The 57,671-nt window shown below is 41.3% G+C and carries 45 protein-coding genes (2 of these 45 running past the window's edge); 27 read left to right on the forward strand and 18 right to left on the reverse strand.

Annotated features, from left to right (window positions below; genetic code table 11):
- The 6 genes from L1286_RS14385 to ald form a co-directional block, all read right to left on the reverse strand.
- Positions 1 to 189 carry the 5' portion of a carbon-nitrogen hydrolase gene (locus L1286_RS14385; RefSeq protein ID WP_235407760.1) on the reverse strand. 702 nt of this gene lie to the left of the window's left edge, so 189 of the gene's 891 nt are visible here — the first part of the coding sequence; it begins with the start codon at positions 187 to 189; its stop codon lies off the left edge, out of view.
- Between the two features lie 8 nt (positions 190 to 197).
- Positions 198 to 1,235: an agmatine deiminase family protein gene (locus L1286_RS14390; RefSeq protein ID WP_235407761.1), complete on the reverse strand. Its 1,038-nt coding sequence runs from the start codon at positions 1,233 to 1,235 to the stop codon at positions 198 to 200.
- A gap of 59 nt (positions 1,236 to 1,294) precedes the next feature.
- Positions 1,295 to 1,888 carry a PilZ domain-containing protein gene (locus L1286_RS14395; RefSeq protein ID WP_235407762.1) on the reverse strand — a complete coding sequence of 198 codons (594 nt, stop codon included), beginning with the start codon at positions 1,886 to 1,888 and terminating at the stop codon, positions 1,295 to 1,297.
- Positions 1,889 to 1,969: 81 nt separating this feature from the next.
- Complete coding sequence (locus L1286_RS14400) at positions 1,970 to 3,838, reverse strand: methyl-accepting chemotaxis protein (RefSeq protein WP_235407763.1); 1,869 nt, start codon at positions 3,836 to 3,838, stop codon at positions 1,970 to 1,972.
- 123 nt (positions 3,839 to 3,961) lie between these two features.
- Entirely contained in the window at positions 3,962 to 4,804 is an 843-nt protein-coding gene (locus tag L1286_RS14405; RefSeq protein ID WP_235407764.1) for an HDOD domain-containing protein, read from the reverse strand.
- Positions 4,805 to 4,934: 130 nt separating this feature from the next.
- Positions 4,935 to 6,056, reverse strand: coding sequence for an alanine dehydrogenase (ald, locus tag L1286_RS14410; protein WP_235407765.1), 1,122 nt, complete (start codon positions 6,054 to 6,056; stop codon positions 4,935 to 4,937).
- Between the two features lie 137 nt (positions 6,057 to 6,193).
- Here ald and lrp point away from each other — a divergent pair, with 137 nt between their 5' ends.
- The 7 genes from lrp to rmf all read left to right on the forward strand — a co-directional run bounded on the left by lrp (position 6,194) and on the right by rmf (position 13,785).
- The gene (gene lrp, locus L1286_RS14415; protein ID WP_235407766.1) at positions 6,194 to 6,673 is read left to right on the forward strand and encodes a leucine-responsive transcriptional regulator Lrp; all 480 of its coding nucleotides are present in this window, start codon (positions 6,194 to 6,196) and stop codon (positions 6,671 to 6,673) included.
- Positions 6,674 to 6,740: 67 nt separating this feature from the next.
- Positions 6,741 to 9,422 carry a DNA translocase FtsK gene (locus L1286_RS14420; protein WP_235407767.1) on the forward strand — a complete coding sequence of 894 codons (2,682 nt, stop codon included), beginning with the start codon at positions 6,741 to 6,743 and terminating at the stop codon, positions 9,420 to 9,422.
- A gap of 1 nt (position 9,423) precedes the next feature.
- Positions 9,424 to 10,053 carry an outer membrane lipoprotein chaperone LolA gene (lolA, locus tag L1286_RS14425; RefSeq protein ID WP_268832407.1) on the forward strand — a complete coding sequence of 210 codons (630 nt, stop codon included), beginning with the start codon at positions 9,424 to 9,426 and terminating at the stop codon, positions 10,051 to 10,053.
- Positions 10,046 to 11,401, forward strand: coding sequence for a replication-associated recombination protein A (locus tag L1286_RS14430; RefSeq protein WP_235407768.1), 1,356 nt, complete (start codon positions 10,046 to 10,048; stop codon positions 11,399 to 11,401). Before lolA ends, L1286_RS14430 begins: the two co-directional genes overlap by 8 nt.
- Positions 11,402 to 11,407: 6 nt before the next feature.
- A complete protein-coding gene (gene crcB / locus L1286_RS14435; RefSeq protein ID WP_235407885.1) occupies positions 11,408 to 11,788 on the forward strand; it encodes a fluoride efflux transporter CrcB in 381 nt (126 codons plus the stop codon).
- Between the two features lie 10 nt (positions 11,789 to 11,798).
- A complete protein-coding gene (gene serS, locus L1286_RS14440; protein ID WP_235407769.1) occupies positions 11,799 to 13,088 on the forward strand; it encodes a serine--tRNA ligase in 1,290 nt (429 codons plus the stop codon).
- A gap of 526 nt (positions 13,089 to 13,614) precedes the next feature.
- Positions 13,615 to 13,785 (forward strand): ribosome modulation factor, encoded by a 171-nt coding sequence (gene rmf / locus L1286_RS14445; protein WP_023398857.1) that lies wholly within the window; start codon positions 13,615 to 13,617, stop codon positions 13,783 to 13,785.
- Positions 13,786 to 13,864: 79 nt separating this feature from the next.
- On the opposite strand, the gene fabA is transcribed toward rmf, so the two are convergent.
- Positions 13,865 to 14,380: a bifunctional 3-hydroxydecanoyl-ACP dehydratase/trans-2-decenoyl-ACP isomerase gene (gene fabA, locus L1286_RS14450; protein ID WP_046355548.1), complete on the reverse strand. Its 516-nt coding sequence runs from the start codon at positions 14,378 to 14,380 to the stop codon at positions 13,865 to 13,867.
- Positions 14,381 to 14,572: 192 nt separating this feature from the next.
- Here fabA and L1286_RS14455 point away from each other — a divergent pair, with 192 nt between their 5' ends.
- The 4 genes from L1286_RS14455 to L1286_RS14470 all read left to right on the forward strand — a co-directional run bounded on the left by L1286_RS14455 (position 14,573) and on the right by L1286_RS14470 (position 17,252).
- Complete coding sequence (locus tag L1286_RS14455) at positions 14,573 to 15,427, forward strand: 6-carboxytetrahydropterin synthase (protein WP_235407770.1); 855 nt, start codon at positions 14,573 to 14,575, stop codon at positions 15,425 to 15,427.
- Positions 15,420 to 16,238, forward strand: a complete 819-nt coding sequence (locus tag L1286_RS14460; RefSeq protein WP_235407771.1) for a M23 family metallopeptidase — start codon at positions 15,420 to 15,422, stop codon at positions 16,236 to 16,238. Before L1286_RS14455 ends, L1286_RS14460 begins: the two co-directional genes overlap by 8 nt.
- A gap of 3 nt (positions 16,239 to 16,241) precedes the next feature.
- Positions 16,242 to 16,673: an acyl-CoA thioesterase gene (locus L1286_RS14465; RefSeq protein WP_235407772.1), complete on the forward strand. Its 432-nt coding sequence runs from the start codon at positions 16,242 to 16,244 to the stop codon at positions 16,671 to 16,673.
- Positions 16,674 to 16,958: 285 nt separating this feature from the next.
- Positions 16,959 to 17,252 carry a hypothetical protein gene (locus L1286_RS14470; RefSeq protein WP_235407773.1) on the forward strand — a complete coding sequence of 98 codons (294 nt, stop codon included), beginning with the start codon at positions 16,959 to 16,961 and terminating at the stop codon, positions 17,250 to 17,252.
- Positions 17,253 to 17,360: 108 nt separating this feature from the next.
- Here L1286_RS14470 and L1286_RS14475 read toward each other — a convergent pair whose 3' ends face one another.
- Entirely contained in the window at positions 17,361 to 19,301 is a 1,941-nt protein-coding gene (locus tag L1286_RS14475) for a S41 family peptidase (RefSeq protein WP_235407774.1), read from the reverse strand.
- Between the two features lie 361 nt (positions 19,302 to 19,662).
- Between L1286_RS14475 and L1286_RS14480 the strand changes: the two genes are divergently transcribed.
- Together L1286_RS14480 and L1286_RS14485 are read left to right on the forward strand one after the other, a co-directional pair.
- Positions 19,663 to 20,145 (forward strand): hypothetical protein, encoded by a 483-nt coding sequence (locus L1286_RS14480; protein ID WP_235407775.1) that lies wholly within the window; start codon positions 19,663 to 19,665, stop codon positions 20,143 to 20,145.
- 562 nt (positions 20,146 to 20,707) lie between these two features.
- Positions 20,708 to 21,070, forward strand: coding sequence for a hypothetical protein (locus tag L1286_RS14485; protein ID WP_235407776.1), 363 nt, complete (start codon positions 20,708 to 20,710; stop codon positions 21,068 to 21,070).
- A gap of 58 nt (positions 21,071 to 21,128) precedes the next feature.
- Here L1286_RS14485 and azu read toward each other — a convergent pair whose 3' ends face one another.
- Entirely contained in the window at positions 21,129 to 21,578 is a 450-nt protein-coding gene (gene azu, locus L1286_RS14490) for an azurin (RefSeq protein WP_235407777.1), read from the reverse strand.
- 519 nt (positions 21,579 to 22,097) lie between these two features.
- Between azu and L1286_RS14495 the strand changes: the two genes are divergently transcribed.
- Entirely contained in the window at positions 22,098 to 24,098 is a 2,001-nt protein-coding gene (locus L1286_RS14495; RefSeq protein WP_235407778.1) for a S8 family serine peptidase, read from the forward strand.
- Positions 24,099 to 24,156: 58 nt separating this feature from the next.
- Here the strand turns inward: L1286_RS14495 and L1286_RS14500 are convergent, their stop codons facing one another.
- Both L1286_RS14500 and L1286_RS14505 read right to left on the reverse strand, forming a co-directional pair.
- Positions 24,157 to 27,402, reverse strand: a complete 3,246-nt coding sequence (locus tag L1286_RS14500) for a PAS domain S-box protein (RefSeq protein ID WP_235407779.1) — start codon at positions 27,400 to 27,402, stop codon at positions 24,157 to 24,159.
- A 252-nt stretch (positions 27,403 to 27,654) separates the two neighbouring features.
- Positions 27,655 to 28,758 (reverse strand): response regulator, encoded by a 1,104-nt coding sequence (locus L1286_RS14505; RefSeq protein WP_235407780.1) that lies wholly within the window; start codon positions 28,756 to 28,758, stop codon positions 27,655 to 27,657.
- 137 nt (positions 28,759 to 28,895) lie between these two features.
- Here L1286_RS14505 and L1286_RS14510 point away from each other — a divergent pair, with 137 nt between their 5' ends.
- Together L1286_RS14510 and L1286_RS14515 are read left to right on the forward strand one after the other, a co-directional pair.
- Positions 28,896 to 29,591, forward strand: coding sequence for a response regulator transcription factor (locus tag L1286_RS14510; RefSeq protein ID WP_235407781.1), 696 nt, complete (start codon positions 28,896 to 28,898; stop codon positions 29,589 to 29,591).
- Positions 29,592 to 29,712: 121 nt separating this feature from the next.
- A complete protein-coding gene (locus L1286_RS14515; RefSeq protein WP_235407782.1) occupies positions 29,713 to 30,726 on the forward strand; it encodes a CHASE3 domain-containing protein in 1,014 nt (337 codons plus the stop codon).
- Positions 30,727 to 30,836: 110 nt separating this feature from the next.
- Here L1286_RS14515 and L1286_RS14520 read toward each other — a convergent pair whose 3' ends face one another.
- Together L1286_RS14520 and L1286_RS14525 are read right to left on the reverse strand one after the other, a co-directional pair.
- Positions 30,837 to 31,904: a response regulator gene (locus L1286_RS14520; RefSeq protein WP_235407783.1), complete on the reverse strand. Its 1,068-nt coding sequence runs from the start codon at positions 31,902 to 31,904 to the stop codon at positions 30,837 to 30,839.
- A 4-nt stretch (positions 31,905 to 31,908) separates the two neighbouring features.
- On the reverse strand, positions 31,909 to 33,114 hold the full coding sequence (locus L1286_RS14525; RefSeq protein ID WP_235407784.1) for an EAL domain-containing response regulator: 1,206 nt from the start codon (positions 33,112 to 33,114) through the stop codon (positions 31,909 to 31,911).
- A gap of 178 nt (positions 33,115 to 33,292) precedes the next feature.
- Here L1286_RS14525 and L1286_RS14530 point away from each other — a divergent pair, with 178 nt between their 5' ends.
- Together L1286_RS14530 and L1286_RS14535 are read left to right on the forward strand one after the other, a co-directional pair.
- Complete coding sequence (locus L1286_RS14530) at positions 33,293 to 34,246, forward strand: ABC transporter substrate-binding protein (protein WP_235407785.1); 954 nt, start codon at positions 33,293 to 33,295, stop codon at positions 34,244 to 34,246.
- Positions 34,243 to 37,410: a PAS domain S-box protein gene (locus L1286_RS14535; RefSeq protein ID WP_235407786.1), complete on the forward strand. Its 3,168-nt coding sequence runs from the start codon at positions 34,243 to 34,245 to the stop codon at positions 37,408 to 37,410. Before L1286_RS14530 ends, L1286_RS14535 begins: the two co-directional genes overlap by 4 nt.
- Before the next feature lie 125 nt (positions 37,411 to 37,535).
- On the opposite strand, the gene L1286_RS14540 is transcribed toward L1286_RS14535, so the two are convergent.
- Entirely contained in the window at positions 37,536 to 39,725 is a 2,190-nt protein-coding gene (locus L1286_RS14540) for a TonB-dependent siderophore receptor (RefSeq protein ID WP_235407787.1), read from the reverse strand.
- Positions 39,726 to 40,101: 376 nt separating this feature from the next.
- Between L1286_RS14540 and L1286_RS14545 the strand changes: the two genes are divergently transcribed.
- Entirely contained in the window at positions 40,102 to 41,172 is a 1,071-nt protein-coding gene (locus tag L1286_RS14545; protein WP_235407886.1) for a sensor histidine kinase, read from the forward strand.
- Between the two features lie 4 nt (positions 41,173 to 41,176).
- Positions 41,177 to 42,001, forward strand: a complete 825-nt coding sequence (locus L1286_RS14550) for a LytR/AlgR family response regulator transcription factor (protein ID WP_063358156.1) — start codon at positions 41,177 to 41,179, stop codon at positions 41,999 to 42,001.
- Positions 42,002 to 42,090: 89 nt separating this feature from the next.
- Here the strand turns inward: L1286_RS14550 and pyk are convergent, their stop codons facing one another.
- Positions 42,091 to 43,524, reverse strand: a complete 1,434-nt coding sequence (gene pyk / locus L1286_RS14555; RefSeq protein WP_235407788.1) for a pyruvate kinase — start codon at positions 43,522 to 43,524, stop codon at positions 42,091 to 42,093.
- A gap of 435 nt (positions 43,525 to 43,959) precedes the next feature.
- Between pyk and gndA the strand changes: the two genes are divergently transcribed.
- Positions 43,960 to 45,333, forward strand: a complete 1,374-nt coding sequence (gene gndA, locus L1286_RS14560; protein WP_235407789.1) for an NADP-dependent phosphogluconate dehydrogenase — start codon at positions 43,960 to 43,962, stop codon at positions 45,331 to 45,333.
- Between the two features lie 73 nt (positions 45,334 to 45,406).
- Here the strand turns inward: gndA and ansA are convergent, their stop codons facing one another.
- Positions 45,407 to 46,417 (reverse strand): asparaginase, encoded by a 1,011-nt coding sequence (ansA, locus tag L1286_RS14565; protein ID WP_235407790.1) that lies wholly within the window; start codon positions 46,415 to 46,417, stop codon positions 45,407 to 45,409.
- Positions 46,418 to 46,503: 86 nt separating this feature from the next.
- Positions 46,504 to 48,375, reverse strand: a complete 1,872-nt coding sequence (gene sppA / locus L1286_RS14570; RefSeq protein ID WP_235407887.1) for a signal peptide peptidase SppA — start codon at positions 48,373 to 48,375, stop codon at positions 46,504 to 46,506.
- 240 nt (positions 48,376 to 48,615) lie between these two features.
- Between sppA and L1286_RS14575 the strand changes: the two genes are divergently transcribed.
- From L1286_RS14575 to upp, 4 genes are all read left to right on the forward strand, one after another.
- Positions 48,616 to 50,577 (forward strand): FAD-dependent oxidoreductase, encoded by a 1,962-nt coding sequence (locus L1286_RS14575; protein ID WP_235407791.1) that lies wholly within the window; start codon positions 48,616 to 48,618, stop codon positions 50,575 to 50,577.
- Positions 50,578 to 50,689: 112 nt separating this feature from the next.
- Positions 50,690 to 51,379 carry an HvfX family Cu-binding RiPP maturation protein gene (locus L1286_RS14580; protein WP_235407792.1) on the forward strand — a complete coding sequence of 230 codons (690 nt, stop codon included), beginning with the start codon at positions 50,690 to 50,692 and terminating at the stop codon, positions 51,377 to 51,379.
- Positions 51,380 to 51,461: 82 nt separating this feature from the next.
- A complete protein-coding gene (locus L1286_RS14585) occupies positions 51,462 to 52,010 on the forward strand; it encodes an NAD(P)H nitroreductase (protein WP_235407793.1) in 549 nt (182 codons plus the stop codon).
- A gap of 13 nt (positions 52,011 to 52,023) precedes the next feature.
- Positions 52,024 to 52,656 carry a uracil phosphoribosyltransferase gene (gene upp / locus L1286_RS14590; RefSeq protein ID WP_235407794.1) on the forward strand — a complete coding sequence of 211 codons (633 nt, stop codon included), beginning with the start codon at positions 52,024 to 52,026 and terminating at the stop codon, positions 52,654 to 52,656.
- An 87-nt stretch (positions 52,657 to 52,743) separates the two neighbouring features.
- Here upp and L1286_RS14595 read toward each other — a convergent pair whose 3' ends face one another.
- Positions 52,744 to 53,265, reverse strand: coding sequence for a VTT domain-containing protein (locus L1286_RS14595; protein ID WP_235407795.1), 522 nt, complete (start codon positions 53,263 to 53,265; stop codon positions 52,744 to 52,746).
- 493 nt (positions 53,266 to 53,758) lie between these two features.
- On the opposite strand from L1286_RS14595, the gene L1286_RS14600 reads away from it, so the two are divergent.
- Complete coding sequence (locus L1286_RS14600) at positions 53,759 to 57,487, forward strand: TIR domain-containing protein (RefSeq protein ID WP_235407796.1); 3,729 nt, start codon at positions 53,759 to 53,761, stop codon at positions 57,485 to 57,487.
- Positions 57,484 to 57,671: the start of a TonB-dependent receptor plug domain-containing protein gene (locus L1286_RS14605; RefSeq protein ID WP_235407797.1), read on the forward strand. Its footprint extends 1,456 nt past the window's final position; the window shows 188 of its 1,644 coding nt (coding positions 1-188); the start codon lies at positions 57,484 to 57,486; its stop codon lies off the right edge, out of view. The genes L1286_RS14600 and L1286_RS14605 overlap by 4 nt, the downstream gene beginning before the upstream one ends.

A 57,671-nucleotide genomic window follows, 5' to 3' on the forward strand; every position in this document is an offset into this window, starting at 1 on the left:
CAAATCAAATAGCTCGGTATCTTCCGTTTGGCAAAAATACAGGCTACGGTGTAACTCTTGTAAAACTACAAGCTGAGCGCCTTGTTTTGCTGCTTCTTTAATGCCTGTAACGGTCTTTTCAAAGTTATCATTTATGTTATCGCTATTACTGTGTTGTATGAGTGCGACTTTCAAATTATTGTTGCTCATTTGGACTCCTACTTTAAAAAGCCTTGTGGCAATTGCATGGTGATACAGTGTAGGCTGCCAAATTGATGAATAATTGGCAGACAGTCTATGCCTATGACGGTTCTCTCGGGGTAGGCTTTTTGTAACTGGGTAAGTGCTAGCGCATCTTGTTTATCGCCATAGATGGGTAGGAGTACCGTATCATTTATAATGAGGTAGTTTGCGTAAGTTGCGGGTAACCTGTCACCATCATGGTTATATATAGCGCTTGGCCAAGGTAATGGGATAAGCGTATATGGGTCACCTTCTGGTGTTTTGAAACTACTCAGTTGTGATGCCATTGCGGCGAGTGCCGCATAGTGCTCGTCTTCTTTGTCATCACATTGCACATACACCAATGTATTATTAGGCGCAAATCTGACAAGCGTATCGATATGGCTGTCAGTGTCATCACCCGCTAAATAACCATGGTCAACCCAAAGAAAATCGCGCGCACCTAACTCTTTTGCGAGCAGAGTTTCAAGCTGAGTTTTACTTAGCTGTGGGTTACGATTTGGGTTCAGCAAACACTCAGAAGTCGTGAGCAGTACGCCATGTTCATTAATTTCAATACCACCACCTTCAAGTACAATATCTACGTTGTGAACTTGATTGGCGTTGTTGGCCAATTGATGGCACAAAGCGGTATTTATGTTGTTATCTAATTCACTGGCATATTTGTTTCCCCAACCGTTAAAAACAAAATCTTTAACACAAAGTTGGCCGTGAATATTGGCTGTGGTCAATGGTCCGTGATCTCTCGCCCAGGTATCATTGCACGGCGCATCAACAAACTTGACTTTTGTGATGTCTACGTTGGCGTCATTTAATAGCGCTGTAATATGAGACTTTAACTCCAAATCATGTGCAACGACAACGACCTGTTGAACTTGAGAAATATGTTGGCAAAGTGCGACATAAACAGGTTCGACTTGGTCAAGAATGTCGACCCAATCTGTTTCTTTATGCGGCCATGTGAGCATCACTGCATCTTGCAGTGACCATTCAGGTAATAATGTAAAACTCATGACGATTGTAATTTTAAATTGCTAGGCGCTAAGTGTATCACTGGTTTACACAGTGTCAGCTATTTTGTGTCAGATTCATTGTCTGATTGGCGTTTTTTTAGCTGCCTTGTTTGAGCATGGAGGCTTGCACGGACTAAAAGCTCTTGATCAGAGTCTCTGATTTGTGTGAAGGCGAGGGTGTATTGAAATTCCCCTTCTTCTTTTTGGTTAATTTCAATAATCTGGCTATAGCAAAAAATGGCACTTGCTTCGTGTTGTAAGAAGATTTTGGTACGGAAATCTTGACCCAAAGGAAATTGCTCGTCAGCGGTGACCGTAATTCCCCCCCCACCATAACTATCACAATAGGACGTATCATCTTCAGGCTGCTCGTTTGCAAGAATATGGCTCATGATCAGATCAATCTTACGCGATTGGGCTTGCAAATAAGCGGCAAGGTCGCTGGCGACATCACCGAGATTTCGAAGTGGCCTCAAGGCGTTCAGATCAAGCTCATTTATTTCATTGGCTAGTTTGAATAGAGGCGGAATTGCGGCTTCTAACTGCGCCGGATTTTTGGGCACCATATTTGACTCGACGGGAAACAAGTTGATCTGGTTCGTTTCGTCAATTTGAAAATATTGCTGAAAATTGTCTTTTAATTCTGTTTGCATTTAATTGCCAATTTCATTGGGCTAGCATAGCGATTTTTCTATTTTCCCCACTCTAGCCCGTTAAATCAAGATGTTAGCGCTCTATACCTTAAATTGCTCTAACATTTCTTCCTGCTTCGCGATTTTATCTACCTGTGATTGCATTGTGTGGTCGACAACTTTAGCTTCATCAACAACCGTGTTCGAAAGGTTTCTTATCTCTGACGCATTATGGTCAACAGCTTCAACAACAGCCCTTTGTTCCTCGAGCATGCTGGCAATGTTCACATTTAACTCGACGATATGGTTAATCGACTCCCTTATTGCATGTAGGGCATCTTTCGTCTCTTCAGCTTTTACAACCGTTTTTTCAACAATAGATTGGCTCTGTTTCATGACACCGACAGCGTTTTCTGCGCCAGATTGCAATTGGTCAATCATCGATTTGATCTCAGTCGTCGCTTCTTGCGTTCTTTGGGCAAGCGTTCTAACTTCGTCGGCAACGACAGCGAAGCCTCGACCTGACTCTCCAGCTCTTGCAGCCTCAATTGCAGCGTTGAGTGCAAGTAAATTGGTTTGCTCAGCAATACCATTAATCACGGACAGTATTTGCTCAATGCCGGAAGAAGACACTTCTAATTCATTCACCACATCCACTGCACGTTCGATTTGTGAAGATAGCTCAGCAATAGACGTTGTAGATTGTACAACAATGCCTTCGCCATCAGATGCAAGACCGTCAGTGGTTTTAATCGCTTCAGCAGCTTGTTGCGCCGTGTTAGCGACCTGTTGTTCTGTATTCGACATGTTGGCGGTCGCGTCTACGAGTGAATTTAATGATTCCAACTGCCTTTGAATTGCCTGTGTGGCATGGTTTGCGCCGGCTGATGTTTGTTTTGCGTCGTCGAGTACTTCGTGCCCTAAAGTTTGTATTTCTGCAATGATAGTCTGCAATCGAGATGTAAAGAGGTTAAAGTTCTCCGCCAAAGCTGCGAACTCAGGTTCTTTTGATGCCTGTAGACGCACTGTTAAATCTGCATTGCCACGTGCGATGTTAGACATGGCAGTATTTATCTGCTCTAAAGGTTTGAGTAGGAGATTGATAACATAAGAAAGTACTAAAAAGCTGGCGACCACAGCGATTATTGTTACAACGGTTGCATCGTAAGCTAGGGTGTTCATTGCAGAAAATACTTTTTGCTTTTCAAGTGCGACACCGACAAACCAATCGTAGCCTTCAACGGCTTTAAACATGACAAGGTACTCCACGCCATTGATTTCGATTTCCTGCGAGGACTCCCTAACCACGGTATTACCAAGAAACTTACTGGCTGGTTGGCCGTTTAGCGAAATAGTCGGGTGAGAAATCGTATCACCGCCTGAACTCACCATAAACGCGAATCCTGCATCAAACAGGTTAAACGAATTAATCATTTGACCAAGCTTGGCTAGGCTTACATCATAAAATATTGCGCCGTGAAATTGCCCATTTTTTTTAACTGGCGCACCGATTGAAACGACAATTTCACCACTGACGGCATCCGCGTATGGTTCTGTGACGACCAGTTTGCCTGCCGCTTTTGCATCCTTGTACCACGGTCTTACTCTTGGGTCCCAAGTGGACCCTGGATCCCAGTTAGGATCGCTGGCGACATATTTTCCTGAGCTTTCTTCGCCATAACCGATTAGGATAAATTCGGACTTCAATTTTGATTGCGAAATCATTGGGTAAGCGTCTTGTAATGAATCTACTTGCTCAACTAACCCGGTCGATAGCGCGGCGAGGTTCATTGCACCTTGCATTTGAGCAGTAACAGTATTGCTGATCCCTTGGATCACCTCTTTCATACTATTGTTGACTTGTTGTTCTAGATTATCTTTAAGAAGGTAATACTGTTTTAGTGAGAGCATAAATAAAGCAAGCACTAGGACACAGGCAGAAACGGCGACTACTTTAAACTTGAACTTCACTGAACGTCTCCCATGAATGAGCTTATTATTAAAAGTAAATCATTAGCCAATAGTTGCAATAAATTCTTAGAATTTAAAGTGTTTATTTACAAATAAGATACAAAAATACCAAAAAGTAGTGATTTAATCCGATTCAAGCTCCGAAAACATCTCTTCTAGCTCCTCTTCTGAAAGACCCATAAAATCTAAAACCTCATCACTGATGGCACTCCATTCTTCATCGGGCAAGAGCATGCTCTCGTTTTGAGCGATAAAGTTGCCATGACGTGCGAGTTTTAAAATGGACAATAGTTCAAGGCTAATAGCGTCTAGCTCGCCTGATTGAAAGATGCCATTGACGTCATGTTGATAGTAAATGACATTGATCATTGGCTTGGGCAGTGTCCATTGCTGGGCGAGTAATGCCCCAATCGTTGCGTGGCTGGTGTTATATTTTTCAAATTCAAACGCAGCTGCCTTAGTCCAGCCCTCACTTTTGGCTGTATTTAAAACCAATTCATAATCATCAAAGTGCACGCATAACAAAGGAATTCCAACGGTATGAAATAGGCCAAGCATATAGGCATGATTGGCCAGCGCGGGCTTATTTAACTTAATACACAGTGTTGAACAAAGTTGCGCAATGTCACTTTGTTCAGACCAAAAATTTTCAAGCGATTTAGGGGTATCAACAGTGGCTTTAACGGCGACTGCTTTTACCAATGGAATTAATCGCTTTAACCCTAAAATCATAATCGCTTGTTCTAGAGATTCAATCTCTTTAGATCGTCTAAATGCTGCGGAGTTAACAACTTGGAGAATGGCCGCGCTAATTGCAATATCCCCTTGCAATACAGTGGTTATTTTACTGATATTTGGTTCCGGTGATTTTGTTTCTTGAGAAAACTGAACGAGTGCTTCGGGTCGCGGGGGGATAGAAATAGTACGTAAAATTTGTTTTTCTTGTTGAGTTAAAGATATGGCCATAACAACGCTCACTGCATCTTCTTTTTCCTAAAGAATAGTAAAGATTAGTCAAACAGGGAAAACGTGGTTTGGTGTTTAGATATAAAAAAGGCCAGCAATAGCTGGCCTTCATTTAAATTGTATTACGACATTAAGCGTTTTCAATCGCTGAACGTGGGTCTACGTATTCCATGTTGAAGCCTTCAGCAACTTCTTTACATGTTACTTGACCTTTAATCACGTTTAGGCCGTTTAGGAAGTGCTGGTCAGAAAGTAGCGCTTCTTTGTAACCTTGGTTTGCAAGCTTGATGATGTAAGGCAAGGTTGCATTGTTTAATGCGAAAGTAGACGTGCGAGGCACTGCGCCTGGCATGTTCGCTACACAGTAGTGTACAACATCATCAACAATGTAAGTAGGTTCAGCATGCGTAGTTGCTTTAGAAGTAGCAATACAGCCACCTTGGTCGATAGCTACGTCAACAATTGCAGAACCTGGTTTCATAGCCTTGATGTGGTCAGCAGTAACTAGTTTAGGTGCTGCTGCACCAGGGATTAGTACGCCACCAATTACTAGGTCAGCTGCAAGTACGTGCTTTTCAAGTGCGTCTACTGTTGAGTAGATAACTTTAGCTTGGCTACCAAACTGCGCATTTAAGCTACGTAATACGTCGATGTTACGATCTAAAATAGTAACGTCAGCACCCATGCCAACAGCCATCTGTGCTGCGTTGCGACCAACCATACCGCCGCCAATTACAACAACCTTAGCTGGTTCTACGCCTGGTACGCCACCAAGTAGCATGCCGCGACCTTCGTTTGACTTTTCAAGCGCTTGAGCACCTGCTTGAATTGACATGCGGCCAGCAACTTCAGACATTGGTGCAAGAAGAGGTAGACCACCACGTGTGTCAGTCACTGTTTCGTAAGCAATACAGATAGCGCCGCTTTTGATCAGGTCTTCAGTTTGTGGAAGATCAGGTGCTAGGTGAAGGTATGTGAAAAGAATTTGGTCTTCACGTAACATCGCACGCTCAACTGCTTGCGGCTCTTTCACCTTTACAATCATTTCTGCTTTAGCAAATACATCTGCTGCTGTAGGCAGGATTTCAGCGCCTGCTTGAATGTAATCTGCGTCTGTGAAACCAATGCCAATACCAGCATTCGTCTCAACGATAACCTGGTGGCCATGGTTAATTAGTTCACGAACGCTCGCTGGAACCATACCAACACGGTATTCGTGGTTTTTAATTTCTTTAGGTACACCAATAATCATAATAAATCGCCTCAATTAAGAACGGATAACATTTTCGACTATTATAATTATGCAAAGCTAGTGTGTCCTACCTTTTTTGTGTTATTTTAAAGTTGAAAAAACTATTAAAACTTAAAGGGCAGGATAAAACACTTTTTATGCATACTCAGCTTGATAGAACTGATAGAAAGATTTTAGTTGAATTACAAAAAGACGGTCGAGTATCCAACGTTGAATTGGCCAAACGTATAGGGTTAAGTGCGACTCCGTGTTTGGAAAGGGTGAAAAAACTCGAACGTGAAGGCTACATTAAAGGATATAAGGCCGTTGTGGACCCAATAAAGCTTGGACAAGGACTATTGGTATTTGTGGAAGTAACAATTAACAAGAACTCTCCGGATGTATTTGAGCAGTTCAATGAAGCCGTAAAACAGCACGACGAGATTATTGAATGTCACTTAGTATCGGGTAACTTTGATTTTTTACTCAAAACCCGAGTAACGGATATGTCAGAATACCGAGGTGTGTTAGGAGAAATCCTACTGAAACTACCAAATATCAATGAAAGTCGTACCTATGTTGTCATGGAAGAGGTAAAAGGGGAGCAAGGAGAGGTGATAAAACCTTGTGCACCTTAAAGAATTTCTTGATATGGTGTACTCTATAATAGATGTTTATAACAAACGATAATACAGGTTGAGTTTAATGCGCTTAAATGGTGTTCAGCGCCTTCTTGAAACAGGTCTCATAGTCAGTACAGCCGCGGCCATTTTTACGCTGTGTGCTCTGATATCATTCGACCCAGCAGATCCTGCTTGGACGCAAGCTGGAGAATTCGTAAAGGTCAATAATATCACTGGCGCAGCAGGAGCTTGGGTTGCCGACATTTTACTTCTGAGTTTTGGCTGGTTAGCATTTTTGGTACCTGCGGCCATGCAATTGTTTGGGTATTTGATTTTCAAAAAACCACACAAGTTGCTGCAACTAGATTACACCACATTAGGTCTTAGGCTAATAGGCGCAACGTTGTTTATTACATCAGCAAGCGCAATCAGTAGCATTAACTTTGACGATATTTATACCTTTTCCTCCGGCGGGGTAGTAGGGGATATCGTGGCAGGTGCCATGATGCCTGCGTTTAATTTTACTGGCACCTCAATTTTACTACTTTGTTTTTTCTTTGCAGGCATCACACTGTTGACGGGAGTGTCTTGGGTTGAGGCGGTTGATTACTTGGGCGAAAAAGTTGTCAATTTCATTAAATTCTTAATTGCTAAATTTAAACAGCGCCAACATAGTTTGGGCCAAACATCGCAACCTCTTGTGCAGTCCGAGGGGATCCAAACGGTCGAAGACATTGACGTTACCGAGCCTAAGGTTACACCTACGCAAGTGGGCGGAGAAACTAAAAATGAGCATGCTCAAAATTCATTTACAGCTGACGATATCATCGACGTTGATGAAGCGGTGCACAGTGCATCTAACGAATCAGACACTGCGCCTCAACCGCTAAAATTAAAAGATAAGTTATTTTCCGCAGTGGGCAAAAAAGCTGAGCCTAAGCCTGAACCTACGCCTATTATTGAACCGAGCTTTAGCGATGATAATCGCGAGCAAGGCGCGCCCGTATCATCGGATGTCTTTGATGAACTAGACCATATTCTAGAGCAAGAGATTAATTTCTCTGCAATTGATGATGAGTCGTTAGATACTGTTGCCGCCCTGAATGCGCTTGATGACGCTGCGGTAAAAGAAGAGCCTATTACGACAGTTGTATCGCCAGCAAGACCCATTAAAGCACAAGAGGCGCAGCCAGAGAAAAAACCGGCTTATCAACCACCACCTTCAGCAAAAGAGCAGTTCGAAGCACTACTAGAGGCGGAGCCGCCAGCAGATCCTTTGCCATCTCTAGATTTACTAGATAGGCCAGATAAAGCTAAGAATCCAATCACAAAAGAAGAGTTAGAGACGGTTTCTCGTTTGGTTGAAGCGAAGCTATTAGACTTTAATATTCAAGCTGCAGTAGTTGGGGTTTACCCAGGGCCCGTTGTTACACGATTTGAGCTAGACCTGGCGCCAGGCATTAAGGTCGCTAAGATAACCGGTTTGGCCAAAGATTTAGCGCGCTCTTTATCGGCGGTTAGTGTACGTGTTGTTGAGGTTATACCAGGCAAAACCTATGTTGGTCTGGAGCTACCGAACAAAAACCGCGAAATCGTGCGGTTATCAGAGGTGATCAATGCTCCCAAATTTGAGCAAAATGCGTCGCCATTAACGATGGTACTCGGAAAAGACATCGCTGGTGAGCCTGTCGTAGCCGATCTTGCTAAGATGCCACATTTACTTGTCGCAGGTACTACCGGCTCAGGTAAGTCAGTTGGCGTTAATGTAATGATATTAAGCTTATTATACAAATCGCCACCTGAAGACGTACGTATGATAATGATCGACCCTAAAATGTTGGAATTATCCGTATATGAAGGGATACCACACTTGCTGTGTGAAGTTGTTACAGATATGAAAGAGGCTGCGAATGCCCTTCGCTGGTGCGTAGGTGAAATGGAGCGCCGCTATAAGCTTATGTCTGCACTGGGTGTCAGAAACCTCAAGGGCTACAACCAAAAAGTAATGGCCGCTAAAGAGGCGGGCCATCCAATTTTGGATCCATTGTTCAAAGACACCGATGGTATGGCGGATGGCCCAGAAGAGCTAGACAAACTACCAAGTATCGTGGTTGTCATTGATGAATTTGCTGACATGATGATGATTGTTGGCAAAAAGGTTGAGGAGCTTATCGCGCGAATTGCGCAAAAAGCACGTGCCGCAGGTATTCATTTGGTCTTAGCAACTCAGCGACCTTCTGTAGATGTTATTACGGGTTTAATTAAAGCCAATATACCAACAAGAATGGCATTCCAAGTTTCTAGTAAAATAGACTCAAGAACCATTCTTGATCAGCAAGGTGCTGAAAACCTACTGGGTATGGGTGATATGCTTTATCTGCCGCCTGGCACAAGTGTACCGATTCGCGTCCATGGTGCCTTTGTGGACGACCATGAAGTGCATGCCGTTGTTAATGACTGGAAAGCAAGAGGCAAGCCGAACTACGTTGAAGACATATTATGTGGTGAAGCAACGGAAGAAATTTTATTGCCAGGTGAACAAGCTGAAGGCGCAGACGAAGAGTCAGATCCTTTGTATGATGAAGCCGTTGCATTTGTAATTGAAACAGGAAAAGTGTCTGTTTCAAGTGTACAGCGTAAATTACGAGTTGGGTATAACCGTGCTGCGCGTCTGGTTGAACAAATGGAAATGTCAGGTGTCGTCAGTGCACCAGGGCATAACGGCGCAAGAGAAGTATTAGTACCGAAAGGTGGAGCAAATTAAAATGAAGTTTAAATCAATAGCCTTAGTACTAGGTGTAACCATTGGTGTAATGTCACAAGCGGTGGCAGGTGATGCGCAAGACTTGCAAGCCAAACTGAAAACATTAAACACTTTTCAAGCTGATTTTACACAGCAAGTGAAGGATGAAGAAGGTGAGTTACTACAAGATGGGGTGGGTAACATTGCACTCAAATACCCATCTAAAATTCGTTGGCAACAAACCGAACCAGATGAGACTTTACTTGTCTCGGATGGTCAAAAGACCTTTTATTTTGACAGTTTCGCAGAACAAGTTACTGTGATGAAAACCGCAGGTTTGATTGACACCACGCCATTTGTGCTATTGACCACACAGGACAAAGCGCAGTGGGAAAAATATAAAGTTGTCAAAATTGATACGGGTTTTCGTGTGTCACCTAAACAAAATGTCGAGTCTCAAGTTGAGTTGCTTGACATCATTTTCAAGCAAAATGGGATTGAAATAGCATCAATAAAGATTAAGGATGCTTCTGGGCAAACATCAACTTTTACTTTTGAAAATGCGCAGTCAAATATTCCGTTAGAGGATGCGTCATTCACCTTTAAGATTCCTCATGGAGTGGTCATAGACGACCAAACTGAAAGTGACTAATTTAGGATTTGATTTTGCACCTGATGTAAGACCTTTGGCCGCTAGAATGCGGCCAAAGTCGTTACAGGGCTATATTGGCCAGACACATATACTTGCCCAAGGCTCAGTGCTTTATCGCGCCATTGAACAAGGTAAATGCCATAGTTTGATCCTGTGGGGACCTCCCGGCGTGGGTAAAACAACACTAGCCCAGATTATCGCGCACCATGCAAATGCGGAGCTGGCAAAATTATCTGCCGTAACGGCTGGCGTTAAAGAGATAAGAGAAGTGGTTTTAGAAGCCAAGAGTCGACTTGCTCAAGCCGGACGTAGGACACTGTTGTTTGTTGATGAAGTTCATCGGTTTAATAAGTCGCAGCAAGACGCATTTTTGCCCCATATTGAAGATGGAACGTTTGTTTTCATAGGGGCGACCACTGAGAATCCATCCTTCGCACTTAATAACGCAATTTTATCCCGAGCACGTGTATATACATTAAAACCGCTCAGTGAAAATGAGCTTGTGACGGCGTTGCATAACGCTTTAAATGAGGACGAACAACTTAGTAAATTGCAAGTTGATATCTCGGCGCAAGCGTTAGAGGTGATCGCACAGGCTGCTGATGGCGATATGCGTAAAGCGCTTAACTTGTTAGAGCAGGCAGTTGACTTAGGTACGCAAATCGAAGAGCGAGTAGAAATAGACAGCAGCGTCATTGAACAGATCCTACCGAGCCATTTGGCAAAATACGATAAAGGTGGTGATATATATTACGATTTGATATCAGCGTTTCATAAGTCGGTTAGGGGCAGCGCACCAGATGCGGCGTTATACTGGTACTGTAGAATACTAGCGGGGGGCGGAGACCCATTATATGTTGCGCGCCGACTACTTGCTATTGCCACTGAAGATATTGGAAATGCTGATCCAAGAGCTATGCAGGTGGCCTTGAATGCTTGGGATATTTATCATCGAGTGGGTCCTGCAGAGGGTGAAAGGGCAATCGCGCAAGCCACGCTATACCTGGCCAGTGCCGCAAAAAGCAATGCCGTTTATACGGCCTTTAAACAGGCAAAACGAGATGCCATGTCTGATCCAGATTTACCCGTACCAGAGCACTTAAGAAATGCACCCACAAAATTAATGAAGGAAATGGGGTTTGGTGAAGCATATCGCTATGCGCACGATGAAAGTGGTGCCTATGCAGCTGGCGAAAATTACTTTCCACAAGCGATTTCTGACAGGCAATATTATTTCCCCACAGATCGTGGTCTAGAGAAGCAAATAACAGATAAACTGAACTACCTTAAATCTCTTGACGCCTCAAGTGAGCAAAAAAGATATGGAAACATGCCGGATAAGTCCTAAATGGAAATGATAAAAACCTACCTAATGATTGCCGCCGGAGGCGCGTTTGGTGCCTGCTTGCGGTTTTTTATTAGTGATATTGTGCTAAAACTCGCTGGTAAGGGATTCCCTTTTGGTACGTTGACCGTTAATATTCTGGGTTCACTGTTGATGGGCATTCTCTACGGATTAATCGAAAAGCAAATAATCGCTGTATCGCCAGCCAAAGCCTTGGTTGGCGTAGGATTTCTAGGTGCTTTGACGACATTTTCGACATTCTCAATGGATAGCTTGTTGTTACTACAGCAAGGACAAATTGTGAAAATGGCACTGAATATCACGTTGAATGTTGTTATATGTATTTTTATGGCCTGGATAGGTCTTTGCTTAGTCATGCAAAAAGGTTAAAAGAACAAACATGTTAGATCCAAAGTTTTTAAGACAAGATATTGAAGAAGCTGCGACGCGCTTAAAAAAACGCGGCTTCGAACTAGATGTTGCTGCAATTAACGCACTTGAAGAGCAGCGTAAAACTCTACAAACAAGAACTCAAGAATTACAGAGTGAGCGTAAAAGCCGTTCCAAAGCAATTGGTCAAGCAAAAGCGAAGGGTGAAGATGTTCAACCTCTATTAGATGCCGTAGCCGACTTAGGTGATCAACTATCTGCTTCCAAAGCCGAGCAAGATAAAATCCTTGCAGAGCTACAAGATATTGCTTTGACGTTACCAAACTTACCTGCTGAAGACGTACCTGCGGGTGCCAATGAGGATGACAACGTTGAAGTCTCTACATGGGGTGAACCGAAGCAGTTTAGTTTTGAGGTGAAAGACCATGTAGACTTGGGCGAAGCGTTAGATAAAGGCTTAGACTTTGAAACCGGTGTGAAGCTGAGTGGTTCACGTTTCACCGTGATGCGTGGTGGCGTCGCTAGAATGCATCGTGCACTGGTGCAATTGATGCTTGATACGCATACAGACAAGAACGGCTACACAGAGATGTATGTACCGTATCTGGTCAATAAAGCGAGCTTGTTCGGTACAGGTCAGCTACCTAAGTTTGCTGGGGACTTGTTCCACACTGAAGTATTAGAAGAAGATCAAGATGGTTACAGCTTAATCCCAACAGCAGAAGTTCCTTTGACAAACTGTGCCCGTGATGAAATCTACGATGAGAAAGAGTTACCAATCCGCATGACTGCACATACACCCTGTTTCAGAAGTGAAGCGGGTAGTTATGGCCGAGATACGCGTGGGCTAATCAGGCAGCATCAATTTGACAAAGTTGAATTAGTACAGCTTGTTAAACCAGAAGACTCAATGAATGCGCTTGAAGAGCTTACCGGTCACGCTGAAGCAATTCTACAGGCATTAGCGCTACCTTATCGTAAAGTTGTGTTATGTACGGGAGATATGGGCTTTGGAGCGGCAAAAACTTACGACCTAGAAGTATGGCTGCCTGCTCAGAACACATACCGTGAAATTTCTTCTTGCTCAAATATGCAAGACTTCCAAGCACGTCGTATGCAAGCCCGCTTCCGTCGTGCAGGTGAAAAGAAGCCTGAGCTATTACACACACTAAATGGTTCAGGTCTTGCGGTTGGTCGTACACTGGTTGCAATATTAGAGAATTATCAACAAGAAGATGGTTCTATTATCGTTCCAGACGCACTCAAACCATATATGGGTGGCTTAGAAGTTCTGAAGTAACTTCCCAAGTTATTGAAATCAGGTCGCTATCTAGCGGCCTTTTTTGTGACAAAATAATGAATGTTTTTTTACAGGTTTTTTGATTTATTTTTATATTTCCATTGGTTTTTTGGGTTTTTTAATCTGTTTTGTGCTTTAAATTTAAATTATCAAACCTTTTTAAGAAAACCCCAGAAAGTTCTTGTCGTTTAATTATTGCATGTATTCGAGATCTATGATTAATTGAATCTTGAGGTTTGGCCATTCCTTCTGAATAAGCATTGCGCGCACACTTTTTGCTGCGAGCAGGATGCGTATTGTTATCATTATTGCAAAAACTAATTTTGATTCTATCCAAAGTAGTTACGCGACATACTGTACAACAGAGATTATCTTTCATGCTGATATCGAACTTTATAGAGGTACTTCTTACTAAAGCAGAGGATAAAACTCAAAGAAGTTGAAAATTACGGTTGCGTTAACTATTTATTAAATGTGGATGTCATAAGACTAAAGCAATCAAAAACTGAAGGTGAGGAATTTACCTATGAAGAGACAGAAAAGAGACCGTTTAGAGAGAGCACACTCACAGGGATTTAAAGCAGGTTTAGCGGGGCGGTCCAAAGATTTATGTCCATATCAGCAAATTGAGCACAGATCAGAATGGTTAGGTGGCTGGCGAGAGGCCATAGACAATCGCAACATGTTTAAAACGTAAAACAACATCGTCATCAAATTTGAGTAATAAAAAAGCCCCTTACATGAGGGGCTTAATTTTTTGTCTGATAAAAGGGGATTTAGAAAGCGCTTGTGTCTTGGAATAGGCCTACTTTCAAATCTTTCGCTTCATAGATAACACGGCCATCTACTTCAACAACACCATCAGCCAAGCCCATAAACAATTTACGCTTGATAACACGTTTCATGTCTACGCGATACGTAACTTTTTTTGCTGTTGGCAAGATTTGTCCCGTGAACTTAACTTCACCTACACCCAGAGCACGCCCTAAACCTGGTCCACCTGACCAACCTAAGAAAAAGCCAACAATTTGCCACATCGCGTCAAGTCCAAGGCAACCAGGCATGACCGGATCACCACGGAAGTGGCAGTCGAAGAACCAAAGATCTGGGTTGATGTCCAACTCAGCGATGATTTGACCTTTACCAAATTCACCGCCGTCTTCGTTGATTTCTACAATGCGATCCATCATCAACATGTTGTCGATAGGTAGTCGGCAATTGTTTTCACCAAACATCTTTCCTTCAGCACAAAGGATTAGTTCTTCTTTTGTATAGCTATTTTTAGGTTCCATAGTATTCATTCTATATTTATTAATTGCGGGTACTCTAGCGTACACTTGTACGCTAAACAACTCTGAACAGTTAAATTTTTACTTAGAATAGTCGTCAAAAGCATTAAAGTTAATTCTCTTTACGATTAACGCGATTTTTGATTGAAAAAACTTTATAATCAGTTTGTTTTGATAGTAATTTAATGGAAGTTTATGATCCTTTTTGTAGATGCCTTAACGGTAATAGATTTTTCTTACTTATGTGCCAAACGTGGAGCGGTTGGCGAAAGTTGGATTGTGGATATGACTTTGCATGGTCAGTTAAATGAAGAGTCTATGGTTTTAGACTTTGCAAAAGTGAAAAAACAGATAAAGCGCATCATCGATAATACAATAGATCATAAATTAGCTATCCCTTCTCAGCTTAATTGCCAGTTTGAACAAAGTGACGGCAGAGTATCGTTCGATTACGAATTTAGTGGTCACCATCTCGCCATGAGTGCTCCAGATGAAGCCGTGTGTGTTGTCGAAGGTACACAGATTGATGAGCAGTCAGTGATTGCTTTTCTGAAAGCGCAGATTTTGCCTCAAATGCCTGATAATGTTAAAGATATTGAAATAAACTTACGTCCTGAAGAAACGACCAGTTTTTACTACCATTACAGTCATGGTTTGAAAAAACATGACGGTAATTGTCAGCGAATTATTCATGGTCACCGCTCATTGATCGGTATTTTCTTCGATGACGTTAGTATGCCTCGATTGCAAAAAGAGTGGTCTCAAAGATGGGAAGACATTTATCTCGGCACGCTAGAAGATAAAATTGAGCATGCTCAACTTAAATATATTTCGGCAAAAGAACAAGATTATGCGTTTGCTTATGAATCTTCTCAAGGCTATTTTGAAATGGTTATAAGTAAAGCTAGGTGTGAAATTTTGCCGTGCGATACGACGGTTGAGTGTATTGCCGAATATCTTGCTGGTGAAATCAAAAATGCTTACCCAGACAAGCAAGTTAAAGTACGTGCTTATGAAGGTGTGGGAAAAGGAGCGATTGCTTATGCATAAACTATTGCTCGCGCTCAGTGCTTGCTTTGCATTGAATGTGCAGGCAGTTGAGTTGAAAGGAAATCTGACTCAAGGTGGTATGGTTACTGGCACGATAGAAGGTGTTAAATCCGTTAAATTTAATGATAGGCCATTGCAAATATCACCCAATGATAAGTTTGTCTTTGGTTTTGGCCGCGATGCCAAGGCAGAACATACCCTTTCTTGGATTGATGAAAGTGGCAAGAAGCATGTGAAGCAGATACTAATAACCAGCCGTGAGTATGACATTGAACGTATTACAGGGGTTGCAAAAAAGTATGTTTCTCCGCCCAAAGAGGTGCTTGAGCGGATCCGTAGTGATGCGGCAAAGGTCAGTGCCGCAAGGGCAAAGGCAAGCTCACTTGAATATTTTGATGACCCTGTTTATCGTCCAGCCAAGGGCAGAATTTCAGGCGTTTATGGTAGTCAAAGATACTTCAATGGGGAGCCAAGAAGGCCTCATTTTGGACTAGATATTGCCAATAAAACGGGGACACCAATTTGGGCGCCGTTGTCAGGCAAAGTTGTATTAGCGGAACCTGACCTCTATTACAGCGGAGGAACGCTAATTCTTGACCACGGTTATGGCATTACCTCGACTTATATTCACATGAATAAGCTGCATGTAAAAGTTGGCGATAAAGTCAATACAGGTGAGCTGATAGGTGATATTGGCGCGACTGGGCGCGTGACAGGCCCTCATTTAGATTGGCGTTTTAATTGGTTTGGGGAGCGTTTAGACCCTGAACTCATAATGATTGATAAATTAGCAAACAGTAATAAGCAGTAAATAATGACAGATTTAGAAAGAGATGCGCTCATTGCACAGCGTATTGAAGATTCAACAACTTCAGTGACTAAAACCGTATTCCCAGGTAGGACGAACCACCACAATACATTATTTGGCGGTGACGCGTTAGCTTGGATGGATGAAGTAGCATTCATTGCTGCAACTCGGTTTTGTCGCAAGCCGCTAGTAACGATTTCTTCTGACCGTGTTGATTTTAAAGAAGCCATTCCTGCAGGAACATTTGCAGAATTAGTGTCAAAAGTTGTTCATGTCGGTAATACTAGCCTTAAAGTTGAAGTGCAGATTTTCCTTGAAACGATGCACAAAGATGACAAGCACCTTGCCATTTCAGGCAATTTCACCTTTGTTGCAGTGGACGACAACCATCGTCCAACACCTGTCGTTTGTGAAAAAATGCTAAACGGCTTTAAATAACGATATGGATTGGGGTATGAACGTATGGGCATATCCCTATTTGACGCGCCTTTCCAACGATGCTAGCAGTACATCTTCACGTTAAGTTTTTTCTATTAAAAACTCCTCTCAAACATCACATTAGCTGTATACCTTCAAACGCTAACTCAACAGATGCAGATTTTTTCATCACGTTGGCACGGCACACCATTTAAAAATGACGGCTCACTGAATAATAATTATTCCTGCTAGAAAATACTGTTCTACACTTATTCGTGGTTGATACTAACGGTTAAGGAGGCAGTGATGATTTCTGTGCATAGAGAATATTGTTTATCAGGTGAGAAAAACCTACACGCGCATGTTGAGGTATATCCAACGGGAACACTTGATATTGATATTATTGAGCTCCATGAGCACCATACGACTAAGTTCAACAACATAAAGTACGAACATAATGGTGTCGATATCGCGCTGAGCGGCAAAGAAGGCGCGGTTACGTGGCAAGTTGTTTTAAGAGAGCGAGACGCTCGTGAATTGTCGCATTTAATTGCTGACGCGAATGAAGAATTCGAAATATTAATGAGAGATCTAGGATAAAAGCATATGTCCTATGTAAGGCGATGTCAGGCGCACATAGGAGTGATAAGTCAATTAGACAAAAAGATGGCAGGAACAAAGCCTGCCATCGTAGTTAAAAGATATAAATTAGAAGAAGTAACGTTTACCATTCCACAGAGGTTTGTTACCAGCGTCTAGGCCAACAAATTGAACGTTGCCCTGAGTGGTGCCTTCAGGTAAAGAAAACTCAACTAACTGTGCTTCTGAGCCATACGCGTAAACATTGATACGTTCTACTTTGACGTTGTTTAGATATACATCAACATGCTCAGTGTTTTTAACTTCAATAGAGAAAACACCGTTTGTTTCAGCAAACTCAGACACGCGAGGTTGCAAGAAGTTTACAGCCGATGCTGTTTGAGGTTGGGTCAATAGGTCGCGTGCGATAGTGGCAAAATTACCCGCATCATTGTCAAGAATGCTGTTTAAGGTTCTTGGTACAACCTGATTTGCAACACAGCCGTAATCTTCGATTAAAGCATTTTGATTGTGGCTATGACGTACCATTTGTCTCCAAGACACCGTCATTTCTTGGTTGTAAGGGAGGTGTTCAAATTTAGGTGCGCCAGCAAAACGAGCAAACACAGAGTGTCTTAATACGTTTGCACCGCCAGCACCCGTTCGTAAGTTCTCACCATAGACCTTCGCAGCGCCATTATCTTGTACGGCACAGGTAAATACATCACCTGAAGAATAAGTCTTGGCATTTGACCAAACACCAACAGGCTTGTAGTAGGATTGACCGAAGTTGTTATTCTGAGCTTTTGTCACATAAGTCGAGGTTGCAGTATATTGTGCATTTGTACCAGCAACGTCAGCCAATACATTGACCCAATTCTCCCCAAGAGTGGAGAAAATTGTTTCGTTCATCAGGTGGTGATTGATGTCTGAATTAATGAAGCGTAGTTCAGTTGGACGTGTTTGTTTTGCAGAGAAAAGTTGAACTAATTCATCTGCATAGATAATGTTGCCACCGGGGTTATTTCTTACGTCAAAGACAAGTGCATCGGTATTAGCGAGTTCATTTTGCATTAGGCTACTGACAATCCAAACCGCGTCTTCTTTTGTAGCGCTAGGGGAGAAGCTATCCAGTTGAATATAGCCAACACTTTGACCGTCAACATTGCGGATAGCCCATGAGATCTCGCTATCAGCTGTTGGTGTAGTTGTGAAAGGTGCTGCATTGTTTTCGTCAAGTTCTGCTTTAATTTCAGCAAACATTTGAGCTTCTAAGTTTGTGCTGTCAGAAACTGATTCCGTCAGCGCATTTGTGTTTCCTGTAGCCGCAGAAGTACGAGGGAGTCTTGCTACCCAAGGCACCACAGTTGTATAGGTTTCACCTGTTGCGTGAGATACAAATTCAATGGTTACCTCATTTTCTTGTGGTACCAGAGAGATAGCATGGCCTTTATATGTGATTGCGCCAAGTGCTCGGACAAATCCTGCATCAGGGTTTGCGCCAAAACCTGCATTGAGGTTTTGCTCTACGACGTCGTAAATAGACACGCCATTGTAAGAGACTACTTTGTCGCCAACTTCAGGCAGTCTAACTCCGCCAACATATGGGATTAGATTTTCAAGTAAGTTAGATACTCGTACTTCCGGGTTGCCCAAAACATCCACCGTTTTACCAAATTCAAACGGTAAAATTGACGCAAAGTTTCTGACGGGGGTTGGGTGGACATACACTAAATGTAGATCACGCTGAGCTTTGAAGATTTTAGTTAAACGTTCATTTAACTGTTGAGAATTTAAAGAGTCAAGATCTGCGATTACATCATTGATTGCATCAACTGGGTTTACGTGGCCTGTTGGTGAAATGCCATAATAGATGTCTTTTGCATAGCGGTGCACATAGAGGCCTTCAAGCAACTGTTTTGCTTGGTTAACAACGGTGAGCTTTTCCTGCTGGGTATATTCTGGATATTGGATTTGATCTCTAGTTTCAGAAAGTAAAGCGTAGTTACTAGCTAAAGCTTGAGAACCGAATGTAAGTGCTAAAGCACTCGCCAAGATAGACTTTTTCATATCTTTTTCCCTAAGGTTGTTTTTGTTGTTCCTGAAATAAAAACCTGTATTTTCAAAAAAAATAACAACCAGTAGGAAAATCCCCATTTTTTTTGCAAATAATTTACATGGTCCAGCTTAAATTAAATCTATTAATCTAATTAAAACAGATATATACATTTGTTATGGTTCCTCAAAATACTTACTAATCAAAATGCTATACATTGTCTAGCTGGCACAATTTAAGGGAGTATCGCTCATGCCCTAGTTTAGTAATACGTAGCGATTAGCTCAATATTAGCTAAGGTTACACAATACATTGGCAGCGTTTTGAATGCTCTAAAGCTCGATAAAACAAACATTAGATAAAAAGAGGGGAACAATGTTAGTACGAATTATTTGCTTGACCATGGCTTTAATTTCTCTTCACGGGTGGGCTAGCCCATGTACAGGTAAAGAATATAAAAGCTTCGATTTTTGGCTTGGAGAGTGGAAAGTCAAATCCGCTGAAAATCAGTTTGCCACGAGTAAAATCAGCAAAATACTCGACGGGTGTGTCATTCTGGAGGAGTATAAAACTGCAACGGGGTTCGCTGGAAAGAGTTTGAACACGTATAGTCCTGCGCTAGGTGTTTGGCATCAAACATGGATGGATAACCAAGGCGGGATGTTAAAGCTCGAGGGAGGAGTAGAAAATGGAAAAATGACCTTAAGAGGCGAAACGCTTGAGAAAAATGGACGTGTAAAAAAGCACGAAATTACTTGGCAAAAACAACATGGAGACAACGTACAGCAAATATGGAGAGCTCAGGTTGGCAAAGAAAAGTGGGTTATATTGTTTTCGGGAATATATTCGAAACGATGAGAGAGGCAAGAATTCAGGAAAGATTAAAATGACTACGTCAACGAGAACCATATCGCCGATATGAATCTAGCTTGTATTTAGTTACGGCGTTCTTGAAAAATGAGGGTTGCTAACTCATCAGCAGGAAAACAGAGCTCGTGTAATCGCAATACCCAAGGTAACTTCAGTTGGTAATAACGACTCGCCGGGAAAAAACAGACAGTGAAAATAATCAAAAACTGAATAGATTGTTTATATTCTATTTTGAACTGCAATTTAGCTGACTTAGAAGGTAGGTTCTTTCACTTGAGTCGTTTAATACGTGGATTCTACTTGTTTACTTTGGTCTTGGTGTGGTTGTGCGCATACGCCATTGGTCAAAAATAGGGGGCATTTAAGCTGTAATTAGCAAACTTTATTAATAATGCATAGCGTAGGACAACTCTACTTACATTAATTCATTGTGATAAATGAATTAATGTAAGTATTCATCTCTTACTCAGGTATAATTCAATAATAGGCATGTGTTTTGTTTTTCTCAATGATGCCATAAAAGTAAGATTGAAGTGTGTAAAGGGAAGTCATGCCAGTATTTGTATTTGTTTTAATTTGTTTAATCGGCATGTTGCATCATTACATTGGCTATAAATTGATCTTGACCAAAAAAGCGTTAGACAAAGTAGAGCCCAAATATCTGCTTGGTAAGTATTGTACTCGTCGGGTTTTGCAAAATTTATGGCACTTCTCAACAGCTTGTTGGTTTGGTTTTGCAGCTTTAATTTTTGTATTGTCACTAGGAGAAGTGCCGGCTAAAGAGACACTCATTATGCTGGTATCTTTTATTTTCTCCATTAGTGGTTGGCTTTCTTCCTCATTCAAGTGTGCTCGAACTATTTACTGGCTCTCATTTATCTTGATCGCGGGCTTAAGTGCAGCGCAAACATAGGACTAATTTGTGGTAAACAGCAACTAGAGTCAAAGGCTCCGTTGCTGTATGCATCGTTTTAGACTATTTTAAAAGTCCCTTTCATGATCGCAAAATGACCTGGAAACGAGCAAAAGAAGTTATATTCTCCATTTTTGTTTAGGCCTTTTGTTGAAAAATTAATTGTGGTTGACTGCCCACCACCAATAACGTCCGTAAATGCGAAAACGCGTTCGTCCCCTGGTTTTACATAGTTATTCTTAACACCAGCTCGCATGCCATCGGAGGCGACTGCTTTAACATTCTTTTTTTCTGTTAACACCCAGTTGTGACCCATTGCGGCAGCAGGTAATTTTCCTGTATGGATAAGTGTTAGCTTGACTTGTTCGCATTTACTCGAGACTGACAGTGTTTTTTTAGAAAACTGCATCATGTCATTGGACTCAATAGATAATTCGCATTCATTGGCAAAGCTATGGAAAGAAGAGAAAGCCATTGCAGCGAGTGCAAATTTAACCAAGTTGTTCATCGATGTTACTCCTTGAATAGAAATTATTTGCATTATCTTGCAAAGCGATACATTAGTAAAATGGTAAATACCCAAAATTGGAAATTGTTTTGAGGGCACTCCGTAATTATCCAATTATCTTTAGTTTTCAATGAAAAAAGTGGATTTACACCGGCTTACAGTATTTGTTGCCCCTACGGCGATGCATATTTGACTGGCGCTCAGTCACTCTGAATAGAGGGAATAGAAAAGTTTTTTGAATGTTACTGTTATTTTTTTCTTTGTTGTCAGTTTGTAATAAAAGTGACGCTTTTTATACCAAATTTGAGCTTATTTCATTTCAAGGGGATTACTCCTCACGGTTTGATTGCAAATGTTAGGCATTATATTTAAATATTTATGAAAAAAGGTTAATGAGGGGTTGCATTGGTAGAATTTAAAGTATACCTTTGTTTGTGAAAGGGGTACAAAAGAACAGCAAGTAGGAAAATTATCGCAGTGGATGCGACAACAATAATAACTATCCACTAAGGAATTAACATGAAAAATACATTTAAGCTAACCTCACTAGCGCTTGCCTTATCTGCACTAACTTCAACAGCTGTACATGCACAAGACACAAAGCAGTATATTTTAAAGCAAAGCGATTTAAGTATTTTTGCACCAGAAACGAGTCGTTTTTCCAGAGCGAATATTGCACTAGATTTTGGTGCAGAGCCAGCTGCGGAAACACTCTCGAATGATGGTTCGGGTACTGTGGTTACAATGGAATTAACACCTGAACAGGTCGCGATGTTGAAAGCTTCAGGGCAGTATCAGTATATCGAGGAAGATTTCGAATACGTGCCTTTTAACGCAACATCTGCTGGCGAAGTCTCACCTTATGGTTTAGCTGAGGTACAAGCGCCACTATTACAAGACACTAACGCTGATTTATTTAAAGTATGTGTTATTGACTCAGGTTATGATTTAGGTCATCCAGACTTACCACAAAACGCGACAGGTTTTACTGACTTGCCGGGTGGCTTAACTTGGTATCAAGATGGGTCTGGCCATGGTACGCATGTCGCAGGCACCATTGTCGCACTTAAAAATGGTACGGGTGTCGTGGGTGTATTACCGAACGATAAAGTTGGAATTCACAATGTCCGAGTTTTCGATAATGATGGAAAGCAGGGCTTGACTTCGCGTATCGCACGCGCCGTAGACAACTGTGTTGAGAATGGCGCAAAAGTTATCAACATGAGCTTAGGGGGCGGCAGCCCAAGTCAATATTTCCAAGAACGACTTCAAGCTGCATATGACAAAGGTGTATTACTTATCGCCGCCGCAGGTAACGATGGCAATGCAACAATGAGTTACCCTGCAAGTTATGATACGGTTGTGTCGGTTGCCAATATAGACGAAAATCGTGTTAAAAACCCATCTTCTCAGTACAATGTGCAAGTAGAGATTGCTGCACCGGGCACAAACGTGTTGTCGACAGTACCACGAGGAACAGGGGTATTAGCTGGTGTAACTGCGGGTGGAGTATTCGTTGACGGCAATGGCATGACTCACTCTGTTGAAGGCAAAGTAAGTGCAGAGTTAGTTGATTGCGGTCAAGGTCTGGCAACGTGTGCAGCAACACAAAGCATTTGTCTAATTGAGCGTGGTGGTGCGTCGTTCAAAGATAAAGCAGCGAATTGCCAAGCGGGTGGGGGTGTCGCTGCAATTGTTTACAACAATGCAGCAGGATCATTTGGCGGTACATTGGGTGAAGGTACACACGGTGTAACGATTCCTGTTATTTCATTATCACAGGAGCAAGGTAACGCACTTAAAACATCGGTTGGTACGTCAGTTGAACTTCAGCTAGAAGCCATTCTTGATTACGCTGAAAAATCAGGTACTTCCATGGCGAGCCCACATGTTGCGGGTGTTGCTGCTTTGGTATGGAGTCAGCATCCAAGCTGTTCGAACATTGATATTCGAAATGCACTTAATGCCACTGCAATTGACTTAGGTACTGCTGGTCGTGATGATGAATACGGTTACGGTCTAGTTCAAGCAAAGGCAGCTTCTGACTATATTGCAACAAATGGCTGTGGTGGTGTACAAGAAAACCAAGCACCAGTAGCAAAATTTACGGCAAATTGTAGCGACTTAGCATGTAGTTTCGACGCAACATCTAGTACAGACGTTGATGGTCGAATCGTAAGTTATGACTGGAATATTGGTGGATTTAATACAACAGGTTCTAAAGTATCACACGCTTTCTCTAATGCTGGCACATATCAAGTGTCTGTCACGGTGACAGATGATGGCGGCGCGACACATAGTGTGAACCAATCAGTTCAGGTTACCGATGGTGTAAACCAAGGTGGGTGTTCAGGTCTTGAAACCTGGTCTGCTTCAAAAGTATATGTTGCGGGTACTAGAGTTTCTTACGAAGGTCGAGAGTACCGTAGTAACTGGTGGAACAGAGGTGCTAACCCAGCTCAAAACTCAAATGTTGGTAACGACTGGAAAGTTTGGACCAACTTGGGACTGTGTCAATAATTTCCTTATTGTATGATTGAGATGTAGAGTTAAAGGCGACACTAGCGTGTCGCCTTTTTTAATTGATAACTTGTCGTATTTTTTTTATGAGCTGCTGTTTGTTAAACGGTTTGTAGATAATTCTGTCAGTCGTTAGGTGATCATCATCTTCACAGTCGATAAAGCCAGATATAAATAAATAATTTAAGTCATCTCGAGTTCTCAATGCTGATTGAATGAATTCGACGCCATCACAGTTTGGCATAATTACATCACTGACCACAAAGTCAATCGGGTACTGTTTTAGAATCGACAACGCCTCTTGTGCATTACTTGCTTCTAGTACTTCAATATCTCCACAACCTAAGAATGATCTAATTAGAAAACGGATATCTTCTTCATCATCAACTATGAGTACAGTTTTTATCTCCTCAGGCAACGCTAATAATTGTTCATGGTTTGAGTCAGATTGTGACTGAGATTTTTCAGTCATAGCGGGAAAATAAATCGTAAATTCTGTACCTCTGTCAATCTGTGACACAACATCTATTGCTCCATTTGAAGCTTTAACAAATCCATAGCATTGTGAAAGCCCCAAGCCATTTCCTGTTTCTTTTTTTGTTGTAAAAAATGGGTCAAATATTTTATCGATATGCTCTGGAAGAATGCCGGTGCCTGAATCCTGAAATTTGATCATTATTGTATTTGGTGTTTCGAGGCCAAGTGTTTGCATTTGTTCATTAGTTAGTGATGTTTGTTTAGTGGTTACGCTTAGCTCACCACCATTTGGCATAGCATGCATTGCATTGATTGATAAGTTTAACAACAGATCTTCAAAAAGGTTTTCTTCTAAATATGCCTGCTTGATAGTGGTATCTAAATTCAAAATGAGTTTAATTTTAGAAGTCATTGCGGCTTCAAGCAGTTTTGTGTTTTTTTTGATTAGCTCGTTAATGTCAACATAGATAGGTGAACTGGGCGTTTTTTTTGCAAATGTAAGTAAGTTACTAGTTAGCTTTTGGCCTCGATAACATGCTCGTTCAATTGCTTGTATGCTAGTGGTTGGGTCTTTATTGAAATCTTCCATGAGGCTTGTGTAGCCCAAAATTATACCGAGAATATTATTAAAGTCATGTGCAACGCCACCTGCGATGTTGCCAAGAGATTCGAGCTTTGAGCTGCGATTGATTAACTTTGACTGTTGTTCATGCTCACTCATGTCCTGAAAGTTAGCAATAAAATGTAATTCACCATCCTCAGTTAGTGGCATGCTGGCAACGGAAATTCTGATTGGAAAAACATATCCCGTTTTATGCTTGGCGTTGACGTCTCTACCTAAACGGTTATTGATGATTTTGGAGCTACCTGATTTGATATAGTTAGCAAGTTTTTCACTGTGCTGACCCACGCCGTCTGTCAATTCATCTATACTGTGTCCAACTATTTCGTGCTCTTTATAGCCAAATATATTCTCGGCTTCTGGGTTAAAAGAGAGGATTGTTCCTTTGGAATCGGTAGTGAAAATACCTTCTAGCAAAGACTCTATAATACGCTTTTGTTCCGCTTCCCTGAGTTCTATTAATCTTTGTTTAAATTCAAGCTCAGTTATGTCTTCTCCTTTAAATATGAAACCTATGATTTTATTTTCGTTAGAATGGTACGGAATATAAGAAATTTGGAGCGTGCGTTCGCGCGGTGTGTTTGCATATAAAGTCTCTTTAAATGTAACGCTCGTGCCCTTAATAGCCAGATCCATTTTATCTTTCACTTTATCAAAAAGTTCTTGGCCTAGTATGTCTGAGACAACATGACCCACTACCTCTTCACGTTTCTTGTTATGTAGCTTTAAATATGCATCATTAACGGTTCTAAATGTGTATCTCAAATCAAGAAAAGCGAACATATCGCTTGAATTCTCAACAATGCCTTTGTATCGTTCGAGTTCTCGCATTTGCTTGTATTTATCAGCCAAACTTACTATAAACACGATGAACTCTTGATTATCCTTATTGAAAATAGAACCTCCGATTAAAATTGGCACCTCGTGGCCTGATTTATGCGTATATACTTTTTCAAATGGAGTCCAGTAGCCTTTCTCATTGGCTTCCTCAACAGCGTGTAAATCAAGAGGAAGGTATTTATCTGGTGTAAGGTTTTTCCAGTCAATTTCGCCATTTACTAGCTCATCCTTTGTATAGCCAATCATGTCTAATAATGTAGAATTAGCATCTAAGATGTTTCCTTTTGCATCAGAGTGAATAATGCCTATGAAATTAGACTCTTTCCAACGTTTGAAGCGCTCAGCCTCTGAATCTAATTGATTATTGAGTTTTGTAAGCTCTTTGATATTGTTATGTAAGGCTTGCTCAGTTTGAAAACGTTGCTCGAGCATAAAATTAATTGACTTTATAACTTCTTGAATCTCATAAATTGCGTGGTGGCTAGTAATATTGTGTAGCTTGCCTTCGCCAGCAATGACTAATGCTTTATGAATGGTAAAAAAGGGAGTCGTAATCCAACTAATCAAAATAAAAGAGAGTAAAGATACTAAGAAAAGCGCGGCAATAACAATTTCTATTGACTGTAAATTTAACTGTTCAACACGTTTGAAAGCTTCTGCTTTATCTATCTTTACTACCATGCCCCAATCAGTTTCAGGTATATGGTGTGAAATTGCCAAAACAGGGATTTTTCTATAATCCACATAATCAGGAAATATATCGTTTGTGCCATTGATCGCGTGTGTAATAGGTATCTCTAAGTTACTCTTGGGAACCGTGAGAGAGAGGGCCACTGAGGGATCATTTCTGGTTGGTGTGAGAAAGATGGCATCACCGTTTATATCGCGAGATGCAAGCACTATTTCGCCACTGCTACCTAGGCCTGTGTAGTCACTGACAATAGCTTTAAGTTCCTCGTTTGTAAAAGCGACTTCAATATAACCGACCAAATTCCCATTTAACTCAATGGGCTCTATAAACAAGAGTAGCTGTGATTGTTCAGAAAAAAGTATTTTAACGTTGTACAGTGAACCATCAATTTTTAAATCGCTTTTGCTAATGAGAGACTGCAAATCGTCTTGAGAAGTATAAACAAGCTTTTTTTTGCAGTTGTAAATTGCGATTCCGTAAATATTCTTACTTGATGAAATAGCATGAATGATAATTTCACCGATACGATTGGTTAAGTTGGGATCAGAGTTCCTTGAAGCTTCGCGCAGCAACTTTCTAAGTTGTGTCCGGCTTTTGATGAGCGCAACAGAGTTTTTCTTGTTTTCGAGCAGGCTGGTTATTCGTTTGTGGTTAATATCAGCAACGTCTTGCAACTTCGCGATGGTTTCGTCGTGGAGTAACTGCTTTTCACTTGAGACATTTAATAGGTGGAAGACAATCAAAGGGATAGTGGTACAAGATAGAATAACCAAAAGAATTAATGTTCTTAGCTTCATACTGTCATCTCAATTTAGCCAAACCTAGCCAGTACACGCTGGATATGTTTACTCGTTTTCAACGAGCTATTAGGAAAAACATCAGTCGTTATTAAGGCAAAGTATAGTTAATGTATAGTTTGGGTGTATTTAAAATTTTGAGCTGGGCTGAACATATGTCGATTTCTCAGATGGATCGGTACTTTGTGCCGTCACCGATAAACTAGATGCTGCATGTATAACTTTGTTACTAGCGTCTTCTATCTCTTTTATGGTGTGTTTAGTTAATTGTTCAAGCCATTGGTTTTGCTCCTCAGTCATGTTTAAGCATTGAAAACGTTCACTGATTTTATACATCATTATCGTTAGTAATCTATTTATATCATTTTGATAGTCACTGATATCAAAGCTCAGTTCTTCGAGTTTATTGGCAATGTTGCCGCTCGGAGAGTTTTTCTCTTGTTCATTGCAAAGGTCTATGGCTTTGGCATTCATCGCTTCAGCTAGGTCAATTGCACTTTGTTTGATCAGTTTAAAATTTTGACTATTTTCTGGTGTATATTTAATCAAAAATGAAACATGTTCTTCGTTTATCAGCAGTCGATTAGAAAGCTCATATAAGCGACCGGAGTTTTTAAGTATTTCAAAGACTTCTTCCTCGATAGGAGTAGTGCGAATGTGATCATCGCGCAAACAGAGTGGCTGGGGTAATCTAAAACATATAGATGCTTGTAGCTCAAAATCAGACATCAAAGAGAAAAAAACTGTTGCGATACTATGCACTGTTGCACATGAAGAAATATCGTTATAAAAGTGCATTATTTGATTGCATTTAGATGTTTGTTCTACAGAAATACTACCGTAATTGCTTATCTTTTCACGTGATGGCTGATGATTGATTTGGCGTCTTATACTTGCACTAACTTTATGTTTCAGCTTATTTATATCAAACGGTTTCCCGATAAAGTCTGCTGCGCCCATCTCAAAGGCTTTTAACTTTTGTTTGATATCGGATTCTCCAGATACAAAAATTATTTCAAAGTTGGCATACTTGGCGCTTTGTTTATTAAGTTCTTGACAAAACTCAATGCCAGTTATATCGGGCAGGTGTAGGTCGAGTATGATGGTGTGAGGCTTAAGTTTACCAGTGGCGTCAAGCGCTTCTTCTGCGCATGTGAAAGCATAGACTTCGAAGTTACGGCCTAAAATTTCTTCATAAAGAGCCAAGTACTCTAAATCATCCTCAACTATCATGATTTTACCTTTTGAAAGATGCATAGATACCTCTACCAGCATGACTTTTTGTAGTCAAAATATAGTGCTGATATGTGTCTATACTTTGTCTAGTATATTTCTCAAATATTTCTGGGTTTTTAAACCTAAGGTTGGTTATGCACTCTTTACTCTTAATTGAAGATGATGAACAGCTCGCAGAAGTGACTTGTGCTTACTTAGAATTAACTGGCTTTAAAGTCGAAGTGGCAAATAGTGCAAAAGCATGCTGGGAAAAGTTACAAGGTAAATCTTTTGCTTTAATTATTCTCGATTTAGGACTGCCCGACGAAGATGGCTTAGTATTACTTCGTAAGTTAAAAAGCAGTCAAAATTTGACCCCAATAATTGTTTCATCTGGGCGTGGCGCCGATGAAGACAGAATTGTAGGCCTTGAGTTCGGAGCAAATGATTATTTGGCAAAGCCTTATACAGTGAAAGAGTTACTGCTTAGGATTAACCTGTTAATTAATAACACGTCAAAAAAAGAACCAAGTGAGCGGGTGGTTTATCTTGCTGACAAAAGGGTAGATTTTTATAACCAAGTAGTTTTAGATGATTTGGGCAATGAAGTGGTATTGACTTATCATGAGCAAACAGTTCTCTTTTTACTCACAAAAAATGCACCCCGGATATATGCGCGTGAAGAAATAATTGACGCAACTAGGTTGCATGAAGGCCCAGAGTCTGTGCGTGCGGTTGATACAATTATTTGTCGGCTCAGGAAAAAAATAGAGCTCGACCCCAAAAAGCCCCAGGCAATAAAAACAAAAAAAGGGTTCGGTTATCGGGTTATAACTTGTACACCAAAGTAGTGTGGCTTGGGAGCTGTATTCACTGCCGCGGCATAGTGGATAAACTTCTTTAAAATTCATGTCCTTTAGGGTAATTGTGTCTACAATTTTTAGTAAGTGTAATAACTAAATGGGTAACCCTTTGAACTATAGCTTCAAGAGTGCACTTTTCCTATTTATCGGGTTTAGTGTTTTTGCTGGGATTGTGAATCTATTGATTATTGTTAGTAGTTATACAAATAAAGACGAACATGAATTTTGGATGATACACACGTATGAAGTAATTGACTTGGTAAACCAGCTAAAGGTGCAGATAAAAAGTGCTGAAACAGGTCAAAGAGGGTTCCTGCTGACCGAAGACCTAGAATATTTAGCGCCATACCGACAAGGTATTAATTTAAGCTTAAATACTTTTGAAGCGCTAAAATTAAAAACGAGGGACAATCCGACCCAGCAAAAAAGGCTAATGGAACTTAGCGAAATCTTAAATAGGAAGTTTTCTGAACTGGAGCAGACAATTCAGTTTATAGAAAAGGGGGCAAAGCATGAAACTGAAAAATTAGTAAAGACAAATATTGGCCGTCACTTGATGGAAGAGATTGAGCTTATTTTATTAGCGTTTGAACAAGAAGAGAGAAACCTGCTTGATAAACGCACTCGAGAGTATGTTGATGCAAAAAAATTGCACACGGCTTCGATTCTTGCTCTAGAGTTCGTGCATGTTGTGTTGATAATCTGGTTAATTTACTCTATCCGAGACAAAGTACTTAAGCCCATCAGGGTGCTGGGTTTGTACATAAAGCATTACCCAGAGTCTGAAAAGTTTGAGATAGCACAGGATAATAACTGTATTGAGGTGAGTGAGCTCGCGCAGGGTATTAAAAGCCGCTGCCAAGAGAGTGAAAAACTTATTTCTCAACTTAAGCAAAGTGAAAAAAAGACTATGGAGGATTTGCAAGCAATTACTGAGTTATCAATAGAACACAGCAGGCAAAGCGAACTCTCTATTAGAAATTTGATTCCAATGCTACAAAAACACAAGGAAGACCATGAATCAACAAGCAGTAAAGACATTGATGATATGCTGAAGCTTGCCATTACCGCCAACGCGTCTGTTAAGGACTTATGTATTTATTTGGAAAATAAACCAAAATAGTCTGACTGAGCTTGAGTGAATGCAACTGTATTCAACTGTTATTCGGTTGAAAAGCTAACTGGCTAGGTGCTATTCAACGTCAATTTAAAACAGCTATATTACGATCTACCTCAAGTTCTCCGTTTAGATTCGTCAAATTGCTCAAGTATATTTTGCAATTCGGACTCTATTTCATAACTTGTTTCCATTAGCGCATCGGATTTATTTTGAGCGCGCTCAATTAAGGATAATAATTGTGCCTCTGTTTGCTGTGAAAGCTCATGACCTAGTTCAAATGAAGCGAATACTTGATTTAACTCTGTTTCAAGGTTATCGATAATATTAACTACGCCAGATTTTATGGCGGCGTTTTTATTTTTGTAGTTATCTAGCGTATTACTTAAGCTAATTTCTGTCATTACCCTGATAATGCAACTTTCTATACCGTCCATCAAATAAGCGATATAATCCTTCATTACGCCACGCTTACTTGTGTCACAAGGCATGTTTTTAACTAACACACTACAGTATTGCCAGTTAAATGCGGCGCGATTACTTCCAAATTCCATAATACGTTTGGCGTTTTTTAATGAGCTGAGTAAGCTAACATCAATATTGTTTCGTACTTTATTGTCAAAAAATACTATCTCCTCTTGATTGATTCTAAAAGCGAGTGATGTCCGTAAACCAAATGAACGGGTTGTGTTAAAAATGGCGTTTGCAAGTTGACTGTAAGTTCTGCATTGTTGGGTCTGTTTATAAAATTGAATAATCGTGCCAAGGGAAGCAATGTCAGATAAAGCTTGAATTGCAATTTCATCTGCATCACTACTTGTTTGCTGTGCATAAGATAGCAGTGTGTTGATCTTCTTTATCAGTTCTGTGGGCTCAGCTGGTTTTGCAATAAAGTCATTGCCCCCAGAGTCATAAGCTTTGAGCCTTTCTTCAATTGAACATAGATTAGATAGAAACAAAATGGGCATTTGGTGCCCCTCTAAACGGATTGAATAGGTTGCTTCATAACCATTTATTCCAGGCATCTGGATATCCATAATGATTAAATCTGGTTTAAATGAATTTACGGACTCGAGCGCTAGCTCACCGCTTTCAACTGTTTCAATTTCAAAGTGTCCTGAGAGCGTTTTTTTCTGATATTCAAGGGCGAAGTCGTCATCATCAACGATTAGTATTTTGTTCATATATTCACCGTGTTGTGTGTTCATCGATCCAATGGACAAAGTCTCTGAAGGGCAGTGGCTTGGACACTAAGTATCCTTGTGCAAGATCACATTGAAGGTTTTTAGCAAGCTCCCAATCAGCATTCGTTTCAACACCCTCTGCAACAACTTGCATATTGAGTGTTTTCGCGAGGCTTACACTTGACTCAATAATTGCTTTACTTGTTTTATTGTTGGTGGCATCGCTGACAAATTGGCGATCAACTTTCAGTTCAGTAAAGGGAATTTTTTTTAATTGCTCAAAGCTTGAATAACCGGTACCAAAATCATCGATGCTTAAGCCGAAACCTTTCAATCTTAGGCGTAAAAGTACATCGAGTGTAGAGACGAGGTTCTGAATTAACCTGCTTTCTGTTAGTTCCAATGTTATGTTGTTACAGCAAATCCCGTGCATTTTCGCGAGATCTTCTATTTGTTCAGGTAAATCAATGGCGCAAAGACTGTCAGTAGAGAGGTTAATGGATATATGCAGGTCACTGTGACCATGAATACTTGAAAGCTCTTTAAATTGTGGCAGTGCTTGACGAAACATACTTCGGGTGACAGCATCAATCATGCCTGTTTCTTCAGCCAATGCAATAAACGAAGCTGGGCTGACAATACCTCTGGTAGGGTGTACCCACCTTGCAAGCACTTCTACTGATTTTAATCGTTTGGTCGAAAACGCTAATTGGGGTTGATAAAAAGGCACGATTTTATCGTTCGCTATGGCATCTTTTAACTCTTCTAAGCTGATATCATCATTCGATGGAGGAATGTTAGGCGTTGTTTCTTCGAAAAGTTGATTAAGTTTTTGTGTTAAAATATCGATGGTAATCGGTTTGGGGATAGCGCCTAAAACTCTGATATGTTGCGCACCAGCGAGCGCTGCTGTGGTGTCCAGGACACGCTGATCTTGGCCGCTTAACAATATAACTGCCCCATTAAATTGGTACTCTGATAGGTGCCTGAGTACTTCCACACCATCCATATCGGGCATAATTAAATCGATAATAATCAATTCAAAGCACTCGCCGTTTTGCACACGTTTAACAGCGTTAACACCACTTGCTTCAACTTGGATATTCTTAACACCAAGTTGATTAAACTCGTGAATTAGCATGTCATGAACGAAATCATCATCGTCTATTACAAGCACATTGAGTGTCTCAAATTGATTTTTTAGCGCCAAAGATACGAGCCCCTTAGTAGTAATAATAGATTGATACTGAGCTAAGCATTGTGACAATACCTTAATCCTCTAAAGCATAGAGTAGTTAGTGACATTTATCCAAAAGTAGGCAAAAAGCTCAGCTTTATTGGTCTACACTATTTTTAATTACCAAGTAGTTAAAAATAGTGTGAATTCGATGGGGAAAAAGTATTTTTTGCTATTTTTGCTCATTTGCATAGTAGCAGCCAGTCAAATTGGATGTTTTGAATTAAACAAAAAAACGATCAGGGTGGGGACTAATATATGGCCCGGATACGAGACATTGCACTTAGCAAAGCATTTGGGATTTATACCAAATAACATAAAGTTAATAGAGTTAATGTCTGCTACTGATGTCATGGAGGCCTTTCGTCTCAATAGATTAGAAGTTGCGGCACTAACAATGGATGAGGCCATGACACTCGTTGCTGAAGGCATTGATTTGAGTGTTTTTTTAGTTATGGATGTTTCAAATGGAGGGGACAAGCTTATAGCACGTGCGGACATCATTAAATTACCTGATCTTAAAGGAAAAACAATTGCATATGAGCAAACTGCTTTAGGCGCATTAATGTTGCATGAGGTGATGCATGCTAGCGAGTTGAATATTGAAGATGTGACACTTGTCCATTTAAAAATCAATCAACAGCTTGAGGCCTTTGCAAATGGCTCAGTAGATGCGCTAATAACCTTTGAGCCTGTAGCGACCCAATTGCTTCAGTTTAATGGTGAAGTTATATTTGATAGTTCACATATCCCCAATACAATTGTTGATGTACTGGTAGCCAGAAAAGATACCCTCAGAAATCATCGAAACCTGATTAAAATACTCGTAAATGGGCAATCAAAAGCGCTGAGCGCTATTGCTGATAGCAGAACGATGAGCTTAGAGATCATGTCGAAGAGAATGGGGCTTACAGCTGAGCAACTAAATATTGCTATGCGAGGGATCCACTATCCAAGCATAATTGAAAATCAAACACTTCTTAAAAGTAACAGTGATTTATATGACACTGTAGAGCGGTTAAATGCGATATTGTTTAACGCTAACATTATTGATCGACCCGTCGACCCTAACCTGTTTTTTGATGACACTTTCGTAAAACCATGAGAATTCCACTCGCAACAAGCTCAATCGTCGTATGGGTGCCATTATGCACTGCGTTGATTTTTATGATTTCTATTTTGACCGGAATGAGCCTAACTTACCTTGGGAGTAGCAAGGTATCAGAAGAAAACAGCCTATCTCAGATAAGCTATGTATTGTTGTCTTTAAAAAACAAGGCTGAGCAAGAAGCGTTCAGATCAGGGGGGAGTGCTTTAAATCATGAAACTTCAATTATAGGGACTATACCAGCAGTGGATGACGTGGTTGTAACAGATGATAAAGGCATCATTTGGGCATCAAACCGATACAGTACAAGGGGAAAGCCTCTTTTAGGAATTGCTTCTTATATGTCAGAAGCTGACATTAGAAAAACCCAGATGTATAAATCTGTCCAGCTCCACTATTCGCCTGACAAGCAGTTAGTTGAAGCGACATTGAGTTTTATTTGGCCTTCTGAAAATGAAATTAGGTCTAGCCGAAGGGGCATTATTTATCTGAAGTATGATTTGAGTTACGACAAGCTACATCTATCAGAATTCATTTCGCATCAACTGGTATTTATAGGGCTACTGGGGTTGGTATTGGTAATTTTTGTAATGGCGCTTTTACGTAACTACTTTGTAGATCCAATTAAGCAGCTCATTGTACAAGCATCAGCTTTGGCTGAGGGGAATTATTCTAAAAAGATTGAAGTACAAGGGGCAAAGGAAATACGAACGCTAGCTAAAGCGTTTGTTCAGATGCGTTCAGCCATATCTTCGCATATTGACGAATTGGATGACGTAAGAACTCAGCTGGAAAAGAGGGTTCAGCTAAGAACAGCAGAGTTGAATAGTCTCAACTTGAATTATAGATATGCACAAAGCATGGCTAAGTTAGGGCATTGGTCTCTAGAGTTATCATCGGGGGTGTGTGAGCTTTCCAATGAGGCGAGAGAGATACTCGGCATTGAAAACTCAGAATCTACTGGTTATGCAAAATGGATTTTTGGCAACGTGGAAAAAGACGATGACAAAAATACCGAGTTGTTAGCTGATTTGCTAGCCCATGAATGGGAGTTCTATGACGTCAACTATAGCATTACTGTCAATGGCGAGGTGCGCTATATCCGTATGGTTGCCGAGCGTGTATTTGACTCACTATTCAAACAAGTAAAGATCACAGGCATTGTTCAGGATGTAACGGATGTGAAGCAAAAAGAATTATCCTTACTAGAAAGTGAAGCAAAAATGCGTGCCATCGTTGATACTGCTGCGGACCCGATAATTGTTATTGATACTCAGGGGGTAATTCAAGAGTTTAGCCCGTCTGCGAGTGAAGTTTTTGGATATAAAAAAAGTGAAGTATTAGGTAAAAATCTAAAAATATTAATGCCTGAGCCTACGAGAAGTGAGCACGATGGATATTTAGAAAAGTATAAAAAAACGGGTATACGTAATGTAGTAGACAACAAAAGAGAAGTTACAGCGCTAAGAAAAAACGGCAAAAAGTTCCCAATTGATTTAGCAGTTACAGAGACTAAAATTGCCGGGAGAGGGTACTTTACCGCGATTATTAGAGATATTACGCAACGAAAAGAAGCAGAAGAGGTACTCTTGGAGGCCATGAAAGCTGCGCAAAGTGCCACTGTTGCAAAATCTACTTTTTTGGCCAACATGTCTCATGAAATTCGCACGCCTATGAATGCAATTGTAGGTTTGTGTAGTTTGATGTTTGATACACAACTGTCTGAAAAGCAGCTGGGGTATTTAACTAAGTTGACTCACGCTTCTGATGGTTTATTGAATATCATCAACGATATTTTAGATATATCTAAGATAGAGTCAGGGAAGTTAGAGATTGATCATATCCCCTTTCGTCTAGAAGATGTTGTGGACTTAGCTTGCGATATTATCTCCTGTAGAACTCAAGAAAAAAACATCGATTTTCATGTTGAACTATCAAGCACCGTGCCTACAGGGCTCATTGGTGATCCGGTTCGTTTGGGGCAAATACTGATTAACTTATTAGGGAATGCTGTAAAGTTCACGCCTAAAAAGGGAAAAATAGTTTTAAAGATCGAAGTTGACACATTAACCGACACACAGGTCATATTATTGGTGTCGGTGTTAGATACTGGGATTGGCATTGCCAAAGATAAACAAGATAAACTCTTTTCTGTGTTCACTCAGGCAGATATATCGACGACGAGAGAATTTGGAGGGACAGGTTTAGGTTTGGCTATTTGCCGTAATCTTGTTTCAATGATGGGAGGGCAGATTGGCCTTGAAAGCGAAGAGGGAACTGGGAGTCGCTTTTTCTTTACTGTTAGTGTTACAAGACAACAAGGAACGCCATCTCCAAGAAAGCAAATAGATAATCCTGTAGATAAAAAAGTGTATTTAAACCAAGCTAAGCTAATAAGTGATATTGACATTCTTCTCGTTGAGGACAATGACATAAATATGGAAATAGCGGTAGAGCTTATGACTGGAGTTGGCCTAAAAGTAGTAACGGCCACCAATGGTAGTGAAGCGATTATTATGCTTAATGACAATCCAAATATAGGTTTGGTACTGATGGACTGTCAAATGCCTATTTTGGACGGATATAGGGCAACCGAGTTGATTAGGCAGGACGGAAGGTTTAAGGACCTTCCAATCATCGCGCTGACAGCGAACGTTATGCCTGAAGATATAAAAAAAATTGAGTTAAGTGGAATGAATGGACTTCTGGCTAAGCCATTGAATGTTGACAAACTATTTCAGTTGATATTTGCAGAACTGAGTCTAGTAAAACAACTCCCTGTGGAACAAGAGACTGATTCAGCAGCAGTATTAAAATCAGGGGTTAATTTTGATTTGGGGTTAAAACAAGTAAACGGTGATATCGAATTTTATAAAAAAATGAATGATAAGTTTCGGACTAAACAATGTGATTTTGCACAAAGGTTTAAATCACTTGTTGAACAGTCAAAATTTGACGAAGCCAAAAGGGAGGCACATACCCTGAAAGGGCAAGCTGCTTATTTAGGTTGTATTTCGGTGTCAGCACAGGCTGCTACGTTAGAGGAACAGACTGTAGAGCAGTGTAACTGGCGTGCAATTGAACCAGAAGTAAAGAAGTTAACAGAGCTAATCGACGATGCTTTAAAGGAAGCGGAGCGGTACTTTAAGGCGAATGAATAAGGTACATTGGAGGCAAGTGTTCAAATGAAATTAATGTTTCTATTAGTTACATAACTATTTCATTTTTACTCATAAGCTGGCGCCAAAGATTGAAAACCAATGACGCCAAACATGTCAACTTAAGATCAGAAACGATATTTTAAATTGGCAGTCACAGTACGGCGCTGTCCATAGAAACAATCACCACGCACTAAGCAACTTGTAATTACTGTCTTGTCAGTCAAATTGTCGATGTTTAGACTTAACTCATAGTCACCAAAATCATAGCCGATCATCATATCGTAAAGTGTGAAGTTCTCTGTCGTAAGTGCTTTATGGTAATCGAACCCACCTACGTTAACCGAACGACTACCATCGAAGGTTTTACCAACATAGCGAATGCCCGCACCAAATTTGAGACCTTCAACAAGGTTGTCGGCACGATAGGTAGCCCAGACTGAAGCTAAGTGTTCAGGCGTTGCAGAAAGTGGTGCGTCATCAGTTGCAATTGCGCCCACAGCGCCTTGCAGGGCTGCTGCTCTTAGGGCTGGATCTTGAATCGCAAAAGCGCTTCCTAATATAGCTTCCGGTGACTCTGGCGTGGTGTCATTTTCAGTTGTTGTATAAGCGTAGGACGCATATACGTCAAAATGTTCCCATTCTAATTGAGCTTCTAATTCAAAACCGTCAATTGAAACTTCGCCATCTTGTAAATGCAGTGTAGGAGATACGCGACGAATATGATTTTTGTCTTTTATATGAAATACACTTGCTGTGATCAAGTGTTCAGTACCAGCTGGTTGATATTTAACACCATATTCAAATTGTTCACCTTCTTTCGGTTTATAAGCACCACCTTGTGGTTTTAAGTCGTATAAAGGTTGGAATGACTCAGAGTAACTGGCGTATGGTGATAGCCCATTTTCAAACAGATATAATGCACCGATACGTCCGGTCGTCGCGCTTTGGCTATCAGATTTTCCTGACGTTTTCGTATCTACGTTGTCATGACGAAGTGCAGTATTGACGACCAGCCCACCATATTCAAAAGTTGCTTGGACATAGCCACCAAGTTGTGTGTCCACTTTATTTGGTGCATCAACGGTCACTTTCGTCGGCAACGTGTCAGCTTTGCCATAGACGGGAGTGTACAAATCTAAAAGGCTGCTCACTGCGCCGCGCTGAGTGTCAGCATCTGTTTTAGCATCTTGATAGTCGATCCCCGCAACTAGGTTGATCTCCAAGTCACCAAAGTCAATATATTGATGTACTTGAATATCGCTTAACAGGCTAGTGGCATCACCGTCTGTCATACTATAGATGCGACTAATTGAACGCTTGTCTTCCTGGAATGCAGGAGGCCAAGAGAAAATAGTACGATATTCTGAGGAACTGTCGCTAAAGCGTGTAGACCAAGTGATGTGTGTATTCTCAGAAATACTGTGTTCTAAAATGGTAGTTAATGCAAATTGCTCTGTGTCGTACCGGTCCCAACCTGGTTCACTGACAAATCGTTCACTCGGGATCTGACCGAACTGTGCGGGCTTAATTGTCCCTTCATGTGGAAAAAATTGAGTGGAAGAGCCTGATTCATTTTTTTGCATGTTTGCAAGTACAGTAAAGCGTGTGTCGCTGTTGATATCCCATGCAAAACTTGGGGCAAAAACTAAGGTATTGTCATCGACAAAATCAGTTTGTGTACCGCTGTCGCGGTAAACACCGACGACACGTGTTTGAAATTCTTGATTGCTTCCAAATGATGTATTGTAATCGCCAGCGACTTGCACTCTGTCGTAATTACCCACTTGCGCCCAAAGCTCACCTTGGGTTTCAGTATGCGGTCGTTTTGAAACCGAATTTACAATACCGCCAGTTGAACCTTGGCCGTAAAGTACCGATGAAGGGCCTTTTAATATTTCAACGCGTTCAACTGTGTATGGATTAACTCGAGTGTTATTGTAGTGACCAAATTGCATTTGCAACCCATCCACATATACGAGTGGGTCGACACCACGAATTTTCGACCAATCGCCGCGTGTATCTACGCCGTAAGGGCCATTGTAAACACCTGCAACGTAACCGATCGCATCTTGAAGCGTCTCAGCGCCGAGATCTGAAATACGTTGTGCAGTTAAGACTGATACCGATACGGGTGTCTTTGTAATGGGCACATCTGATTTTGATGCACTTGCACTGACATATGAAATCAAACCCTTGGGACTAACTTCGATGACTTCGAGATCTTTATTTTTTTTGTCATCAGCGATTGCCGTTGTAGATAAGGCAAGTGCAACAGCAGACAGAAGAGCTGGGTATTTTTTGTTAAATGAGCGCATGTTTTTCCCTAATAAAAATTATCGCGCAAATACTATTGAAAATAGAAATGATTATCAACAAGCTTGTTTGGTTATTTTGAACAATAAACATACTGTTATTGATTTTTAAATATTGATGACATCTCGTTTAAATCTAGATTTACAAATGTACCTATAAAAGGCGTAGCCTATGGGTTGTTTTATGGAAAACAAGAGAGCTTTTTAGGCTGGATATTGTTTGTTTTGAAAATTTAAGTTGCTGTATTTAGGTGTATTTGAAAGGGGATAAACGAGCGTGCATTTGCGGCTAACAGAGGGAAATACAAGACCATTGGTAGTGCGTATGTCAAACGCTATGAGATATAATCGAGGTAAGTTATAAGAGGTATATGTGAATTTGAACTGGCAAGCTCTCGTCGATAATAGACAACGATTTTTTTGGGTACTGCAAATTTCAGGGTGGATTGGATATGCTCTGGTGAATTATATCGGTTCCAAAGTCTTTGAAATGCGTGATATATACGTTTTTGTGATAGTACTCAACGCGTATGCTGGTTGTTTAATGACGGTTCCACTTCGATATTTGTACCGCAGAGTGTGGAATGCGAAACCGTGGATACTGATTTTTGTTGTTTTTAGTGTGTCGTATATCACAGGTACCCTTTGGTCTGTTGTTCAAAAATACAATCTTTGGGAAATTTACCGTCATGGGTATCGACCCGATGAGTGGTTTTATTACCTCCAGCAAGGTCTGGATTCGGTTTATATTGTGTTATGTTGGAGTGGCTTGTACTTTGGTATAAAGTACTACCAATTGCTACAAAGTGAGAGGCAAAAAGCCCTAAAGGCAAACACCATGGCACATGAGGCACAGCTGAAAATGCTTCGATACCAACTCAATCCTCACTTCTTATTCAACACATTAAATGCAATTTCTACACTGGTGCTAGTTGAAGAAAACAAAGATGCAAACCAAATGGTATCTAGGCTCAGTGACTTCTTGCGTTATACATTAAATACAGACCCAATCAAAAAAGTTCCCCTAGAGCAGGAACTTCATGCGCTAAAATTGTATCTAGAGATAGAGAAAGTTAGATTTGATGAGCGTTTGGCTATTGACTTAGATATCACTGAGCAAGCCAAAGAAGCGCTGGTACCTAGCCTGATATTACAGCCGCTGATAGAAAATTCGATTAAATATGCTATTGCACATATGGACGAGGGCGGCAAAATAGAAATTAAAGCACAAGTATTTGCCAATGAGCTATTGTTAGAAGTTGGAGACAATGGCCCAGGTGCAGAATTAGACAATGGGCAATTAAAAAATGCCAGTGGCGTGGGTATCGCAAATACACAAGATAGGTTAAAAACACTGTACGAAAATAACTTTTCGTTTGTGCTGTCGAATAATACGCCTTCAGGATTGAAGGCAAATATACGAGTTCCGTTTGAAAAGGCCGAGAAGTGAAGTAATGAGCAAGATTAAAACGCTAATTGTCGATGATGAGCCGTTAGCCAGAAAAGGGTTGGCCGTCAGACTAAAAGATTTTGAAGAAATAGAAGTAATTGAGCTTTGTAATGGTGGACAGAAAGCCATTGAACTATGCCAGCAGCAAGATATAGATTTGGTCTTTTTGGATATCCAAATGCCTGGCATGAATGGCTTTGAGGTCGCTAGGACCTTGAGTGAAAGTGTGAAACCCTTACCCGCGATAGTTTTTGTTACGGCTTTCGACCACTATGCGGTAAAGGCATTCGAGATACATGCGCTAGATTACATTCTCAAACCAGTAGATGACAACAGACTAAAACAGGCGATTGAAAAAGTGCAGAGCTATCTAAAAACCCAACAAGATAACGCCCATAAGAAAAAGCTTGCGAGCTTTGTCGCAGGGATAACTGGCAACAACTGCGAAGAGATCCTTAAAAAGCTAGCCACTGGCGATGTAATTGAAGATAAAAAGTTTCCAGAGTCGCTGGCGGTAAAAGAGCAGGGTGAGATTATTCGAGTGTCTACCGCAACGATCCAGTGGATTGATGCGGCAGGAGATTATATGTGCCTGCACTGCGCTGATGGCCAGACACACATTTTACGTAAAACGATGAAGGAGCTAGAGCAAGAGCTGGACCCTAAATTATTCGTAAGAGTACATCGCTCGGCCATTGTTAATACTGGGCAGATCAGCAAATTAGTAACGCAAAGTAGTGGTGAGTATTTATTAGTGTTGGACAACGGCCAAGAATTGAAAGTCAGCCGTAGTTACCGAGACAAAGTTAAATCTGCACTGGCTAGTTAAGTTAAATCTACCTCGTATTTTAGTCTTGCTATAAAAAAGCCCAACTTAATAATAAGCTGGGCAGTATTTCTTTATTCTAAAATATGCACTTAGACGGTGACAATTTTCATTGTGTTGGTCGCACCAATAGTTTCCATTAAGTCACCGTGAGTGAGTATCACGGTATCACCTTTTTCTAGCGAGCCATTTTCAACAAGTGTGTTAAGTGCATCACGTACCAATGTTTCAGCTGTACAGCTTGTTGAATCAAAGAATACAGGATATACACCACGGTACAGTGCTGTTTGTCCAAGCGTAGAACTATGGCGAGACAATGAGAAAATAGGCAAGCCAGAGCTGATCCTAGACATTAGTTTAGACGTGTTCCCTGATTCTGTCAGTGCAACGATTGCTTTTACCGAGTCTAAGTGGTTTGCCGCGTACATAGCCGAGAGCGCAAGTGTCTCTGATGTGTCAGAGAACATACTATCAAGTCTGTGCTTTGAAATATGTGTTTCAGGCTGAGACTCCGCTCCTAAACAAACGCGTGCCATAGTAGAGACGGTTTCCTCTGGGTAGTCACCTGCTGCGGTTTCTGCTGAAAGCATCACCGCATCCGTACCATCTAATACCGCGTTTGCTACGTCCATCACTTCTGCACGTGTTGGCATTGGGTTATCAATCATTGACTCCATCATCTGAGTCGCAGTAATAACCGTTCGGTTTAGTGAACGCGCACGATTAATAATTTGTTTTTGCTTGCCAACTAATGCAGCATCGCCAATTTCAACGCCCAAATCACCCCGTGCAACCATAACGGCATCTGATGCTAAAACGATGTCATCAATCGCTTCGATTGTGTCAACAGCTTCTGCTCGTTCAATCTTCGCCAAAAGCTGTGCATTAGAGCCCGCTTTTTCTGCAAGACTACGAACGTAGCGCATATCGTCACCACTACGCGGGAACGAAACAGCAATATAATCTACGCCAATCTCTGTTGCTGTAATTAGGTCTTGTTTATCTTTGTCCGTAAAAGCAGGCGCTGTTAGGCCACCTCCTAAACGGTTAATCCCTTTATTGTTGGACAACACGCCACCAACGGTGACAGTACAGTTTACTTTTTGCCCTGCAACGTTATCTACGGTTAACTGAATAAGACCATCGTTAAGTAGAAGCAAATCACCTGTTTGAACGTCTTGAGGAAGCTCTTTGTAGTCAATGCCAACGGCTTCAACGCTACCTTCACCTAAGCCCAACTCTGCATCTAGTGTAAATTTGGCGCCAACTTCTAAATTAACTTTACCTTCTGCAAAGGTAGAAACACGTATTTTTGGACCTTGCAAATCGGCAAGGATTGCAACGTGCTTGTCTAATCTCTTCGCAATTTCTCGAACAGCTTCGGCTCTGTCTTTATGATCTTGCGCTACCCCGTGGGAAAAGTTTAGTCGTACTACATTAGCACCGGCATGTATGATTTTTTCTAAATTATTATCTCTATCTGTAGCTGGTCCCAATGTGGCAACTATTTTTGTGCGTCTAAGCATCAGATTCTCCTGTAGGCTGTTCTTGCTAACATCTTTTTCGAAAAGCAGGTTGAAAAATAAGCATTTTAAGCATGATTAACTAAATAATGTCAGATATTCGCGCTTTTATGTAAAGTTTTGCCTATTAACCCTTTTTCATACACAAATTAAATTATATGATCTGTATGACGTGATTATGACACCGGTGTCAGGAGTCGTCAATCTAAGAGTGACATAAGATTCCGAATAACACTCTGACTTATAATGCATTCAGCCAGTGTGTAAGGCAAAAATTTTTGCTTGAGCTGAAGCGTGTTATCAGAGAATGAGTACTAAACTTTGAACAGCTTAGTAATTTAGAGTGGCCAGAGCAGCACATTGTAAGCAGCTCAGGTATAATATACTCAACATCGTGTGAACGAATTAAAGTGTGGTTGTTACCGAGGAGGAAACTTAATGCAAGTTGCATTAGTTGGTTTAGGTGTGATGGGCAAAAACCTAGCACTTAATTTAATTGAGAAAGGTATGACGTTAGTCGCCTATGATAAAAATCCAGACGCAGGTGCTGAACTAATTAGTTGTGCTCAGGCGTTGGGTGTAGAAGAGCGTCTCCATATCGTATCGGATCTCGGTGATATGGTTAAAAGGCTTGAGCCTCCTCGTTCTATATTATTGCTAGTACCAGCAGGAGAGTTAGTTGATACCGTTTGCAATGAACTGATAGAAGCCGGCGTGTCTAAAGGTGATATCATCGTTGATTGTGGTAATAGTAACTATAAAGATGGTATAGCGCGTAAGCTGAAATATCAAAATAAGTTTGAATTTGCGACGATGGGCATATCTGGTGGTGCGGAGGGGGCTCGTCATGGCCCGGCAATGATGGCCAGTGGCTCTGAAGGTGGTTGGGAACGATTGGTTCCATGGTTCGAGAAAGTGGCTGCTAGCTATAATGACGAATCATGTTTTGCTCGTGTTGGCCAATCAGCGAGTGGTCATTTTGTGAAAATGGTCCACAATGGCATCGAGTATGCGTTGATGCAGCTAATTGCTGAAATATACCACTTACTAAGAATTGGTACAGGCCGCACTCCAAAAGAAGTCGCCGCTATTTTTGAGTCTTGGTCAGAGGGTGAATTAAATAGCTATCTATTATCGATCTCTCGTCATATTTTAAGTCTCGAAGATAACGAAAAAACACCGTTAGTTGACTTGATAGACAATAAAGTTGGTGCGAAAGGGACTGGCCTTTGGACTGCTCAAAATGCCCTAGAATTAGGCATTGCGGTACCTTCTCTTGTCGCGGCTGTGCAAGCGCGTCATTTAACAAACACCATTAGCACATTAGCTGCTAAAGAAATGACATATCAAGCAAAGCAAACTAATCAAGTTGATATCGACCTTGAAGAGTTAAAGTCTGCATTCTATTTTGCGAGCCTGCTTTGTTATCGTCAGGGTTTAGCGTTAATAAAAGGCGCATCACGTTCTCACCAGTGGAAGGTTGATCTTGCCAAGACGTTACAAACTTGGAGAGCAGGTTGTATTATCCGTGCGGATTACTTGGATGACATTGCAAAAGGTGTAGACTTTATCGATACCTTAGAAAAAGAAGCCAGTGCATTAAGAAGCATTACGGGTCAGGCAATTCAAACCGGCTTAGCGTTTCCAGTACTAGCCTCTACGCAAACCTATATTGCAACACTGAGTACGCCAAGTAATGGGCATTTAGTCCAAGCCCAACGCGATTATTTTGGTGAGCATGGTATCAAAACACACAGTGGTGAAACATCTCACCTAACGGACTTAGTTGATCTCCCCGAAAAGGTGAGGTAAGTCAGCTGTATAAAAAAGGCCACATAATGTGGCCTTTTTAAATTTGAGGGAGGGCTTAACACTCAGATAAAAACTACCGTGTTAGCTCTCCTCGTAAATTGTCTTGCATTAAATGGCGAATGGTTTCAAGCTCCAAGTCTTGGCTAAATAGATAATGCAATTTAGTCAAGCAAGCTTCCAGTGTCATATCATAACCGCTGATAACACCACAGTTTAATAGCGCGTTACCCGTTGCATATCCCCCCATATTTACTTGTCCTTGCAAGCATTGTGTTAGGTTGACTATCACAACACCGCGCTCAGAGGCAGCTTTTAGGGTATTTAATATTGCTTCTTGCTGCGGGGCGTTACCAACGCCAAAGCTAAGCAGAATTAACGCTTTAACATCGCTAGACAGTATATTCTCAACCATTGCCGCGCTGATCCCTGGATAAAGATGCAATACGGCAATAGCTTGAGATTGAATTGATGTGACATCTAGATCTTGGTCAACATAAGGACTAAGTTTGCCCTCTTGTAATTGGATATTAATGCCCACTTGAGCTAACGGTGGTAAATTGGGTGAAGCAAACGCATCAAAACCGTCTGCGTGTGCCTTTAATGCGCGATTTCCTCTGAAGAGTTTGTTATTAAAGAACAGACTCACTTCAGCGATTGGGTAGTTAGCGGCAAGATACATGGCGTTGAGCAAATTGACTTGTCCATCCGATCTCAGTTGAGAGAGGGGGATTTGTGACCCCGTTACAATGACTGGTTTAGTTAAATTCTCAAACATGAAAGACAGAGCAGAAGCGGTATATGCCATTGTATCCGTGCCATGTAGTACCACAAAGCCATCGTAATCATTGTACTTAGACTTTATATCTTCAGCAATGAGTTTCCAGTGCTTTGGCGACATGTCTGAAGAGTCAATGAGGGGGCAGTACTCGTGAATATCAAATAGCGGCATTTCTTCTCGGGTAAATTCCGCATTATTTTTCACGGTTTCTGTTAGGTAACCAGCCACTGGCACATAGCCCTTACTTGACTGCTTCATACCAATAGTACCGCCCGTGTAGGCAATATATATTTTTTTTCTTTTCATAAAAAAAGCCCAGAAATATTTCTGGGCTTAGTATATCAACTGCAGCATCACATTGCAGTTTATTCATTAACCTTAAGTGCAATACACTATTGTGTGACGTTACACATCGTACACACACTATATATACTATTTGGGTCGTTATATAGTTCAATCATTTTTGTACTTTTTTGGACTTGCTCCAAAAGCTGGTTAACGCCTTGCTTTGTAATTACTTGGAGCGGATCCGCGGCTTGCATTTCGTTCTCAAGGAATGACTGAACAAGTTGAGTCCCGAAAATTTGCTGCATTAAGAGCTCTTTCTCTGACAATGTCTGCTCTACAGTGATCACATCATATTGCTCTAGGCTTGCGAGGCTCGCTGCGGCTTCAATAGCTTGTTGTTTGGTACCAAGCTTATCAATGAGTCCAAACTCCAATGCTTGAGGGGCAAGCCATACACGGCCTTGCGCAACGTCGTTGACATCATCTTTACTTAGATTGCGAGCTTCTGAGATCATCGATAAGAATTTATCGTATGCATCTTCGATACTCATTTGGATAATGTCTGCATACTCTGGGTCTAAGCCACGAGCAACCGATGAAGATTTGAGCTCGGTTGTTGCTACACCGTCTGAATACACACCCAGTTCCTTAAGTGAATTTTCGAAAGTAAAAATGGTGCCAAAAATACCGATAGAGCCAGTAATTGTGCTAGGGGACGCCCAAATTTCATTGGCTGAAGCGGCAATCCAATATCCGCCGGAAGCCGCGACAGAACCCATTGATGCAACGATAGGTTTACCAGCTGCTTTTATAGCAAGCACTTCATTACGGATTTTCTCAGAAGCGAACATGCTTCCGCCACCCGAATCAATGCGTAATACGACCGCTTTTACCTTATTATCCAAACGAGCTTTGCGCAGGAGTTCCGCTGTGGAGTCACCGCCGATTACGCCAGCTTTTCGTTTACCGTCTACAATATGCCCTTTAGCCACAACAACCGCGACTTTGTCGGTCATTGGGTTCGGAAATTGGCTAAAGTCAGGCAGAGAAGCGAGATAGTCGCTATATTTTACCTGTCGGTATGCATTGCCTTTGTCCTGTGTGCCAACAATGTCAACTAATTTGCTGTTAAACTCTTGATCTGTCTCCAACTTATCAACCCACCCATACTTGAGTGCAAATTGACCAGAGTCACCAGAGACAGTGGCCATTTTATCGCCTAGCTGTGTCAGTGTTTCATCGAAGTTATGCAAATCGAAAGGTCTTTTCGCCGCTACATCTTCTTTGTATTGCATCCACAAACTATCTAACCACAGTTTGTTTGCTTCTTTTGCAGCGTCAGACATATCATTTCTGATAAATGGCTCTACTGCTGATTTATATGTGCCAACACGGAAAATGTGCTGCGTTACTTTTAGTTTGTCTAGCGCATCTTTAAAGTACATCGGATAAGTACCAAAACCACTTAGGCTGACAGCGCCATAAGGATGCATGGATATTTCATTTGCCGTTGCAGCTAAATAATACTGCGTTTGAGTAAAGTAAGGACTATGGGCATAAACCAGCTTGCCGGTTTCTTTAAACGATTCAAGTGCATCCGTGATATCACGTAGTTTGTCTAGATGTCCGTGATGTAAGTGTCTGAGGTCTAGGTTGATTGCACGAATGCGTGCATCTTTAGCCGCAGCGTTAATGACGCGCACAACATCATCAACCAAGATTTCTGTGGGCATTTCTTTTGAGCCCATAGCATCGTCAAGTGCCGCATCTAATGGGTCGACGTAAGTCAACTGTTCGACTAAAACTCCCGACAAATTCAGTCTTAAAACACTGTCTTGTGGCACTAGAATTTCTTCTTCTGACGACATAATTGCAGCGACAAAAACGACAATCAGTGCGACAAAGACCAAGTTTACTATCAGCCTGCGCGAAAAGTTCAGCGCGTGCCAGATACCTTTAAATAGTTTTGCGATCAACTTCAATGTGATTCCTTTAAATTTAGTACCTAAATACTCTCATTTAATATCATAACTTAGTTGTGAGCGGAGTGTTACACCTAAAACGTAACGAAGTATTAATTTTTATACATATTTAAATAATTGGCCGAAGATTCAAAATTTCGAGGACGGTCGAATAAATAATTTGTGCTTTTTACTTGCCAAAATTTTGAAAAAGGTTAATGTTCACAGGTAAGACCAGTTACATTGGGGCGAGCAATGTTAGAACAAAAACTACAACTTAAAAATTCTGAGCTGCGTAACCGCTTGGTCATGGGATCAATGCATACAGGATTAGAAGAGGGGTGGCACAACCGAAAAAGGCTGAGTGCTTTTTATGAAGCGCGAGCTAAAGGGGGTGTTGGACTCATCATTACGGGCGGTTATAGTCCAAATATTCGCGGTAAACTAACGCCAATTTCATCATCGTTTAACAGCCGGTACGATGTGATTAAACATCGTGCATACACCGACGTTGTTCATCAACACAACGGCAAAATTTGCTTACAGTTATTGCACGCAGGCAGATACGCTTATCATCCTTTCAATGTGGGACCTAGCCCAATAAAAGCCCCCATAAACCCTTATACTCCCAAGTCTATGAGTTTGGGTATGATCAAAAACACCATTAAGGACTTTGCGAAATCCGCGTATATGGCTGAAAAAGCGGGCTACGATGGCGTCGAAATCATGGGATCTGAAGGTTACTTAATCAATGAATTCATGGCACCGCATACCAACAAACGAGAGGACGAATATGGTGGTTCTGTTGAAAACCGTATGCGTTTAGCGGTTGATATTGTCAAGGCAGTCAGAGCCAGAGTATCCGATAAATTTATTATCGTCTTTAGATTGTCCGTTATGGACTTAGTACCAAATGGATCAACGTCTGAAGAAGTCACCGTACAAGCAAAAGCGCTTGAATCAGCAGGTGTCGATATATTAAATACTGGGATTGGCTGGCATGAGGCGCGCGTACCAACCATCGCGAGTATGGTGCCTCCTGGGGCTTTTAGAGAAGCGTCTAAGCGTCTCAAAGATGTCGTTGAGATACCTGTTGTGGCTGTAAACCGTATTAATACGCCAGACCTTGCTAATAGCATTCTAGATAAAGGTGAAGCAGATCTAATTTCGATGGCGAGGCCATTGTTGGCTGATCCAGAGTTTTTTAATAAGTATGCACAAAAGAAATCTGAACAAATCAACATTTGTATCGGGTGTAATCAGGGATGTTTAGATCATGTGTTTAAAGGTAAGCGAGCAACGTGTTTGGTGAATCCTCAAGCTGGCTTTGAACTGGATTATCCGTTGGAAAAAACGACCAAAGCGAAAAGTGTGTTGGTCGTGGGGGCGGGCCCTGCGGGGTTGTCGGCCAGTTGCTATCTTGCTCAAAAAGGCCACAATGTCACCTTAATTGATAAAAGCGAACACCCCGGCGGTCAGTTTAATTTGGCAATGCGCATTCCCGGAAAAGAGGATTTCAAACTCGCGCTTAAATACTTCTTAAATGAAGTTGAACGGCTGGGTGTGAATATGGAGTTGGGGCGAGAATATACTGAACAGGTTGGCGCACAGTATGATGAGGTGGTGTTTGCAACGGGTGTGAGCCCGCGTTTATCAAATATCGATTGTCAAGATGGTAAGCGTGTTTTAGCCTATGACGAGGTGATCCGCAAAGAAGTTGAACTTGGAAACAAGATCGCGATTTTAGGTGCTGGTGGCATTGGATTTGATATGGTGGCCTTTCTAACCGAGCCCGAAAATCAATCCATTGAGGCGTTCAAGAGCCAGTGGGGAATTGAACAAGATATCGCGCCTTCAACCGAAAAGCGTAAACTCTACATGCTAAAAAGAAGCGCAGGTCGGTTTGGTTCGGGTCTGGGTAAAACAACGGGGTGGATACATCGTGCAGTCGCCAAGCACCATCAAGTAGCGCAAATCTCTGGTTGTGAGTATGTCTCCTTTTCTAATGCAGGATTGGTAATACGCATTGACGGCAAGGAGCAAACACTGGATGTAGATACTGTCGTCGCGTGTATAGGGCAAACGTCAAACGAAGATCATTTTGACAAAGCACAGTTACCAGAAAATCATCATGTCATTGGAGGGGCACTACTTGCCAGTGCCATTGATGCCAAAAGAGCGATATTTGAAGCGCTGCAAGTCGCGCGAAAGATTTAAATCCAATTGCAATGAAAATCGGCACTGAGAGGCCGATTTTTTTATCCTGCAATAAAACTTAATGTGGTTCGGTCTACACTGTATGAATATCCTAAAATGTGTAGATCTCCATATGATTAAAAAAATCCAATCTATTTATCAAACGAGTATAGAAAAAGCTGATGTAATGAGTGGCTTAGCGCCTCTACTACTCAGATTAATTATTGCACCTGTCATGATTATTGCGGGTTACAATAAACTTAACTTGAGCAAAGAGGGCGTCGGTTTTTTCGAAAGCCTTATGGCGGACGAAAATGTAGTTGCTTGGTTTGGCAATGCTGATTGGGGGCTTGGTCTACCATTCCCTGACCTGCTGGCATTTTTGGCTGGTTGGACAGAGTTTTTGGGAGGCTGGCTGATACTTATCGGATTGCTAACCAGATTAGTATCAATCCCACTGATGGTGACCATGTTCGTTGCGGCAACACAGGTACATTGGCATAACGGGTGGTTTTCAGTTGCGCCTGCTAATCCAGATACAAGTGCTGCACAGGTATTTGCGTGGTTAGGGAGTGACACGGCGCAAAAAAGTTTAGAAAACAGTCTCGAAGTCGCTGAACGATTAGAGCGTATCAAATCTATTGTTAATACACATGGCTTTCCTGACTATTTATATGAAAAAGGCAGCGTTGTGATTTTGAACAATGGTATTGAGTTTGCGGCAATATATTTTGCAATGTTGCTTAGTCTATTTTTCACCGGTGGTGGGCGTTTTTTCAGTTTAGACTACTGGATTGCTAGAAAGGTGAATGAGCAGAGCTGAAAAATATAAGGGAAAGGACTAAACTTTCCCTTTTACTTCACGTTAGAATAGCCAGTGTTTGTTTATTAGTAAGGAATTTCAAATGGATGCAATAGAGCTATTGCTGACTCGGCAATCAGATAGCAAATTGTCTTTTCCTGGCCCGACAGAGACCCAATTAGAGATTATAAAAAAAGCAGCGTTGAAAGTTCCCGATCACGGTGGCTTGGCGCCTTGGAAGTTCATTGTCGTAAATGAAGATGCGCGAGATAAGCTTGGTGAGATCTATTACAAAGCTGCGGTAGAAGAAAAACAAGATGAGCGGACAATCTCTCGAGCAAAAGAGTTGCCACATCGCGCGCCAATGATGATCATTGTTGTCTCACCATATCAAGCACACCCTAAAGTGCCCCGAATTGAGCAAATCGAAAGTGCAGGATGTGCATGTTTTGCGATGCAACAAGCGGCGTTTGCTCAGCACTTATCTGGTGTATGGAGAACTGGTTTTTTCGCACAAAGTGACGCAGTCAAAAGAGCACTAGGTTTGGATGTAAAGGACGAAATCGTTGGTTATCTATATTTAGGTACTCCAACGGTGCAGTGTACAAAACCTGTTCGTCATGAACCTTCTTCATTTTTTACAGAGTTATAATTAGAGGCTACTTATGGCACTTCATGTTGTTGAACACCCTTTATTACAGCACAAAATAGGCCTTTTACGCGAGCACGGTATCTCGACAAAGAAATTTCGAGAGCTTGTATCAGAGGTTGGCAACTTGCTGACATACGAAGCGACTAGACAGCTTCCCACAGAAACGACGACCATTAAAAGTTGGACTGGCGAAGACCTTGGCGTGCAAGAGATCAAGGGTAAGAAGATCACCTTAGTACCCATCTTAAGAGCTGGCCTCGGGATGCTTGACGGCGTGATGCAGCTTCTTCCAGCTGCAAAGATAAGTGTTGTTGGGCTGCAGCGTAACGAAGAAACATTAGAGCCAGTTTCCTATTTTGAGAAATTAGTCGGCAATCTTGAATCTAGAAGAGCACTGGTAATTGACCCGATGCTGGCGACTGGGGGCTCTTTAATTGCCACTATCGATTTGCTAAAGAAAACGGGGTGCAAAAACATAACCGCAATTGTGTTGGTTGCGGCGCCAGAAGGAGTTGAGGCTGTTGAACAGGCTCACCCTGATGTAGACGTGTATACGGCAGCATTGGATAGCCATTTAAATGAACAAGGCTATATTGTACCCGGTCTTGGCGATGCGGGAGATAAAATCTTTGGCACCCAAGTGTAAGCTTTAGAAAAGCGAACACCTATTTTAAATCTCGCTGTATAAAGGCTGGTCAATGAGTACCAGCCTTTATCGTTTTCAATCCATATTTCAGAGTTTAGCCTGCTTAGATATCACTTTTGCTGTATTTGAGTAGATCCGGTTGAACAACCACCAGCCAAACCAGAGCAAACTAGTTAACCCGATCGCAGCGTAAATTGCTGGACCAGGGTCCTCAAAGGTGCTTATAGAGCCGGCATATGCAGCAATAATTGCGTAAGGGACTATACTGCCTAACCGACTTGTAATGAAGGTTTTAAATGGCATTTTTGTCAAGCCAGCCATACAGACTGATACTTCAGGTAAAATAGGTGAAGCACGAGATAGCAAATTCAGTCTGGGTAAAGGAAATGTGATTGTTTGAGTTGATACATCGGACGGAACGTAGCGCGTTTGTAATGCTTTCTCATGTTTAATGGAAAAGCCGTCTCTAGTAAACATCATGACCATGATGTGTCCAGAATGCGCGGTATCAACGCCTTTTATTTTCACATTGACTGTTTGGGCATATATAGGTGTCATCACGAGGAGTATTGCGCCAGAAACCGTTAAAATGGCAGGACTGATACGCATAATTAAACCCTCTTTAAGCATGTTTTTACTAAACTTGGGAACAAGCGTATTTAAAATGCTCAGGAATTTGGTTTGTCCGATATTATTTTTAATACGGCACCTTTCTAGTCCTTTAATTATCTGTGTTGCAGCGTACTCAGGTGTCAGTTTTGGACGCCTGTCTTTTTTTACTCATAGGGGGACACCCGTGGCATTGAGCAGGATAAAACATCAATAAAGACGTTAAAAGACGTTATGGATGGCATTTGCTTAATCGATGCGTCGGTTTGATGCAATAAATCATATGTTTCCCACATTACCGAACCCGCCACTTTTTTATATTAGCCACAAGAGAATGGATAAGCTGCCATTTTGCACGTGACATTTTAGTTGCGAGATGGGCATGGCTTAACCCGCTCTTTTTGGCTTCTTGGCTCATAGAAATAGACAGCGAGGGTTATTTTTAACTGGCCTGAAAGCAGAAGCATTTAAGCAATTTTACAAAAGGCTTTACATGATAATTTTTTTAGGTGGTACGTGTAATCAGTCTACGTGGCGCGAAAAACTCATTCCTAACTTGGCCGTAGACTATTTTAATCCGGTTGTAGAACAGTGGGATGAAGAATGTTACGAACGAGAGCTGATAGCACGGGAAACTGCCGATTTTTGCCTGTTTGTGATCACACCTAAAATTGAGGGCCTATTTGCACTTGCCGAAGTCGTCGATACTTCGTACAAACGAACTGATCGAACAATATATTGCTATCTAGAAGAAGACGGGGATGAGAGCTTTACAGAGCAGCAGCGATGTGTGCTAGAGGACATTGGCAAACTGGTGGAGGGCAATGGCGCTGTTTGGCTGAAGTCGTTGGATGAGATTGCAGATTTTTTTCTTCAGGCTGCGCAAATCAAGCCTCCGGAATGTGAAAATGACATTTTTGATGTATTTATTTCCTACGGTCGTAGGCACAGCAAAGCATTTGCTGTTCAGCTAAGACAATCGTTAATCGATCAGGGATACAAAGTTTGGCTTGATACCGAAAACATTGCCATTGCGGTGGAGTTTCAACAAAAAATTGATGAAGGGATCCGCTATGCACATAATTTTTGCTTTATTTTATCACCACATTCAGTTAACTCAGAATATTGTAATCGCGAGCTCAAGACTGCGCTGACATTAAACAAGCGCATTATTCCTATTCATCATATGGATATGGGCGCAAGTGAGGGGGATATTCCAGAAAAGTTGCAGAAGCTGAACTGGATGATGTTCAACGGTAATCGTACATATACACAAACCTTGTCTATGTTGGTTTCTGCACTGAACCAACACACTGAAGTCTTGCACCCACATTGCGAGCTTTTACTGCACGCTGATAAATGGGCAAACTCCCTCAAAAGCCACGAATATTTACTCTATGGTTCCGCTATGACCAGTGCTTGTAACTGGTTGGAGGATATCAGGCAAGCGAGGGAGCTAGAAGTGTTCCCGCTTGAAGAGCATTGTCTTTTTATCAACGCCTCACGACTATATCATCAAGACGAGTTGTCTGATATTTGTATTGTTCACCATTCGAGTGATCAAGTTCGAGTGCGTAATCTATGTTGCAGTTTAATCCAACACGGATACGTGACAGTCACAGAAACCCTTGATAACGTGCAAAGTCGTTCCCTTGACGCTTTGCTGTATCGGAGATTACGAACAGCAACATTTATTGTGGTCGTTGCCAGCGATGGGATCACGCATACATCTGCTTGGCAATACGTACGAGATTATGTAAAGGACAATCAAAAAGTCAGTTTCACATTGCTGGAAAACCTCTCCCCAGAAAAGGGCTCTGATCTTGGCCAAATCATTCGTTTCGATGTAAAAGCGAGTAATGAAGAATTCTGCGCGTTGTTACTACTTCACCTAGAACAAGATAAAGAATATTTTAGCTTGAGAAACAGTTTGTTTTGCCGGGCGGCGCAATGGGAGGAGCGAAAAAGCGAAGGGGTATTGCTGACGAGTACGGAGTTGGTAGATTATCAGCAATTTCTTGCCATTGCTCAGGTACGCGCTATTTATGGTGCACCACCATTGCTGATTGATTTCATCGCGTACAGTGCGACTTCGCTTGCACACCGTGTTGACAGTTGTGTTGATATCTTTATTTGCGCAGATTCAGAAGATAATCACTTTGCGCATAGGTTAAAACGCAGGCTAAGAGATCTTGAAAAAAGCGTGCATTATGTAGACCCAGATTATGGGACTAATGATGGCGCGTTATTTAAAGAGATGATGGCTTCGTCAAGTCGAGTCATTGCCGTATTACCTAGGCATTGTTCCAGCCATATAGATAATCTATTACAACTTGCCAATGACCTCAACAAGCCTATTACTTTTGTAAAATTGAAGCGGTTTAGAGATACCACATATGACGAAAGTTATCAGAGTTATTGGCAGGTTGCGTTTGAGGTGGATGAGCTTTTAGAAGTCTCCCTTACTCAACTATTGACAAAAATCAGTGGTAACGCAGAGTACCTCGAATCTTACCGATATTGGTCTCAAAAACTGCATTTTTGGAAGGAGCAGCATCAGGCCGAGGAGTTTCTGCTTGGCAATACGGAGTCGATACTAGCCAGTGCTTGGTTAGAAGGTGCGCTGGCTCATACAAGTGAGCCAAGCCCACCTGAATCACTAGTAAACTTTATAGATAAAAGTCGGGCGTTTGTTGAACAAGGAAAAAAGAATGAGCGACGAAATAAACACCGCCTAAAAGCAATTTCAGTACTGTCTCTCGTTTTATGTTGTGTGTCTCTGCTACTTGGAGTTAAAGCCATTAGCGATGGCAGAGTTGCTGAAGCACAAACTTTAGCAATTCAACTGAAAAACATTGAGTTGGAGAAAAAAACAGAAGAAGCAAATCGGCTTGCTAAACAGGCTGAAGCCGCTAGTTTAAAAGCGCAAGAAAAAACAGTGTTTGCCATGGCGCAAACGGAGCTTGCCAACAAACAAAAACTAAGAGCAGAGAAAGAAAAAGAAAATGCGCAAAAGCAAAAAGATTTAGCGTTATCCCTAAAATTGCAGGCTGAGCAATCACAACGCGCAGCAATATTGCATCAAGCAGAAGCGCAAAATCAAGCGCACAAAGCATTGCGCTTGAAGCAAATAGCAGAAATCGAAGCACTAATTTATCAAGCGCAAATTCAAAACGAAGGGGCAGAGCGAATATCGCTGGCAGTCAGGGCTTACAAAAGCCTATTGAGTCTCAAAGCTGATGTCAGAAACAATATTCTCTATAACTTATTGTACCGCGAGATTAAGACGGGGCTTTCATCCGTTCATGCACACGACGCGCCGGTAGAACATCTGACTTATATACAAGGGCACAATGCACTTTTGAGTATAGATAGTTCGGGTCTTTTGGTATCTCACAAGTTTATGCTTGGTCCGGAGCTTAAAAAGCAATTTGAGTACCAGCTTCCATTTCGAGTTAATCAACTTGTGTCCAATGTAAATCGCTCAGTCTTGCTAAATGATAAGGGGAGGATTTACGAACTCACAGAAAGCTCGACAAAGTGGGCGTTGGTTAAGCTTTTATCGGACCATAAAATTGAAAAAATACTCACTATTTCTGATGACGCAGTGTGGGTTCAAAGTGGTGAGCGAATCTGGGCGTTAACACCGACACGGGCAAAGCATGGGACCTTCTTGATTAAAGGTGCCGGTACGCTTTTCGTAAATCAGACAATGACCTACCTTTTCTCTCATGCTCATGGTTACTTGACCCTTTGGCAAAAGCAGGGGACGCAGTATCAAATTGTTTGGCAAGCGCGACATACCTCAAAAGTGACGCATGCCGAATTTGTTGCTAACCGCTTGGTTTTTGTTGATGCCAATAGTGTTTTTAGCAGTTATGTGATCGATGAACAAAATCAAGTGATACTTTCAAGGCGCGGCAAAGCCCATGAACACCCAATTTCCTCTGCATTCTACGTACCGTCTAAACAGCAAATGATCAGCACAGGGGTCGGTGGAACTGTCAAATTTTGGCCATTTGGTGCACACACCTCTAATCGTACACCCATCGAGATCCAACATGCTAACTGGGTCTATAGCGCTGCTCATGTAAAAAAACAAGATGCATCATTTATTTACCTCGGGACCGACAGTGGGCACCTCGTCCCATTGCCGCTAGATATTCACTATTTGGTCAAACAAGCTGAGCAAATTATAGCGAAAGGAACAAATGAATTATGAAGTTATTGATCCTATTCCTCCTGTTGTGGGGTGGTCAGAGTCAAGCGAAGGTCATTGGCAAGGTATCTGATGCATTAACTGACGTGTGGTTGAATGAGGTAAAAGTTGTCAATACTCGAAATGGCGCGGTAGCGTTTACCAACGAGTATGGGTCATTTGCAATTGATGCAATCGTGAATGATCA

This window comes from Pseudoalteromonas sp. SMS1, assembly GCF_021530565.1.
In the GTDB taxonomy this organism is placed as follows: Bacteria; Pseudomonadota; Gammaproteobacteria; order Enterobacterales; family Alteromonadaceae; genus Pseudoalteromonas.

Coding starts and splice junctions, on each gene's coding strand:
- L1286_RS14465 (WP_235407772.1), top strand. CDS start 16,242: ATGACAGATTTAGAAAGAGATGCGCTCATTGCACAGCGTATTGAAGAT.
- upp (WP_235407794.1), top strand. CDS start 52,024: ATGGCACTTCATGTTGTTGAACACCCTTTATTACAGCACAAAATAGGC.
- lrp (WP_235407766.1), top strand. CDS start 6,194: ATGCATACTCAGCTTGATAGAACTGATAGAAAGATTTTAGTTGAATTA.
- L1286_RS14510 (WP_235407781.1), top strand. CDS start 28,896: ATGCACTCTTTACTCTTAATTGAAGATGATGAACAGCTCGCAGAAGTG.
- L1286_RS14585 (WP_235407793.1), top strand. CDS start 51,462: ATGGATGCAATAGAGCTATTGCTGACTCGGCAATCAGATAGCAAATTG.
- lolA (WP_268832407.1), top strand. CDS start 9,424: ATGAAGTTTAAATCAATAGCCTTAGTACTAGGTGTAACCATTGGTGTA.
- serS (WP_235407769.1), top strand. CDS start 11,799: ATGTTAGATCCAAAGTTTTTAAGACAAGATATTGAAGAAGCTGCGACG.
- L1286_RS14470 (WP_235407773.1), top strand. CDS start 16,959: ATGATTTCTGTGCATAGAGAATATTGTTTATCAGGTGAGAAAAACCTA.
- gndA (WP_235407789.1), top strand. CDS start 43,960: ATGCAAGTTGCATTAGTTGGTTTAGGTGTGATGGGCAAAAACCTAGCA.
- L1286_RS14540 (WP_235407787.1), bottom strand. CDS start 39,725: ATGCGCTCATTTAACAAAAAATACCCAGCTCTTCTGTCTGCTGTTGCA.
- L1286_RS14600 (WP_235407796.1), top strand. CDS start 53,759: ATGATAATTTTTTTAGGTGGTACGTGTAATCAGTCTACGTGGCGCGAA.
- L1286_RS14575 (WP_235407791.1), top strand. CDS start 48,616: ATGTTAGAACAAAAACTACAACTTAAAAATTCTGAGCTGCGTAACCGC.
- L1286_RS14495 (WP_235407778.1), top strand. CDS start 22,098: ATGAAAAATACATTTAAGCTAACCTCACTAGCGCTTGCCTTATCTGCA.
- crcB (WP_235407885.1), top strand. CDS start 11,408: ATGATAAAAACCTACCTAATGATTGCCGCCGGAGGCGCGTTTGGTGCC.
- azu (WP_235407777.1), bottom strand. CDS start 21,578: ATGAACAACTTGGTTAAATTTGCACTCGCTGCAATGGCTTTCTCTTCT.
- L1286_RS14460 (WP_235407771.1), top strand. CDS start 15,420: ATGCATAAACTATTGCTCGCGCTCAGTGCTTGCTTTGCATTGAATGTG.
- L1286_RS14535 (WP_235407786.1), top strand. CDS start 34,243: ATGAGAATTCCACTCGCAACAAGCTCAATCGTCGTATGGGTGCCATTA.
- L1286_RS14595 (WP_235407795.1), bottom strand. CDS start 53,265: ATGCGTATCAGTCCTGCCATTTTAACGGTTTCTGGCGCAATACTCCTC.
- L1286_RS14580 (WP_235407792.1), top strand. CDS start 50,690: ATGATTAAAAAAATCCAATCTATTTATCAAACGAGTATAGAAAAAGCT.
- ansA (WP_235407790.1), bottom strand. CDS start 46,417: ATGAAAAGAAAAAAAATATATATTGCCTACACGGGCGGTACTATTGGT.
- L1286_RS14455 (WP_235407770.1), top strand. CDS start 14,573: ATGATCCTTTTTGTAGATGCCTTAACGGTAATAGATTTTTCTTACTTA.
- L1286_RS14395 (WP_235407762.1), bottom strand. CDS start 1,888: ATGCAAACAGAATTAAAAGACAATTTTCAGCAATATTTTCAAATTGAC.
- L1286_RS14520 (WP_235407783.1), bottom strand. CDS start 31,904: ATGAACAAAATACTAATCGTTGATGATGACGACTTCGCCCTTGAATAT.
- L1286_RS14405 (WP_235407764.1), bottom strand. CDS start 4,804: ATGGCCATATCTTTAACTCAACAAGAAAAACAAATTTTACGTACTATT.
- L1286_RS14505 (WP_235407780.1), bottom strand. CDS start 28,758: ATGATAGTTGAGGATGATTTAGAGTACTTGGCTCTTTATGAAGAAATT.
- L1286_RS14530 (WP_235407785.1), top strand. CDS start 33,293: ATGGGGAAAAAGTATTTTTTGCTATTTTTGCTCATTTGCATAGTAGCA.
- fabA (WP_046355548.1), bottom strand. CDS start 14,380: ATGGAACCTAAAAATAGCTATACAAAAGAAGAACTAATCCTTTGTGCT.
- L1286_RS14420 (WP_235407767.1), top strand. CDS start 6,741: ATGCGCTTAAATGGTGTTCAGCGCCTTCTTGAAACAGGTCTCATAGTC.
- ald (WP_235407765.1), bottom strand. CDS start 6,056: ATGATTATTGGTGTACCTAAAGAAATTAAAAACCACGAATACCGTGTT.
- L1286_RS14485 (WP_235407776.1), top strand. CDS start 20,708: ATGCCAGTATTTGTATTTGTTTTAATTTGTTTAATCGGCATGTTGCAT.
- L1286_RS14475 (WP_235407774.1), bottom strand. CDS start 19,301: ATGAAAAAGTCTATCTTGGCGAGTGCTTTAGCACTTACATTCGGTTCT.
- L1286_RS14480 (WP_235407775.1), top strand. CDS start 19,663: ATGTTAGTACGAATTATTTGCTTGACCATGGCTTTAATTTCTCTTCAC.
- L1286_RS14550 (WP_063358156.1), top strand. CDS start 41,177: ATGAGCAAGATTAAAACGCTAATTGTCGATGATGAGCCGTTAGCCAGA.
- L1286_RS14390 (WP_235407761.1), bottom strand. CDS start 1,235: ATGAGTTTTACATTATTACCTGAATGGTCACTGCAAGATGCAGTGATG.
- rmf (WP_023398857.1), top strand. CDS start 13,615: ATGAAGAGACAGAAAAGAGACCGTTTAGAGAGAGCACACTCACAGGGA.
- pyk (WP_235407788.1), bottom strand. CDS start 43,524: ATGCTTAGACGCACAAAAATAGTTGCCACATTGGGACCAGCTACAGAT.